Below are 56954 nucleotides of genomic sequence, written 5' to 3' on the forward strand. Positions count from 1 at the left end.
GGGGGGGGGGGGGGGGGGGCCGGGGGGGGCGCCCGGCGGGCCGCGGGGGGCGGGCGGGGGGGCCGGGCGGGGGGCGGGGGGGGCCCCCCCCGGCCCCCCCGCGGGGGGGGGGGGCTCCTGCGCCGACAGGGGTGCGGGCAGGGACGCCAGGGCGTCCAGGAGCTCTTCCGCCAGGGGGCGCAGGTCCGGGCGGGGGAGCACTGAGGCACCGGCCGTCTCCGGGGCGGGCGGCCCGCCGGCCGCCGCCCAGCGGGCCGCGAGGGCCTGGGCGTCGCGACCGTCCTCCCCTGCCTGTCGCAGCTCGTGGCCCACCAGGTCCTCCGGTTGGACCCAGGTCACGCGGAGGGTCACCGGTCCGCGCCCGTCAGGCCCGCGAAGGCCGACTCGTGGTCCCGGCGCAGCGCGGTGTCCCGGGCGAAGACCTCCCGGGCGACCGCGGCCAGGGCCCGTGCCGGTGCGTGCAGGTCCAGGCGGCTCGCGTCCGCGACCTGCTTCGCCCAGGAGGAGGGGACGGCGGACTCGCCGTGCAGCGCGCCGACGATCGCACCTGCCATGGTGGCGATCGAATCGCAGTCACGCCCGTAGTTGACCGCTCCGAGGACCGTGCGCCGGAAGTCGCCCCCGCCGACCAGGAGCATGCCGAGGGCGATGGGGAGTTCCTCGATCGCATGGAGACGGGAGGGGCGCCGGGCACCGAGGGAGGGGCTGCGGTAGTCGGGCCCGACCGTGTCGAAGGGGGCCACCGCCCCGCGGAGGGGAGCGAGGGCCGTTTCGAAGTCCGTGTGGCGGGAGGCGACTTCGGCGACCGTCTCGATCGCCGCCCGGGTGCCGTCCTTCGCCAGGGAGAGCGCGGTGTCCACCACCGAGGTCGGTGTGGCGCCGGGGGAGCAGGCCGCCGCGACCGCTGCCGCGAAGACCCCCGCCGCTTCCCGACCGTACGAGGACTGGTGCGCACCGGTGAGGTCGATCGCCTCGGCGTACGCGCCGGCCGGGTGGGCCGCGTTGACCAGGCCCACCGGGGCCATGTACATCGCGGCCCCGCAGTTGACGACGTTGCCGTTGCCGGCCTCGCGCGGATCGACGTGACCGTAGTGGAGTCGGGTCACGATCCACTTCTCCGCGAGGAAGACCCTTTGGAGGGGAAGCGCCTCGGCCTCCAGCTCCGGGATCCAGACGGGGGCGCCGATGAGTTCGGGGACGAGGTGCTCCGCGACCGCGTGGGCGTCGAGGTGGCCGCGGACCTTCTCGTACACCCTGATCAGCGCATGGGTCATCAAGGTGTCGTCGGTGACGTGCCCGTCTCCCTTGTGGTACGGCGCGAGGGGGCGGGCGGTGCGCCAATCGCCGCCGCTCCAGGGGCCGACGATTCCGGTGACGCGACCGCCGTGGCGTTCCAGGATCTGCTCGGGGGCGTACCCCTCGACGGGGCCGCCCAGCGCATCGCCGACGGCGGCCCCGAGGAGACTGCCGGTGATGCGGTCATCCAGTGCGGGGGCATCCAGTGTGGGTGTCATGTCGGAATTGTCCATCTGGTGTGCTCGGTTCCACGGCTCCGAGGAGCCCGGCGAGTTCGATCAGGTCGGTGCCGGCGAGCCGGGGCAGTGCACAGCCCGCGAGGGTCCGGCAGGCCTCGCGCCAACCCGCCGGGACCGAACGGCCGCCGCCCAGCGCCCCGGTGAGCGCGCCCGCGAGCGCCGGAGCCGAGTCGGCGACCCGGGGGAGGCACGCGGCGGCGGGCACCGCGGCCGTCAGCTCGCCGCGGCCTGCGGTGGCGAGGGCCAGGGCGACCGGGACGGTCTCGGCTGCGGCGATGCCGTAGCTGTAGACGTGGTCGACGATCTGGTGTTCCAGGAGTGGGACCAGCGCGAAGGCCGAGTCCGAGGTCCGGGCCAACCGCACCGCGTGTCGGGCGTTGCGGCCGATCTCGGTACCGGGCGGCAGTTCGGCGAGGGCCGCTTCGACCGCTTCGTCGACCCGCGCTCCACCGAGGGCCGTGGCGACCGCCGCCGCAGTGGCGCGGGCGCCGTGGACGCCGTCGCCGTCCTGCGTGTACCGGGCGTCGAATTCCGCGAGTTCGGCGGCGGCGCACGGGTCACCGGGATGCACGACGGCCAGGACGGCGGCCCTGACGCAGGCGGCGTCGTCGAAGAAGTGCGGGTTGTCGTGGCCGGTGGCGGGCGGGCGCAGCCCGGTGGCCAGGTTGCCGAGGCCGGCCCGGATCGAGATCCGGGCGCGCAGGGGCAGGACGGCCGACTCGACCTCGGGGGCCCGCTCCGCGGCTGCGGCGACCTGGCTGGCCAGGGCGTTCCAAGCGAGGTCCAGGGCGGCGCGGAGGCGCCGGTCCGGGGGGAGGCCGGTGAGGGCGGGGCCGGAGGCGGTGAGGACCGCCTCCGCCGTGAAGGCCGCCCATTCGGCGTCGTCGGAGGGCCCGAGCCGGAGCGGCTCGGGCGGCTGGTTGAGGGCGAGGGGGACGGGAAGGGTGGTCGTCGCGTTCTGCTCGGCGAAGGCGTCGAGTTCGCGGGTGAGGCGACGAGTCCACTCGGGCATGCGGGCGGCCCGGTGCCGGGCGGCGGGCCAACCCGCGGCGTCGCCCGCGGCGATGCCGAGGAGGAGGCCCTCGACTGCTTCCCGGCCGGGACCCCGGGGAGGGGCGGTGTGCCGGACTTCCGCGGTGCTCCGGAGGGCGAGGCCGTACGAGGGGGCGAGCCCGTGCGGGGCGGGGTTCCGGCGGCCCCGGTCCGGTGCGGGCGCCCGGTCCCGAGGAGTGCCGCCCCGGGGGGCGGAGCCGGGCGCCACCGGTGGCGCCCCGGTGCCCGGCGTCCCGCCGGTGCCGGGCGGGGCGCCGGCGGTCGGCCCGACGGGGGCGGGGCGGTCGCCCTCCGTGGCGACGGCACCCGCGGTGGTGTCCCCCGCGGCGGTGTCCGTGCTCATCGGGCGCCCCCTTCCGGGGTCAGCAGGTCCGCGACGTCCAGGACGTGGTAGCCGCGCATGGAGGGGAGGCAACTGCCCGCCACCGGGGAGATGGCCGAGGCCCAGTCCTCCGGGATCGAGCTCCGGCCTCCCATCGCGCCGGCCAGCGCGCCCGCGACCGCGGCCGTCGTGTCGGCATCGCGCCCCATGTTGACGGCGGTCAGGACGGCCGTCCGGAAGTCGCCGCGGGCCGCGGCGAAGGCGCCGAAGGCGAGGCCCACCGCTTCCGGGGCCAGGTCGGTCCACGGGTATCCGCCGATGACGACCGCCGAGCGGACCTGGCGTTCGCGCGCGAGCGGGTCCGCTTGCACGCGTTGGGCCGCGACCACGGCGCGGCGCAGCGAGCGGGCCGTCCAGGAGTCCATGGGGACGACCGAGAGGGCGGCCGCGATCACGGACGTGACGGTGGCGCCGGACATCGCTGCCGCCACGCCCGCCGCCACCGCCTGACCGCCGTAGATGCCCTCGCCGTCGTGACTGACGCTGCCGTCGATCGCGACGAGCCGCGCCGCCTCCGCCGGGCGACCGGCCGCGAAGACCCCGAAGGGGGCGGCCCGCATGGCGAGGCCGTCGCTCCAGGCGTGCCGGTGTTGGGCGGAGACAGGGGCGGTGAGGCCCCGACGGAGGTTCTCCAGGGTGCCGCGCTCGGAGAAGCCCGCGCCGCGGAACGGGCCTTCGTCGAGGTCGGCGATCCAGCGGTGCCAAGCCCGTTCGACGTGGTGGACGGTGAGGGAGGACCCGTGCCGGGCGAGGAGCAGCGCCGAGAAGATCGCGTACTCCGTGTCGTCGGTGCCGGCCGGACTGTCCGTCACGAAGCCTTCGATGCGGCCCCAGCGGCGGCGGATCTCGGAGGGGCGCATGTTCTCGGCGGGGGCCCCGAGCGCATCGCCGACGGCGAGGCCGAGGAGTGCCCCCCTCGCCCGTTCACGCGTGTCGCATGCCGTGGTCACCATTGCGCGGCCCCTTCCTCGGTGGGGGCGCACCCGTGGCGCTCCCGTGCCTGGATTTGTGCCACCGCGGGTCGCGTTCTCGCCGAAGAAACGTCTCTGTCACCCGGCTGACACTGCGCCACATCAAGGCCCCCTGGGTGAGGCAGTCCTTAGTAAGTACGGCCTGCCTTGCTGGCGCACCCCTTACATCGGGCGTATTTTCGAGGACGTTGGGGGCGGCGGGTGCATCCCGGCCCGCCGGAGCGAGGGGAGAACCATGTCCATCATCGAAGCCCAGGCGCCTCTGCACGAGGCCCACCGCGACAACCACAGCCACCGTGACGTGAACGGTGGTTGGCTGCGGCCGGCGGTGTTCGGCGCGATGGACGGACTGGTGTCCAACCTCGCCCTGATGACCGGTGTCGCGGGCGGCGCGGTCTCCTCGCAGACCGTCGTCATCACCGGCCTCGCCGGTCTCGCTGCCGGCGCCTTTTCCATGGCGGCCGGGGAGTACACCTCCGTTGCTTCGCAGCGTGAGCTCGTCCAAGCCGAACTGGACGTCGAGCGCGGTCAGTTGCACAAGCACCCGGTCGACGAGATGGAGGAGCTCGCCGCGCTCTACGTCTCCCGCGGGGTCGAGCCCGCGCTCGCGCGCGAGGTCGCGATGCAGCTCTCCAAGGACCCCGAGCAGGCCCTGGAGATCCACGCCCGCGAAGAGCTCGGCATCGATCCGGACGACCTGCCGTCGCCGCTCGTCGCCGCGGTCTCCTCCTTCGGCTCCTTCGCCCTCGGTGCCCTCCTGCCGGTCCTTCCGTATCTGCTCGGGGCGACCGCGCTCTGGCCGGCCGTGCTGCTCGCACTCCTCGGCCTCTTCGCCTGCGGGGCCCTGGTCGCCCGGGTCACGGCCCGCGGCTGGTGGTTCAGCGGGGTGCGTCAGCTCGCCCTGGGCGGGGCCGCAGCGGCCGTCACGTACGGGCTCGGCATGCTCTTCGGGGCGGCGCTCTGACTCCGCGCGGGTCGCACCCGCGCGCCGCCCCTTCGGGAACGGAATCCGCACCCGCACAGTAGACCGCGAGGCCCCCTCAGGGGGGCCTTTCCGGCATGTGGGGCACTTGATGCGGGCATAAGGCCCATAAGGGCTGTGACGTATCTCCCTGGCCCGATCCGTCGCGACGATGGGACACTATGCAGGACGCCACATAGGTAGCCGGTTACTCGGCGGTTTCGAGTGTGTGACCACGGGGAAAGAGGCATGAGCGTCACTGGGCAATGAAGCCCACTCAGCGACGGCTCGCCGGGAGCCCGGAAACCTTCCGGACCGATCGATCCGTCCCCGCGGGGCAGTCCCTGCCGCCGCACCCCACAGGTGACTCCATGGCGCCGCTGCGTGTCGGCGGTGTCCGCATGCTGGAATGAGCTATCCACTTCGCGAGAAGCCAGCCATCATGTAACCTGCACGAAATTTCGCGGAGGGCCAACGTCGTCCCTCGGCAGCTCCACATGCCACGACGACGACGGGAGAGCCGATGCGTTCCGACGCCTGGTCGCCCATGGACGGTCGCCCCGCTCCGCAGGGGATGTACGACCCCCGTAACGAACACGACGCCTGTGGCGTCGGGTTCGTGGCCACCCTCACCGGTGTTGCCAGCCACGCGCTGGTCGAGCAGGCGCTGACCGTACTGCGCAACCTCGAGCACCGCGGTGCCACCGGCTCCGAGCCCGACTCCGGCGACGGCGCCGGCATCCTGCTCCAGATCCCGGACGCCTTCCTCCGCGAGGTCGCCGGATTCGTGCTCCCCGAAGCCGGCGCGTACGCCGTCGGCATCGCCTTCCTCCCCGAGGAGGGCACCGACGAGGCCGCCGCCTCGATCGAGGCCATCGCCGCAGAAGAGGGCCTCACCGTCCTCGGCTGGCGCGAGGTCCCCATCGCCCCCGAACTGCTCGGTGCCTCCGCCCGCGCCACCATGCCGGTCTTCCGCCAGCTCTTCGTCGCCGACGGCGAGAGCACGGGCATCGCCCTCGACCGCAAGGCGTTCGTGCTGCGCAAGCGCGCCGAGCGCGAGGCCGCGACCTACTTCCCGTCGCTCTCCGCCCGCACCATCGTCTACAAGGGCATGCTGACCACCGGCCAGCTGGAGCCCTTCTTCCCGGACCTCTCGGACCGCCGTTGCGCCACCGCCGTGGCCCTGGTCCACTCCCGGTTCTCCACCAACACCTTCCCGAGCTGGCCGCTGGCCCACCCGTACCGCTTCGTCGCCCACAACGGTGAGATCAACACTGTCAAGGGCAATCGGAACTGGATGACCGCCCGCGAGGCGCAGCTCGAATCCGAGGCCTTCGGCGAGGGCGCGCTGGAGCGGATCTTCCCGATCTGCACCCCGGACGCCTCCGACTCGGCCTCCTTCGACGAGGTCCTGGAGCTCCTCCACCTCGGCGGCCGTTCGCTGCCGCACGCGGTCCTGATGATGGTCCCCGAGGCGTGGGAGAACCACGACTCCATGGACTCGGCCCGCCGCGCCTTCTACCAGTACCACTCCACGATGATGGAGCCCTGGGACGGCCCGGCCTGCGTCACCTTCACCGACGGCGTCCAGGTCGGTGCGGTCCTCGACCGCAACGGTCTGCGTCCCGGCCGCTACTGGGTCACGGACGAGGGCCTCGTCGTCCTCTCCTCCGAGGTCGGCGTCCTCGACATCGATCCGGCCAAGGTCGTCCGCAAGGGCCGCCTCCAGCCCGGCAAGATGTTCCTCGTCGACACCGCCGAGCACCGCATCGTCGAGGACGACGAGATCAAGGCCGCCCTCGCCGCCGAGCAGCCGTACGCGGAATGGCTGGAGACCGGCGAGATCGAGCTGTCCGACCTTCCCGAGCGCGAGCACATCGTGCACACCCACGCCTCGGTCACCCGCCGCCAGCAGACCTTCGGCTACACCGAGGAAGAGCTCCGCGTCATCCTCGCGCCGATGGCCCGAAGCGGCGCCGAGCCCATCGGCTCCATGGGCACGGACTCTCCGATCGCCGCCCTGTCCGCCCGCCCGCGGCTGCTCTTCGACTACTTCACCCAGCTCTTCGCCCAGGTGACCAACCCGCCGCTGGACGCGATCCGCGAGGAACTCGTGACCTCGCTGCGCTCCTCGCTGGGTCCCCAGGGCAACCTGCTCGAACCGACCCCCGTGTCCTGCCGCAGCGTCACGCTGCCCTTCCCGGTGATCGACAACGACGAGCTGGCCAAGCTCATCCACATCAACGCCGACGGCGACATGCCCGGCATGAAGGCCGCGACGCTCTCCGGCCTCTACCGGGTGTCCGGCGGCGGCGACGCCCTCGCCGCGCGCATCGAGGAGATCTGCGCCGAGGCCGACACCGCCATCGAGGCCGGTGCCCGCCTGATCGTGCTCTCCGACCGGCACTCCGACGCCGAGCACGCGCCGATTCCCTCGCTGCTGCTCACCGCGGCCGTCCACCACCACCTCATCCGCACCAAGCAGCGCACCAAGGTGGGCCTGCTCGTCGAGGCCGGTGACGTCCGCGAGGTCCACCACGTCGCCCTGCTCATCGGCTACGGCGCGGCGGCGGTCAACCCGTACCTCGCGATGGAGTCCGTCGAGGACCTGGTCCGCGCCGGCACCTTCATCGAGGGGCTGGAGCCCGAGCAGGCCATCCGGAACCTGATCTACGCCCTCGGCAAGGGCGTCCTCAAGGTGATGTCCAAGATGGGCATCTCCACCGTCGCCTCCTACCGCGGCGCCCAGGTCTTCGAGGCGGTCGGCCTCGACGAGACCTTCGTCGCCACCTACTTCAACGGCACCGCGACCAAGATCGGCGGAGCCGGTCTCGACGTCGTCGCCAAGGAGGTCGCCGCCCGTCACGCCAAGGCCTACCCCGCCTCGGGCGTCCCCTCCGCGCACCGCGCCCTGGAGATCGGCGGCGAGTACCAGTGGCGTCGCGAGGGCGAGCCGCACCTGTTCGACCCGGAGACCGTCTTCCGCCTCCAGCACGCCACGCGCACCAAGCGGTACGACATCTTCAAGAAGTACACGGACCGGGTCAACGAGCAGTCCGAGCGCCTCATGACGCTCCGTGGACTCTTCGGCTTCGCCGCCGAGGGCCGCGCCCCGATCTCCATCGACGAGGTCGAGCCGGTCTCCGAGATCGTCAAGCGCTTCTCCACCGGCGCCATGTCGTACGGCTCCATCTCCCGCGAGGCGCACGAGACGCTCGCCATCGCCATGAACCAGCTGGGCGCCAAGTCCAACACCGGCGAGGGCGGCGAGGACCCGGAGCGCCTGTACGACCCGGCGCGCCGCTCCGCGATCAAGCAGGTCGCCTCCGGCCGCTTCGGCGTCACCAGCGAGTACCTGGTCAACGCCGACGACATCCAGATCAAGATGGCCCAGGGCGCCAAGCCCGGTGAGGGCGGTCAGCTGCCCGGTCACAAGGTCTACCCGTGGGTCGCCAAGACGCGTCACTCGACGCCCGGCGTCGGCCTCATCTCGCCGCCGCCGCACCACGACATCTACTCCATCGAGGACCTGGCCCAGCTGATCCACGACCTCAAGAACGCCAACCCGGTCGCCCGCATCCACGTGAAGCTGGTCTCCGAGGTCGGCGTCGGCACGGTCGCCGCCGGCGTCTCCAAGGCCCACGCGGACGTCGTCCTCATCTCCGGCCACGACGGCGGTACGGGCGCCTCCCCGCTGACCTCGCTGAAGCACGCGGGCGGTCCCTGGGAGCTCGGCCTCGCCGAGACCCAGCAGACGCTGCTGCTCAACGGCCTGCGCGACCGGATCGTCGTCCAGACCGACGGCCAGCTCAAGACCGGCCGTGACGTCGTCATCGCCGCCCTGCTCGGTGCCGAGGAGTTCGGCTTCGCCACCGCGCCGCTGGTCGTCTCCGGCTGCGTCATGATGCGCGTCTGCCACCTGGACACCTGCCCGGTCGGCATCGCCACCCAGAACCCGGTCCTGCGCGACCGCTTCTCCGGCAAGGCCGAGTTCGTCGTCAACTTCTTCGAGTTCATCGCCGAAGAGGTCCGGGAACTCCTCGCCGAGCTGGGCTTCCGCACCCTCGACGAGGCCGTCGGCCACGCCGAACTGCTCGACACCAGCCGTGCGGTCTCGCACTGGAAGGCCCAGGGCCTGGACCTGGAGCCGCTCTTCCACGTGCCCGAGCTCCCCGAGGGCGCGGTCCGCCACGCCCGGATCGAGCAGGACCACGGCCTGGAGAAGGCCCTCGACAACGAGCTGGTCCAGCTCGCCGCCGAGGCCCTGAACGCGGCCTCCGCCGAGGAGGCCCAGCCGGTCCGCGCCCAGGTCGCGATCCGCAACATCAACCGCACGGTCGGCACCATGCTCGGCCACCACGTGACGAAGAGGTTCGGTGGCGCCGGCCTCCCGGCCGACACCATCGACATCACCTTCACCGGCTCCGCCGGCCAGTCGTTCGGCGCCTTCCTGCCGGCCGGCGTCACCCTCCGCCTGGAGGGCGACGCCAACGACTACGTCGGCAAGGGGCTCTCCGGCGGCCGGGTGATCGTCCGTCCGGACCGGGGTGCCGACCACCTGGCCGAGTACTCGACCATCGCGGGCAACACGATCGGCTACGGCGCGACCGGCGGCGAGCTCTTCCTCCGCGGTCGCACCGGCGAGCGCTTCTGCGTCCGCAACTCCGGTGCGCTGGTCGTCTCGGAAGGCGTGGGCGACCACGGCTGCGAGTACATGACCGGTGGTACGGCGGTCGTCCTCGGCGAGACCGGCCGCAACTTCGCCGCCGGCATGTCGGGTGGCGTCGCCTACGTCATCGACCTCGACCGGAACAACGTCAACTCCGGGAACCTGGAGGCGGTCGAGGCCCCGTCGGACACCGACAAGGCGTGGCTGCACGACGTCGTGCGCCGCCACTTCGAGGAGACCGGCTCGACGGTCGCCGAGAAGCTGCTCGCCGACTGGGACGCCGCGGCGGCCCGCTTCAGCAAGATCATTCCCGCCACGTACAAGGCAGTGCTCGCCGCCAAGGACGCCGCTGAGCTCGCCGGCCTCTCCGAGACCGAGACCACCGAGAAGATGATGGAGGCTGCGTCCCATGGCTGACCCCAAGGGCTTCCTGACCACCGGGCGCGAAGTCGCCCAGACCCGACCGGTGGCCGAGCGCGTCAGGGACTGGAACGAGGTGTACGTCCCCGGCTCCCTGCTCCCGGTCATCAGCAAGCAGGCTGGCCGCTGCATGGACTGTGGCATTCCGTTCTGCCACAACGGTTGCCCCCTCGGGAACCTGATCCCCGAGTGGAACGACTACGCCTACCGCGAGGACTGGTCGGCGGCGTCGGAGCGGCTGCACGCCACCAACAACTTCCCGGAGTTCACCGGTCGCCTCTGCCCGGCCCCGTGCGAGGCCGCGTGCGTGCTCGGTATCAACCAGCCGGCCGTCACCATCAAGAACGTCGAAGTCTCCATCATCGACAAGGCCTGGGACGCCAACGACGTCAAGCCGCAGGCGCCCGAGCGCCTCTCCGGCAAGACCGTCGCCGTCATCGGCTCCGGCCCGGCCGGTCTGGCCGCGGCCCAGCAGCTGACCCGGGCCGGCCACACGGTCGCCGTCTACGAGCGTGCGGACCGGATCGGCGGACTGCTGCGCTACGGCATCCCCGAGTTCAAGATGGAGAAGCGGCACATCAACCGCCGCATCGAGCAGATGCGGGCGGAGGGCACCAAGTTCCGCACGGGCGTCGAGGTCGGCCGCGACATGCCGGCGACCGCCCTGCGCAACCGCTACGACGCGGTGGTCATCGCCGCCGGTGCCACCACCGCCCGTGACCTGCCCGTGCCGGGTCGCGAGCTGAACGGCATCCACCAGGCGATGGAGTACCTGCCGCTCGCCAACAAGGTCGTCGAGGGCGATTTCGTGGCGCCGCCGATCACCGCCGAGGGCAAGCACGTCGTCGTCATCGGTGGCGGTGACACCGGTGCGGACTGCGTCGGCACCGCGCACCGCCAGGGCGCGGCCTCGGTCACCCAGCTGGAGATCATGCCGAAGCCGGGCGACGAGCGGAACGCCGGGCAGCCCTGGCCGACCTTCCCCATGCTCTACAAGGTCACCTCGGCGCACGAGGAGGGCGGCGAGCGGGTCTACTCCGTCTCCACCACCCACTTCGAGGGCGACGAGGACGGCAACGTCCAGTTCCTCCACCTGATCGAGGTCGAGTTCATCGACGGCAAGCTGACGCAGAAGCCGGGCACGGAGCGCAAGATCCCCGCCCAGCTGGTCACGCTGGCGATGGGCTTCACCGGCACGGACGTGGAGAACGGACTGGTCGCACAGTTTGGTCTGGACCTGGATGAGCGGGGTAACATCGCCCGTGACGCGGACTTCGCCACCAACGTCGATGGCGTCTTCGTCGCCGGCGACGCCGGTCGCGGCCAGTCGCTCATCGTCTGGGCCATCGCCGAGGGCCGTTCCGCCGCCCGCGGGGTGGACCGCTACCTGACCGGCGCCAGCTCCCTGCCGGCCCCGATCCGTCCGACGGACCGCGCCCTGACGGTCTGATCCGCCGGATCACCCCTGAGAACGTCCCGTACAACGACGTGCGGAACTGAGCGCAGCACTCCCCGCCTGTCCCCGACCGGACGACTGGGGAGTGCTGCGGCGCGTTTTCCCCGGATCCCTTCCGCGCGCAGGTGACGGAGGGGCCGCCGGCCCGGGAGGGGGTGGTGCCCCGGCCCGGTCGAACCCGATTCCCGCAGCCCGGTCGGCGGCGGGGAGGGTCGTAGACTGCCGTCGCGGGGCCGGGCGGGACCGGTGCGCACCCGGTGCGCCCCACCCGGACCGAGTCGCCCCGCGCCGTCGAACGCGATCCGGCCGACGTCGTGTTCACGGAGGTCGAAGAGCCGGAGGGGGAACGGACGTGCCGCTGAACCTGCGCAAGGTCGAGGAGACCGCGCCCGCGTTGGTGAGCCTCTACAAGGAGGCCGGGGCCTCGCTGGAACGACACGGGATCGTCGGGCAGCAGGTCGCCGTCTACCTCGTCGTCGACTATTCGGGGTCCATGAAGCCGTACTACCGCAACGGCACCGTCCAGGCCCTGGCCGACCGGGTGCTCGGGCTCTCCGCCCACCTCGACGACGACGGGCGGGTGCCGGTCGTCTTCTTCTCCACGGACGTCGACGCCCTGACCGACATCCGTCTCGACGACCACGCCGGCCGGATCGACCGGATCGTCGCCGGGCTCGGCCACATGGGGAAGACGAGCTACCACCTCGCCATGGACGCCGTCATCGACCACTACCTGGACAGCGGCTCCACCGCGCCCGCCCTCGTCGTCTTCCAGACCGACGGGGGGCCGATCAACAAGCTGGCGGCCGAGCGGTACGTGTGCAAGGCGGCCCGGCTGCCGATCTTCTGGCAGTTCATCGGCTTCGGCGACCCGGGAAGCCGGCAGTTCGATTTCCTGCGCAAGCTGGACGAGCTGGACGTGCCGGGGAAGCGGCCCCTCGACAACGCCGGCTTCTTCCACGCCGGGGAGGACCCGAACCGGGTTTCCGACACGGAGCTGTACGACCGGCTCGTCTCCGAGTTCCCCCGCTGGCTCGCCGCCGCCCGGGCCCAGGGCGTCGTCCGGCACTGAGCCGCGCCGCGTGTCCGTCCTTCTCCGGCCCGCCACCGAGATCCGTACGGCGGGCCGGAGCCTGGCGGAAACCCCCTGGCTCCGGGGTGCCGTCGCACTCGATGATGACGTCATGACCTCTCTCGTGCGCCATGTGACCATCGACTGTGCCGACGCCTACTCCCTGGCGAGCTTCTGGGCCGCGGCCCTGGACACCGAGCTCGGTGACGACGACCGGCCCGGTGACCCGGAGGCCCTGGTCGAGTCGGCCGGCGTGAGCCTCCTCTTCATCCGGGTGCCCGAGGCGAAGTCGGTGAAGAACCGCGTCCACCTCGACCTCCAGCCGCAGGACCGCACCCGTGACGAGGAGGTCGAGCGGCTGGTCGCCCTCGGCGCCACCCCGGTCCACGACCGCCGGAACCAGGACGGCACCGGCTGGGTGACCCTCGCCGATCCGGAGGGCAACGAGTTCTGCGTGGAGCGCAGCCGGGCGGAGCGCGCGGTCACCGGCTGACCGCGGTCGGCGGGACGCCCGGCCCGCTGCGGGGCGTCGTCATCGGCTGGCTCCGGCCCCCGAAGTCGTCCGGCTGCGGGCGGCTCCCGGGCCTTCGGAGCAATCCTGACAGTCGTTGTCGGGCATGCCGTGTTTCCTGGGGCCATGGAAGACACCGGAACCAGCTGGTCGGCCTTCGAGGCCGCCGAACCCGAGCTCGCCGCGACCGTGCGGAAGCGCTTCGAGTCGTACGCCCACCACGTCCTCGCCACCGTGCGGAAGGACGGTTCGCCCCGGCTGAGCGGGATCGAGGCGGACTTCCGCGGCGGTGACCTGTTGCTCGGCATGATGCCGAACTCCCGGAAGGCGCTCGATCTGCGCCGTGACCCCCGGTTCTCGCTGCTCGCCAACCCGGGCCCCGGCACCGACATGGGCGGTGGTGACGTCCGGATCTCCGGGCGGGCGGTCGAGATCACCGACCCGGAGGCCCTGGCCCGGTACGCGGTCGAGACGGGGGCACCGCAGCCCTTCCACCTCTTCCGGGTGGAGCCGGGCGAAGTCGTGCGGACCTGGGTGGACGGCGACGAGATGGTGCTCCGCAGCTGGGTGCCGGGGCGGCCGGCGCGAACGGTCCGGCGCGGCAACGACGACGCCCCGCCCCGCCCGGACGCCTGAGCCGGGAGCGCACCGCCTTCCCTGAACCGATCGGCCCGGCCGGGCCGATCGGTTCAGGCGTACGAGGCGAGCACCTGTGCCCGGCACCGAGCGGGGTCGCCCCAGGCGTCCCGCAGGGGGCGGGCCTTGCGCAACCAGAGGGCCAGGTCCAGTTCCTCGGTGTAGCCGACGGCGCCGTGCACCTGGAGGGCGGTGCGGGCGGCGGCGTACCCGGCCTCTCCGGCCGCCACCTTGGCCGCCGCGAGGTCACCGTCGGTGTCGTCGGCAGAGTTCCCGTCCGCGAGGCCGACGGCCGCGCCGTAGAGCAGCGGTCGCGCGAACTCCAGGCCGAGCAGGGTGTCGGCGAGCCGGTGCTTGACCGCCTGGAACGCACCGATGGGGGTGCCGAACTGGGTGCGCTGCTTGGCGTACGCCACTGTCCGGTCGAGGAGTGCGCGCCCGACCCCGAGGGACTGAGCGGCCGTCGCCAGCATCGCCCAGCGCCTGGCCCGCCCGGCCGCGGCGACGACGGAGGACCCGGAGGCGAGCAGTTCCCCGCCGGGCGCGGGCCGGGCGAGCCGTCGCGCGGGGTCGGCCGACACCCGCACCGGCCCGTGCCCGCCCGCCAGCCAGAGCCCTTCGCCCCGCACGGCGAACACGAGGTCCGCCCGGTCGGCATCGAGGGCGTACGGGCTGGCGGCCCGGCCCCGCCCCAGCCCCGACGCCAGTGTCGCCGTCGACGCGCCCGAGGCGAGGGCGGGGAGGAAGCGCTTGGCCGGGGTGGAGTCCTCCAGCCGGGCCAGGTCGGCCAGGAGCACCGCCGCGGCGACCGTCTCCACCACCGGTCCCGGCACCGCGTGCCGGCCCAGCTCCACGAAGGCGTGGGCGAGTTCGACGGGGAGCAGCCCCACCCCCCCGTGGGCCTCCGGGACGGCGAGCGCGAAGACGCCCGCCTCCGCGAGCCGTTCCCACAGGGCCCGTCCCGGGCCGGAGTCGTCACCGGCCCAGGCGCGTGCGGTCGTCGGAGTGTCCGAGGCGGAGAGCAGGGCGTCCAGCGAGCGGGCGAAGGCGCGCTGCTCGGCGGTCGGCAGGAAGGCCATCAGCGGCGTCCCTTCGGAAGGCCGAGCAGACGCTCGGCGATGATGTCGCGCTGGATCTCGTTGGTGCCGGCGTAGAGGGGACCCGCGAGCGCGAAGACGTATCCCTCGGCCCAGGCGGTGTCCGCCAACTCCGCTTCGGGGCCGAGGAGGTCGAGGGCGGTCTCGTGCAGGGCGAGGTCGTACTCGGACCAGAAGACCTTGTTGAGGCTCGACTCGGCGCCCGAGGGGGTACCGCTCGCGAGCCGGGCCGCCGCCCCCGCCGTGAACAGCTGGTACGCCCGGGCCCCGATCGCGGCGTCCGCCACCCGGTTCCGCAGGGCCGTGTCCTCCGGGTCGCCCTCCTCGCGCCAGAGGCGGACGAGCCGGTCGGCGGCGGCCAGGAACCGGCCGGGGGAGCGGAGCATCAGGCCCCGCTCGTTCCCGGTGGTGGACATCGCGATCCGCCAGCCCTCGCCCGGCTTCCCGATCACGTCCGCGTCGGGCACGAACACCTCGTCGAGGAAGAGTTCCGCGAAGGCGGGCTTCCCGTCGAGCCGGCCGATCGGGCGGACGGTCACTCCGGGCGTACGCAGGTCGAACATGAGGTACGTGAGCCCCCGGTGGGGCCGGTCCGCGTCGGGGTCGCTGCGGAAGACGCCGAAGGCGCGGTCGGCGAAGGCCGCCCGCGAGGACCAGGTCTTCTGCCCGGACAGCAGCCAGCCGCCGTCGGTCCGCACCGCCCGGGAGGTCAGGGAAGCGAGGTCCGAGCCCGCCTCGGGCTCGGACCAGGCCTGTGCCCAGATCGTCTCGCCGGTCGCCATCGACGGCAGCACCCGCGCCCGCTGCTCCTCCGTGCCGTGGTCGAAGAGCGTGGGGGCGAGGAGCTGGATGCCGTTCTGCGAGACCCGGCCGGGGCCGCCGGCCGCCCAGTACTCCTCCTCGAAGACCAGCCATCGCGCGAGGTCGACGCCCCGTCCCCCGTACTGCTCCGGCCAGGAGACCACCGACCAGCGCCCGGAGGCGAGTTCAGCCTCCCAGGCGCGGTGGGCGGCGAAGCCCTCGCCCGTCTCCAGGGAGGGCAGCGGCGCGGAGGGGACGTGGTGGCGCAGCCACTCCCGTGCCTCCTCCCGGAAGGCCTCCTCGGTCCGCGTGTGCAAGAGGTCCATCGGTCACCCCGTCCCCACCGTTCCCTAACAAGTGTTTGGTAGGTTAACGTACGGCCATGAGCAGCGTCGAGGAGTTCCGGGCAGAGGTGCGGAGCTGGCTGAAGACACACCTCAGCGGCTCCTTCGCCGCCCTCAAGGGGCGCGGCGGTCCCGGCCGCGAGCACGAGGCGTTCGACGAACGCCTCGCCTGGGAAAGGCACTTGGCCGCACACGGCTGGACCTGCCTCGGCTGGCCCGCAGAGCACGGCGGACGCGGCGCGAGCACCGAGGAACAGATCGCCTTCCACGAGGAGTACGCGCTCGCCGACGCGCCCGCCCGCGTCAACCACATCGGCGAACAACTCCTCGGCCCCACCCTCATCGACCACGGCACCGAAGAGCAGAAGGCCCGCTTCCTGCCCCCGATCCGGGCCGTCGACGAGCTCTGGTGCCAGGGCTACAGCGAACCCGGCGCCGGCTCCGACCTCGCCGCGGTACGCACCCGCGCCACCCTGGAGGACGGTCTCTGGACCGTGCACGGGCAGAAGACCTGGACCTCCCTGGCCCACGCCGCCCAGTGGTGCTTCGTCCTCGCCCGGACCCGGCCCGGCTCCCGCCGCCACGCCGGACTCTCCTACCTCCTGGTCCCCCTGGACCAGCCCGGCGTCGAGATCCGGCCCATCGTCCAGCTCACCGGCACCAGCGAGTTCAACGAGGTCTTCTTCGACGGCGCGACGACCCCTGCGGCGAACGTCGTCGGCGCCCCCGGAGACGGTTGGCGGATCGCCATGGCCACCCTCGGCTACGAACGCGGCGTCTCCACCCTCGGTCAGCAGGTCGGCTTCCGCCGCGAACTCGAAGCCCTCGTCGCCCTCGCCCGCCGCAACGGCGCCGCCGCCGACCCCGACGTCCGCGACCGCCTCACCCGTGCCTGGGCCGGACTCGCCGCCCTGCGCGCCGGCGCCCTGCACGGCACCGACCCCTCCGCAGCCAAGCTGCACTGGTCCCACTGGCACCGCGACCTCGGCGAACTCGCCCTGGAGATCGGCGGCCCCGCCGCCACCCTCGCCACCGCAGCCCCCTACGAACTCGACGAACGACAGCGCCTGTTCCTCTTCTCCCGCGCCGACACCGTCTACGCCGGATCCAGCGAGATCCAGCGCAACATCATCGCCGAGCGGGTGCTCGGCCTCCCCAAGGAGCCGCGCCCATGAACCGCACCCCACCCCCCTACGTGCCGGGCCACGGCCTCCTCGACGGACGCACCGCCGTCATCACCGCCGCCGCCGGAGCCGGCATCGGCGGCGCCACCGCCCGCCGATTCCTGGAAGAGGGGGCCCGGGTCCTCCTCAGCGACGCCCACGTGCGCCGCCTCAAGGAGACCGAAACCGTCCTCGCCGCGGAATTCGGGACCGCCGCCGTGGCCGCCAGGCCCTGCGACGTCACCGACGACGACCAGGTCCAGGCCCTCTACGACACCGCCGTCCGCCTCCACGGCCGCCTCGACGTCGTCGTCAACAACGCCGGCCTCGGCGGCACCGCCGAGCTCGCCGACATGACCGACGAACAGTGGGGGCGGGTCCTCGACGTCACCCTCGGCGGAACCTTCCGCTGCACCCGCGCCGCGCTCCGCCGCTTCCGCGCCTCGGACACCGGCGGCGTCGTCGTCAACAACGCCTCCGTCGTCGGCTGGCGCGCCCAAGCCGGCCAGGCCCACTACGCCGCGGCCAAGGCCGGCGTGATGGCCCTCACCCGCTGCGCAGCCGTCGAAGCAGCCGCCTACGGCGTCCGCGTCAACGCGGTCTCGCCCTCCCTCGCCATGCACCCCCACCTCGCCAAGGTCACCTCCGCCGAGCTCCTGGACGAGCTCACCGCCCGCGAGGCCTTCGGCCGGTACGCCGAACCCTGGGAGGTCGCCAACGTCATCGTCTTCCTCGCCGGCGACTACTCCTCCTACATGACGGGCGAGACCGTGGCCGTCAGCAGCCAGCACCCGTAGGACCAGAATGGACGCGTGCCGAACACTGCAAACAAGAAGAAGACCCCGGTGAACGGCGGGCCCGAGCGGCGCCGTGAACTCCTCGACACGGCGGCCGAGGTGTTCGCAGCCCAGGGCTACAACGCCACCACCGTCCGCAAGATCGCGGACGCCGCAGGAATGCTCGCCGGCAGCCTCTACTACCACTTCGACTCCAAGGAGTCGATGCTCGACGAGATCCTCTCCACCTTCCTGACCGAACTGTGGGAGGGGTACGACGCGGTCCTCGACGCCGGACTCGACCCGCGCGAGACCATCGAGGCCCTCGTCACCGAGTCCTTCCGGGAGATCGACCGGCACCGCGCCGCCGTCGCCATCTACCAGAAGGAGTCCCGCCACCTCGTCGACCAACCCCGCTTCCGCTACCTCACCGACTCACAGCTCAAGTTCGAGAAGGCCTGGCTCGGCACCCTGGAGCGCGGCGTCGCGGCCGGGGCCTTCCGTGCCGACCTCGACGTCCGCCTCACCTACCGGTTCGTCCGCGACACCGTCTGGGTCGCCGCGTCCTGGTACCGCCCGGGCGGTCTGCACAGCCCCGAGGAGATCGCCCGCCAGTACCTGTCCATGGTTCTGGACGGGATCGCCGTACGTCCCTAGACACCCGGAGGAGCAGCCATGCCCGAGGCCTACATCGTCGAAGCGGTCCGCACCCCCGTGGGCCGCCGGGGGGGCGGCCTCGCGGCCGTCCACCCCGCAGACCTCGGCGCCCACGTCCTCACCGCCCTCGTGGCCCGCTCCGGGATCGACCCGGCCGCCGTGGACGACGTCGTGTTCGGCTGCCTCGACACCGTCGGACCGCAGGCCGGCGACATCGCCCGCACGGCCTGGCTGGCGGCCGGCCTGCCCGAGGAAGTGCCCGGCGTCACCGTCGACCGCCAGTGCGGCTCCTCCCAGCAGGCCGTGCACTTCGCCGCCCAGGCCGTGATGTCCGGCACCCAGGACCTCGTCGTCGCCGGCGGAGTGCAGAACATGTCGATGGTCCCCATCGCCTTCGCCTCCCGGCAGGCCGCCGCCCCGCTCGGCCTCACCGACGGCCCCTTCCACGGCAGTGCCGGGTGGCGCACCCGGTACGGCGACGCGCCCGTCAACCAGTTCCACGGCGCCGAACTGATCGCCGAGAAGTGGCGGATCACCCGCGAGGAGCAGGAGGGGTTCGCCCTCCGCTCGCACCGGCGGGCCCTGCACGCGATCGACACCGGCCGCTTCGAGAAGGAGACCACCGCCCACGGGCAGGTCACCGTCGACGAGGGGCCGCGCCGCGACACCAGCGCCGAGAAGATGGCCGCGCTCCGCCCCGTCGTCGAGGGCGGCACCATCACCGCCGCCTGCTCCTCCCAGGTCTCCGACGGCGCCGCGGCCCTGCTCCTGGCCAGCGAGCGCGCCGTACGGGAACACGGGCTCACGCCCCGCGCCCGCGTCCACCACCTCTCCGCACGCGGCGAAGACCCCATCCGGATGCTCTCCGCGCCGATCCCGGCGACCGCCCACGCCCTCAAGAAGACCGGCCTGACCATCGACGCCATCGACCTCGTCGAGATCAACGAGGCTTTCGCACCGGTCGTCCTCGCCTGGCTCAAGGAGACCGGCGCCGACCCCGCCCGGGTCAACCCCAACGGCGGCGCGATCGCCCTCGGACACCCCCTCGGCGCCACCGGCGCGAAGCTGCTGACCACCCTCCTCCACGAACTGGAACGCACCGGCGGGCGCTACGGCCTCCAGACCATGTGCGAGGGCGGGGGACAGGCGAACGTGACGATCATCGAGCGGCTCTGAGCACGGTCCGGACGGGCGGGAGGACGGGGGCCGGGGCGGGAAGGTCCCGGGGCGCACTATTGTTCCGTAGAGAGACAGCCGGGGCCCGTATCGCGTGTTCCGGGTAGAACAGCCGGGGCCCGCACCGCGCAGGTGTGGGCCCCGGCTGTGGCGCGCACCGGCCAGGAAGGCACGTATGACCCGCTCCGAACGTCCCCGCAAGCGCGGCCCCCGCACCGCCCAGGCGAAGTCCACGTCCCAGCCCCAGGGCACCCGCGGCGGCCGTCGTCCTGCCGCGCCCCCGCCGCCGCAGGAGTTCACTCCGCCGGAGACGGTGACGCCCGCGCTGCCGCCCGTGGCCTCCTTCGAGGACCTGGACATGCCGGCCGCACTGCTGCGGACGCTCACCGAGCAGGGCGTCACCGAGCCCTTCCCGATCCAGGCCGCGACCCTGCCGAACTCGATCGCCGGGCGCGACGTCCTCGGCCGCGGGCGCACCGGCTCCGGCAAGACGCTCGCCTTCGGCCTCGCCGTCCTCGCCCGCACCGCCGGCCGCCGCGCCGAGCCGACCGCGCCCCTCGCGCTGGTCCTGGTGCCGACCCGCGAGCTCGCCCAGCAGGTGACCGACGCCCTCACCCCGTACGCCTCCGCGCTCCGACTGCGGATCACCACGGTCGTCGGCGGCATGTCGATCACGCGGCAGTCCTCGTCCCTGCGGCGCGGCGCCGAAATCCTCATCGCCACCCCCGGTCGGCTCGACGACCTCATCGGGCGGGGCGACTGCCGTCTCGACCGGGTTGCGGTCACCGTCCTCGACGAGGCCGACCAGATGGCCGACATGGGCTTCCTGCCGCAGGTCACCAAGCTCCTGAAGCAGGTCGAGCCGGACGGACAGCGGCTGCTGTTCTCAGCCACCCTCGACCGGAACATCGACCGGCTGGTCAAGATGTTCCTCGACGACCCGGTCGTGCACTCCGTCGACCCCTCCGCCGGTGCGGTGACCACGATGGAGCACCACCTGCTGTACGTGGCCGACGAGACCGACAAGAAGGCCGTCACGCTGCGGATCGCGGCCCGGGAGGGCCGCACGATCCTCTTCATGGACACCAAGCGGTCCGTGGACCGGACGGTCAAGCGGCTCCTCGCCAACGGGGTGCGGGCCTCCGGCCTGCACGGCGGGCGCTCCCAGCCGCAGCGCAACCGGACCCTGGACCAGTTCAAGACCGGTCAGGTCACCACGCTCGTCGCGACCAACGTGGCGGCCCGCGGCATCCACGTCGACGACCTCGACATGGTGGTCAACGTCGATCCGCCCCTCGACCACAAGGACTATCTGCACCGCGGCGGACGCACCGCCCGCGCCGGTGAGTCCGGCAGCGTCTTCACCCTGGTCCTGCCCGACCAGAAGCGGGACATGGGCCGGTTGATGTCCAACGCCGGGATCAGCCCGCGCACCGCACAGATCAAGTCCAGCGACGAGCGGCTCGCCGAACTCACCGGCGCGCGGGAGCCCTCGGGCGTGCCCGTCGTCATCGAGACCCCGCAGCCGACCCCGCCGCGCAAGGCGTCGGGAGCCGGTGACGGCGGCACGGGCAACAGCCGTCGTCGTCGCCGTCCGGCCGCCGGCGGGGGCGCCGGAGCGGGTGCGGCCACGGGCTCGGGGCGCGGCTCCGGCACGTCGACGGGGCGCCCCACCGGCTCGGGCGCGGCCACGGGCCGCGGCTCCGGTGCGGCGGGGCGGGGTTCCGGCGCGGGCCGCGCCGCCGGCTCGGGAACGGCCGCCGGCCGGGCCTCCGGCGGTTCGGGGCGCGGCTCCGGTGCCGGCCGGGGCGGCCGTCAGGCGCCGGGCACCAGCCGTTCGCGGAGCGCCACCAGCTCGCGCAGCTCCAGGCCGAGGCCGACCGACACGTAGCGGAAGAGGCTCCCGTAGGAGAGGCGGACCTGGTCGAGGGCGCTGTTCAGGTACTCGGTCCGCACCTCCTGGAGCGGCACGATCAGTTCCGGGTTCTGCATCAGTCCGCCCCGTTTCAGGGACTCCCGCAACCGTGCGTCGTACGCGGCACGGAAGGCGTTGGAGGCCAGGTAGTCCGCGCGGGCGGCGGTCCCGGGCACCCCGAGCAGGGTGAGCAGGAGCCAACTCGCCCAGCCGGTGCGGTCTTTGCCCGAGGTGCAGTGCAGGAGCAGCGGTCCGCCGCGCCGGTCGGCCAGGTCCCGCAGGGTGGCGGCGAAGGCGGCCCGGTTGTCCGCGTCGGTGACGAAGGTGCGGTACACGTCCCGCATGAAGGCGGCGGCCCGTCCGCCGCCGAGCATCTCCTCCTGCCGCACCGGGTCGCGCGAGCCGATCGCGGCGAGCAGCCGGCCGAACAGTCCGTGGTCGGTGACCGGCCGGGAGACCGGGACCGGGCCGGCGGGCAGGCGGTCGGTGCCGTCGTACCCGACCTCCAGCGGGATCCGCAGGTCGACCACGCTGCCGAGGCCGAGTCCGGCGAGGACGGCGAGGTCGGCATCGGTGAGTTTGGCGAGGTGGTCGCCCCGGTAGGCGAGGCCGTGCCGCACCCGGTGCCCGTCGTGGGTGACGTACCCCCCGAGGTCACGGACGTTGACCGCGCCGTGGAGCGGCACCTGCCGGACGGAGGTCGCGGGGCGGGGGCGGGCGAGGGCGAGCGCGGGGGGTGCTGCGCAGAGGAGCAGTGCGGCACCGCTGGTGCCGAGCACTGCGCGTCGGGACAGTGACATGGCTGGACTCCCTTGACGTACTGGCGGACGCACGGCCGGCGGCCGTGCGGCTGACGGACTCGGGTGGGACAGCCGTGGGCGGACGGGCCCGCGGAGCCGTGGGGCACGGGCCCGGGACGGTGGACGGGGCGGGTTCGGGAGGGCTTACGGGGGCGGTTCCCCGGGGCGGGGCAGCGAGCGGAGCACCCGCACGGCCTCGGTCATGATCCGGTCGACGAGCTCCGCGCAGCTGGGGAGGTCCTCGATCACCCCGGCGACCTGACCGGAGGCCATGACGCCGAGGTCGGTGCGCCCCTCGACCATGGCGGCCCGCAGCAGCATCGGGGTGTTCGCGGCGAGCAGGACCTGGCTCCAGGACAGGTCCTTGCCGTGGCGCATCGCCAGGCCGTCGCGGACCATCGCGGACCAGGAGAGACCGGAGAGCTTCCGGAAGCCGGCAGCCCGCCGTACCGCCTGCGCCAGGGCCCTGACCCGACCGGCCCGTTCGAGGGTCGCGACGAGGTCGGTGCGGAGCATCCGGTGGGGCAGGCCGTCGACGGCCGTCGTCACGGTGACGTCCTTGACGGTGGCGGCCAGATAGCGGGCCTTCACCGCGTCGGGGACGGTGGAGTCGGAGGTCAGCAGGAAACGGGTGCCCATGGCGATGCCGGCCGCTCCGCAGGCGAGGGCGGCGACCAGCCCGCGTCCGTCGTGGAAGCCGCCGGCCGCGATCACCGGGACGTCCACGGCGTCCACCACCTGCGGGAGCAGCACGGTGGTCGCGACCTCGCCGGTGTGACCGCCGCCCTCGCCGCCCTGCACGAGCACCGCGTCCGCGCCCCAGGCCGCGACCTTCTCGGCGTGCCGCCGGGCCCCCACGGAGGGGATGACGACCACCCCGGCGTCCTTGAGCTCGGCGATCAGGTCCCGGGAGGGCGCGAGGGCGAAGGAGGCGACCCGCACGCCCTCCTCGATGACGATCCGGACCCGCTCCCGGGCGTCGCCCGCGTCGGCGCGCAGGTTCACCCCGAAGGGCTCGTCGGTGCGCGACCTGACGTCCTTCACGGCGGCGCGCAGTTCGTCGACGGTCATGGTGGCGGAGGCGAGGATGCCGAGCGCGCCCGCGTTCGCGGTGGCGGAGACGAGGCGGGGCCCGGCGACCCAGCCCATCCCGGTCTGCACGATCGGGTGCCGGACCCCGGTGAGCGAGGTGAGGGCCGTCGTCACGGTGGTCATCGGGGGCGGACCTCACGGTCGCGCAGCCCGCGGGGATCCAACTCCTCGCGGATCAAGTGCAGTTCCTCGGCGGTCGGTTCCCTGGTGGACGGCACCTCCCCGGCGTCCGGGAGCGCGAAGCCGGTCGCGGCCCGCACCTCGTCCACGGTGACGCCCGGGTGGGTGGAGACGAGACGCATGTGGTGGCCCGGTGCGTCGAAGTCGAAGACGCCGAGGTCGCTGACGACCCGGACGAGCCGGTGGTACGGGGCGCCGGCCGCACGGTCGTACCCCACTCCGCAGACCATGTCGACCCGTTCGACGAAGACCCGGGGCGAGTGCCGGGGAACCCAGTAGCTCACCGGGTTGTTCAGGGTGTTGACCGGGGCGCCGCGCACCCCGAGGAGCTGGCGGGCGGGGCGCTCCCAGTCGCCGATGCAGGAGATGTTCTGGTTGCCGTACCGGTCGAGCTGGCTCGCGCCCATCATCACGTGCCGCCGCCCGCCGGTGACCATGGCGAGGTGGCGGCGGTAGGGCAGCCAGCCCTCGGGCCGTCCGTCCGGGCCGATCAACATCGCCTCGCCGTCGGTGAGGAGGAGGTCGGGGGAGAAGGTGCGCCTGGCGAGTCGAGCACCGAGGGACGGAATCAGGCCCATGGGACTCGCGAGCACCTCGCCGTCGCCCCGCCACGCCTCGGCGCAGGCGATCACGCAGTACTCGGCGCGGGTGGTGGTCATCGTGGTTGCTCCTCGCGCTCGTCGTGCCAGGCGCGGACGGCGGCCTGGTAGTCGTCCTCGCTCTTGCCGGCCAGGAACCGCGCGGCGAACTCGGGCCAGGGGGTGGTCGCGTAGAGCTTCTGGAAGGCCTCGTCGCGGTCGTGGTCGGGGACGCAGGAGGTGAAGTGCGCCCCGTTCGGGGTCTCGACGACGCCGGTCACGCTGTGCCGGCTGATCAGCAGGCTCTGCGGGACGACGTCCGCGCCGAAGCCGCTCGCGTCGTCGACGAGCTTCTCGCAGGAGACGTACGCGGTGTCGGCGGCTTCGCAGAACAGGTCGTCGAAGTACGGGTCGGGCCCGAGGTACTGGCCGTTGCCCAGCCGGTCGGCGCGGTTGACGTGGACGAGTGCCGCGTCCATCCGCAGGGCCGGCACGGCGACGAACTCCTCTCCGTCCCCGTACGGGGAACGAACCGTGCGGAGGCCGGGGTTGACCCGCATGACGTCGGAGCCCAGCCCGGCGCGCACCGGCAGGAACGGCAGCCGGTGGGCGGCGGCCTGCAGCCCCCACATGAACATGGCCTCGTCGAGCTCGGTCAGTGCGAGCGCGCCGTTCTCGCGTGCGGTCCGGAAGTGCGGTTCGAGGGGGACGGAGTCCAGGGTGACGAAGGGGGCGACGAGCCGTCCGATCCGGCCGGCGGCGGCGAGCAGCCCCACGTCGGGACCCCCGTACGAGACCACCGTGAGGTCGGTGACGTCCGACCGCAGCAGGGCTCTGACCAGGGCCATCGGCTTGCGGCGGGAGCCCCAGCCGCCGATGCCGAGGGTCATGCCCGAGTGGAGCCGGCCCATCACGTCCTCGGGGGTCATGGTCTTGTCGGTCACGGGGATTCCTCCTTTCCGAAGGTGTCGCGGACCCGATCGGCGACTCCGCTGAGACCGGCCTCGAAGGTGAAGCCCTGTTCGAAGCGGTAGCTGCGCCGGACGTCCACGGGGTCGATGCCGTTGATCGCGGCCTTGGCGAGGCGGAGCAGCGTTCCGTCCTTGGCGGCGATCTCCGTCGCGAGCTCCCGCGCGGCCGTGAGCAGTTCTGCGCGCGGGACGACCTTCCACACCGAGCCGTGGGCGTGCAGTTCGGCCGCGGTCACGGTCCGGGAGGTGTAGTACAGGGTCCGCATCAGGTGTTGGGGGACGAGCCGGGCGAGGTGGGTGGCGGCGCCGAGCGCGCCCCGGTCCAGTTCGGGCAGGCCGAAGACGGCGTCCTCGGCCGCGACGATCGCGTCGGCGTTGCCGACGAGCCCGATGCCGCCACCCAGGCAGTGGCCGGCGACGGCCGCGACGACCGGCACCGCGCACTCGTAGACCGCGGTGAAGGCCTCCGCGCAGCCGCCGTTGGCGCCGATCAGCGAGGCGTGCCCGGGGTCGCGCTGCAGTTCCTTGATGTCGACGCCCGCGTTGAAGCCGCGGCCCTCGGCGGTGAGCAGGACGCAGCGGACCCCGGGGTCCCGGCCCGCCGTGCGGACCGCGTCGGCCAGTGCGTACCACCCCCGGACGGGCAGGGCGTTGACGGGCGGGAAGTCGACGGTGACCACGGCCACGCCGGAAACGGTGCACGAGGTGGAGACACCCATGGGCCGATCAGCTACCTTTCCACCAAACGTTTGTTAGGTAACCTCTTGAGGAGGAAGGTAGCAGCCGATGGAGCTGGATGGGAGGGTCGTGCTCGTCACCGGTGGCACCCGGGGGGTCGGCGCGGGCATCGCACGCGCCTTCCTGCGGGACGGCGCCCGGGTCGCCGTCTGCGCCCGGCGCCCTCCGGACGCCCCGGTCGAGGCGGCGGGTCGCACCGCCGACTTCCACCGCCTCGACCTGCGTGAACCCGGAGTCGTACGGGAGTTCTTCACCGCCCTCGCCGAGCGGTACGGACGGCTCGACGCCCTCGTCAACAACGCGGGCGGCACCCCGTACCGCCTGCTCGACGAGGGCGAGGCCGAACGGCACGCACGCGTCGTCGAGTTGAACCTCACCGCGCCGCTCGCCGTCAGCCTCGCGGCCCGTCCGATGCTGCGCGCCGCGCGCGGCGCGGTCGTCATGATCGGCAGCGTCAGCGGCACCCGCCCCTCCCCGGGCACGGCCGCCTACGGCGCGGCCAAGGCGGGGCTGGAGCACCTCGCCCGCTCCATGGCCGTCGAGTGGGCCCCCGAGGTGCGGGTCAACACCCTGGTCCTCGGGATGGTCAGGACCGAACTGTCCCACCTGCACTACGGCGACGAGGCGGGGATCGCCGCCGTCGGCGGGACCGTTCCGCTGGGGCGGCTCGCCACCCCGGACGAGGTCGGCGAGGCGGCCGTCTTCCTCGCCTCCGAGCGGGCGGCCTACGTTTCGGGGGCCTCGCTCCTCGTGCACGGCGGGGGCGAACGCCCCGCCTTCCTGGACGCATCCACCGCCAACAAGGAGGAGCCGCATGGGACTGTGTGACGACAGGGTCGTGATCGTGACGGGAGCCGGCCGCGGGCTCGGGCGGGCGCACGCGCTCGCCTTCGCCGCCGAGGGCGCCCGGGTCGTCGTCAACGACCTCGGGGTCGACCTCGACGGCGGCCCGAGCCCGGATGCCCCCGCCGCGCTGGTGGTGGAGGAGATCCGCGCTGCGGGCGGCGAGGCCCTCGCCCACGGCGGTGACGTCGCCACCACCGAGGGGGCCGCCTCTCTGGTCGCCGCCGCCCTCGACGCGTACGGACGCCTCGACACCCTGGTCAGCAACGCCGGCTTCCTGCGCGACCGCATGCTCGTCAACCTCGACGAGGAGGACTGGGACGCGGTCATGCGCGTCCACGCCAAGGGTCACTTCCTGCCGCTCCGGCACGCCGCCGCGCACTGGCGGGCCGAGGCCAAGGCCGGACGCACCCCGCGGGCGCGGGTCGTCCACACCACTTCGGGCGCCGGGCTCCTCGGCAGCGTCGGGCAGGGCAACTATGCGGCGGCCAAGGCCGGGATCGTCGGCCTCACCCTCGTCGCGGCGGCGGAGCTGGCCCGGTACGGGGTGCAGGTCAACGCGATCGCCCCGGCGGCGAGGACCCGGATGACCGAGCGGGCCTTCGGTGAACTCGCCGCGCTGCCCGAGGACGTGTCGCCGTTGGTGGTGTGGCTCGGCTCGGCCGACTCGGCGGGCGTCACCGGTCGGGTCTTCGAGGCCGAAGGGGGCCGCCTCACCGTCATGGAGGGATGGCGACCGGGGCCGACGGAGGACACCGGGGCGCGGCGGACTCCGGCGGGGGCGGGGCGGACGGTGCGGAAGCTGCTGACTGAGGCGGAGCCGCCGGGGCCGGTGTACGGGGCGGCTACTCCGTGAGCCGCTTGGTCGCGGCCCGCTGGCGTTCGGTCGCGCCGGTGAGGAAGCGGGTGATGGTGGTCAACTCCGCGGTGGTGAAGTCCTCGTAGAGGGCGTGCACCTCGCGCGCCCAGTCGTCGAAGAGGGGGGCGAGCTCGGCCAGCTTCTCGGGCCGGGGCTCGACGAGCACCCGGCGCTTGTCCGTCGGGTGCTTCACCCTGCGGACGAAGCCCTTGCGCTCAAGGCGGTCGACGAGCCCGGTGACGGAGGCGGGGGCCAGGCCGGAGTGCTCGGCCAGTTCCTTGGCGGTCAGCGGGCCGTGCCGTTCGAGCAGGTCGAGCGTCTTGGTCTCGGTGGCGCCCAGGTCCTGCTGGGCGGCGATCGCCGAGTGGAAGGCGACCGAGGCGGCGCTGGAATCGCGGCCCGCGGCGGTGAGGGCGGCGATGGCCTCGGCGCGTCCCGGGTCCTGCTCGCTCGACTGTGGCTCGCTCATGGGCATGGGAGGAGCCTAGCAAAATTCATTTCGTTCGGTCGAACTAAAGACTTGCGATCACGGACGGCCGCCTGGCATCTTTTATTTCGTTCGAGCGAACGAAATAAATCGAGGAGGGCTCATGCCACCCACCGCGCACCATCCCGCGCCACGCCGTTGGGCCGCCGCCGTCGTCATGATGGTCGCCGCCCTGATGGACCTGGTCGACGTCACCATCGTCAACGTCGCCCTGCCCTCCCTCGGACGCGACCTCGGGGCCTCCGAGAGCACCCTCCAGTGGACCGTCTCGGCCTATCTGCTCGGCTTCGCCGCCACCCTCGTCGTCGCCGGACGGCTCGGCGACCGCTACGGCCGCAAGGTGCTCTTCCTCGCCGGCACCGCCGGCTTCGGCCTCGCCAGCCTCGCCTGCGGCCTCGCCCAGACCCCCGGCCAGTTGATCGCCGCCCGCGCCGTCCAGGGCGTGGCGGCAGCGGTCCTCATGCCGCAGGTCCTCGGCTCCTTCCACAGCCTCTTCACGGGCGAGGAGCGCGGCAAGGTCTTCGGAATGTACGGGGCGGTGGCCGGCTTCGCCTCCGCGATCGGACTGCTGCTCGGCGGCGTCCTCACCGACGCGGACCTCTTCGGGCTCGGCTGGCGGAGCGTCTTCCTCGTCAACGTTCCCGTCGCGCTCCTCACCCTCGCCGCGGCCGTCGTCCTCGTCCCCACCACCCGCGAGCGCACCGCCACCCGCCCCCCGGTCCCCAGCAGCCTCGTCCTCGCCGCCGGCCTCGTCGCCGTCGTGCTCCCGCTCGTCCAGGGCCGCGGCTGGGGCTGGCCGCCATGGGGCTGGGTCCTGCTCGCCGCAGGCGTGCTCGCCGTGGCGGGCGTGGCGACCCGGGGCTCGATCTTCCCGACCGGCACGTTCCGGGTCCCCGCCTTCTCGTACGGACTCGCCGTCCAACTCCTCTTCGCCCTCGGCATGCAGGGCTTCTTCCTCGTCTTCGCGATCTGGCTCCAGGGCGGCCAGGGGTACACCCCCACCCAGGCCGGCGTCCTCATGGCGGCCTTCTCGGTCGGCGGCTTCCTGACCGCACCGGCGGCCGAAGCCCTCGCGGTCCGGCTCGGCCGCTACGTCCCGACGGCAGGGGCCGTCCTCATGGCCGCCGGATACGGCTGGAACTGGTACGCGATGGAGGGCGCCGCCCCCGTCCACACCGGCGCCTGGCCCCTGGCCCCCGGCCTGGTCGTCGCGGGAGCCGGCCTCGGCCTCCTCGTCGTCCCGCTCGTCAACATCGTCCTGTCGGCCGCCCCCGCCGCACTCGCGGGCAGCGCTTCCGGAGTCTTCTCGACGGCGCAGCAGGCCGGCGGCGCCCTCGGCGCGGCGACCATCGGAACCGCCTACTTCGCCGACCTCTCGCTCGCCGCGGCGATGCCCTGGGTGCTCGGCGCCTATCTCCTCACGGCCCTGCTGAGCCTTCGACTCCCGGCACGGTCGACCCCGACCCCGACCCCGACCCCGGCGCCGTCGCCGGCCGCGGCGACGGAGGGCGCCTGACCCCGGCCGGGAGCCGCTCCGCGGCCCCGGCAACCCCGACCGACCCCGCACCGGGACCGACGGCACCCCGTCAGCCCCGACGCGGGGTCGTCCACTCCAGCCGGGTCCTGACCCGGGGGTCGCGGACGTGTACGAGGGAGGCGAGCGCCGTCTCACGCGCCGCCCCGTCCGCCCCGCCGTCCGCAAGGATCGACGCCAAGGCGTCCACCGCACGCGGATCCTGACGGATCGCCAGCCCACGCGCCGCCTCCGCCGCGGTCTCCGGATCGGCATCACCGAGCCGCTCCGCCAAGCCCTCCCGTACGAGCGGGGTGTCGTCCGGCAGCTCGGCGAGCGCCAACGTCGCCCAGTCCCGGACCCCGGCGTCACCGTCCCGACTCAGCCCGAGGAGCACCCCGAGCGCCTCGACGTGACCGGCCGGCACGATCCCGGCGAGGGCCGCCGCCACGGCCCGGCGCACCACCGCGTCCGGATGCCCGGCCGCCGCCAGCAGCTCGGGAACGGCCACCGCGTCCCCACACTCCCCGAGCGCCACCACGCAGGACAGCAGCGGTTCCCGCGCCGGCGGCACCGCCTCCGCGGCGAGCCTCCGCAACACCGGGACCGCGCCCGATCCGAAGCCGGGCAGCGCCCCCAGCACCCGCGCACCGAGGGCCCGGCGCAGCGGATCGCGGTACGCGCACCAACCGGCCGCCGCCACGAAGGTCTCCTCGTCGGCCCGCCCCGCGAGCTCGGCCACCACCGTCGTCCAGTCGTCGAGCTCGGGATCGCCGCAGTGCAGCGCCCGTGCCGCGAGCTCCTCGTGCGGGGTGCGCAGACCGAGCGCCGCCTCCAGCAGCGTGGCGATCGCCGCATGGCCGGTCTGCCGGTCGTCCCCCCGCCCCGGAGCGCCGTCCGCCCGCAGCAGTTCGACGACGACCGTGATCCCGCCGTCCTCCCGGACCCGCCGGACGACCGCCTCGTACGTCTCCCCGCCCTCGTGCCCGGCGACGAGCCCGCGCCGCAGCTCGGCCGCGATGTCGACGCCGATCCACTGCCGCGCCTCCCGCAACGCTGCCTCCCGGCCCCCCGCCCCGTGGTCGAGGAGCGCCCGGACACACCCCGCGGAGCCGCGCCGGGCGGCGGCGACGAGCGGGACGAACCCGTCGGGACCCGGCCGGTCGGGCGCGGCGCCGTGCTCCAGGAGGACCCGGGCCGTGTCGGCGTGACCGAGACGGATCGCCCAGGCGAGTGCGGTGAACCCGTACGCCTCCGCCCGGTCGACCGCCGCGCCCGCCGCGAGCAGCGCCCGCACCACCTCGGTGTGCCCGCCACAGGCAGCCCCGCACAGCGGCAGGTCGCTGCCGTCCCCGCCGCTGCCCCGGTCCGGATCGGCCCCGGCGGCGAGCAGCAGCCGCACGATCCCGGCCGCGTCGCCGACGGCCGCCCGGTACAGGGCGGTCTCCCCGTCGTCCCGGGCCTCCGGGTCCGCTCCGCTGCGGAGGGCCCGTACGACCCCGTCCTCGTCCCCGGCCAGGATCGCGTCGAACAGCGTGCTCATGTGCCGACCCTGACCCGTCGTCGACGGACGGCGCAAATCCGCCTCCCGCACGGAGGTCAGGAGGCGCACTCCAGGACCGTGGCGCACACCCCGCACCTGGCCCGCAGCACCCGCCCCGCCGGAATCCGCAGGCGCTGTCGACAGACCGGGCAGGGGAAGGACACCCCGGCCGCCGGAGCCCCGCCGTCGAAGGCGTACGGGGCGTCCGCGCCGGCCCGGCCGCGCCGCCGTTCCCAGCCGTAGCGGCGCCGCTCGGCCCAGCCCGCCCCGGCCAGCGGCGGCACGCACCGCTCGCGCACCGCCTCCGCCCGGCCCCGCACCCATGCCTCGTACGCCACCGCACTGGTGAACCACGGCGAGGGGTCCTCGCCGAAGACCTCGGCCCGCTTGGCGAGGACGTAGCCGAATTCCTCCGGGGTCAGATAGCCCAGCCGCTGGCTCTCGACGCCGTCCCGGCGGTACGCGTCGAGCAGGAGCCAGCCGGCCCCCAGATAGGCGGTGGTGACGTCGGTGAGGACCTCGTTCTCGGCGGTGCCGGGAAAACCGAGGCCGAGCCGGTGCAACAGGACGTGGGTGACCTCGTGGGCGAGGGCCGCGCCGATGTCCCGGCGCCGTGACCGGAAACGGTCGTTGAGCTCGACGAAGTACTCGGGACCCGCGGTGAGCTCGACGGTCGCCGCGTGCTCCAACGGACGGAAGCCCACCACCATCCGCGCCTCGGGCAGCCGCAGGTGCCGCACCAGGGCACGGGCCACCCGTTGGGTGCCGAGGTACAGGTCCTCGTCATCGCCGAGGGCCACGTCGTCCGCCGTCACGCTGACCGGATAGCGGTGCACCCCGTCGGGGGAGAGACGGCGGTAGAGCGCGGTGAGGGACGCCCGCACGGTGGCGCGGTGCGGGAAGCCGTGCACCACACGGTCGGCCCCATCACGGTTCGGCATGCCGGATCCCCCCTCTCCTCCACTGTACGGTCCCCCCAAAGCGCCTGGCAGAAAAGGCTTTCTTGCGACGGAAGTTGAGCGTTGCCCACCGTCCGGGCGCCCCCGGACGGCCATGTGTCACCGGCACGCCCCGGTGCCGTCGCCCCGTCCGGGCCGACTCCCCCCACGAGAGAAGGAAGACACGTGAAGCAGAACCCCGTGGTCCGTGCCCTCCGGAAGGCGGCAGCCGTCGGCACCGTCACCCTGGCCGCCGTCAGCCTCCAGCCCACCCCTGCGTCCGCCGCCCCCGCCCCTGCGTCCGCCGTGCCCACCCCCGTCGTCGGCGGCACGCGCGCCGTCCAGGGAGAGTTCCCCTGGATGGTCAGGCTCTCCATGGGCTGCGGCGGCTCCCTGATCAGACCGCAGATCGTCCTCACCGCCGCCCACTGCGTCAGCGGCACCGGCAGCAACACCGACATCACCGTCACCGCAGGCGTGGTGGACCTCCGTTCTCCCAGCGCCATCAAGGTCAGGTCGACCGAGGTCTTCCAAGCGCCCGGCTACCACGGGCAGGGCAAGGACTGGGCACTGATCAAACTCGCCGAACCGATCACCGAACTGCCCACCCTGAAGATCGCCGACACCCCCGCCCACAACAGCGGCACCTTCACCGTGGCCGGCTGGGGTGCCGCCCGTGAGGGCGGAGCGCAGCAGCGCCACCTGCGCAAGGCGAACGTCCCGTTCGTTCCCGACGCCACCTGCCAGGCCGCCTACGGCAGCGACCTCGTCCCGGCCGAGGAGATCTGCGCGGGCTACAACCAAGGCGGGGTCGACACCTGCCAGGGCGACTCCGGCGGTCCCATGTTCCGCAAGGACGAAGACGGGGCCTGGATCCAGGTCGGCATCGTGAGCTGGGGCGAGGGCTGCGCACGCCCCGGCTACCCCGGCGTCTACACGGAGGTCTCGACCTTCGCCGCCGCCATCACCTCGGCCGCCGCCACGCTGTAGCCGCACACCCGGCACGGGCGCCCCGGAACGGCCTCGGTCCCCGGAGCGCCCTCCCGCCCCCGAACGGGATCCGGCTCCCGCCCCTAAACGGGATCCAGCACCGGGCCCTTCCCCGCCCCGCCCTCCAACTCCAACAACCACACCTCGTTCGCGCCCTCCCGCAGCACCGGACCCGGCACGAACAGCGCGTCCTGAGGCCCGGCCGCCCAGTAGCGCCCCAGACAGAAGCCGTTCACCCACACGAAGCCCCGGGTCGCGCCCGGCAGCCGCAGCCACGCGTCCCCCGCCCCCACCACATCCAGCGAACCCCGGTACAGACCGGGCCCCCGCTCCGCCGGCACCGCACCGAACGCCACCCCGTCGACCGCCGCCGCCTCGAAGGCGTCGAGCCGCAGCCCCCGCGCCCGCACCCCGTGCAGATACTGCCGCTCGTGCCGCACGCCTCCGGTGATCCCCTTGGGCTCCCCGAGCCGCGGCCCGTAGTTGACCCGGCCCAGCGACTCCACCCACAGGTCCACCAGCGCGGGACCCGCCACCGGGTCGTCGAGCACCACGTCCTCGCCGTCCGTCGTGTCCAGCACCCCCGCCGGCAGCCCGTCCACGTACACCACCGCCCGGTCGCGCAGCCCCGTCACCCCCAGCGGATACGGCTGCCGGGGACCCGGCACCGCCACCCGGTAACGGACCAGGCCCCGGTCCACGCCCAACTCCTCGAAGGTCGGCGTCACCGGCGTCACCGTCTCCTTGCCGCCGAGCGCCCCCAGGACCCGGCCGAGCGACGCATGGGAGTCCAGCGAACCGAAGACCGGCGCCGCCAACCGGACCGGAGCCTCCGGCACCTCCGGCAACGGTCCCTCCGCGTACGCCGCGAGCACCTCGCGGAAGGCCCAGTACTTCTCCGTCGGCCGTCCCGCCTCGTCCACCGGGGCGTCGTAGTCGTACGAGGTCACCGTCGCCCGCAGCGGACCGTCGTGCAACTCACCGGCCCGGTTCGCCCCCGCCCAGCCCGCGTGGTTCGTCCCGCCGTGCGCCATGTACACATTGACCGAGGCCCCGCACTCCAGGACCTCCCGCAGCGCCGCCGCGGCGTCCGACGCGTCCCGCCCCGCCCGCTCCACACCCCAGTGGTCGAACCAGCCGCACCAGAACTCCATGCACATCAGCGGCCCCGACGGCTGGTGACGGCGCAACGTCGCGAAACCCTCCCGCGCCCCCGAACCGAAGTTCGCCGTCGCGAGCACCCCCGGCAGCGAACCGCCCGTCAGCATGTGGTCCTCGGGCCCGTCCGAGGTGAACAGCGGAACGCCCACCCCGCAGTCACGCAGCAACGCCGCCACCCACTCCAGATAGCCCCGGTCGCTTCCGTAACTCCCGTACTCGTTCTCCACCTGCACCAGGACCACCGGCCCGCCCCGGTCCACCTGCCGCTCCACCACCTGCGGGAGCAACCGCCGGAACCAGGACTCCACCGGCGCCAGGAACTCCGGGTCGAGGCTCCGCACCCGCCGCCCCAGCGGCCCGGTCAACCAGTGCGGCAGACCGCCGTTCTCCCACTCGGCACAGATGTACGGCCCCGGACGCACGATCGCCCGCATCCCCGCCCGCGCCACCGCGTCCAGGAACCGGCCCAGCGCCGCCACGTCCCCGTACCGCCCCGGCTCCGGCTCGTACAGGTTCCACGGCACGTACGTCTCGACGCAGTCGAGGCCCATCGCACGCAGCATGTCGAGCCGGTGCCCCCAGTGCCCCTCGTGCACCCGGAAGTAGTGCAGCGCCCCCGACAACAGCCGCACCGGCCGCCCGTCGAGCAGAAAGTCCCTGTCACCCACAGCGAACGTGCTCATGCCCTCACCCTCACCCCCTGGCGGTGACGCGGTCCATGGACAAAGATCGTCGCAGTTTGGACCTTAGAGGGAGCAGGACGCGGCATGTACCACACCTGGATGCGCTACTTCACGCCCAGCCCCGTCCACCACCGCCTCGGCCTCGTCTGCCTCGGCGTCGGACTCCAGCACGGCACCCTGCCCACCGTCGGCCCGCGCACCCTCGACCACCACGTCGCCGTCGTCGTCTCCGCCGGCAGCGGCTGGTACCGGGGCCCCGACGGCCGCCGCACCCCCGTCACCGCCCCCGCCCTCATCTGGCTCACCCCCGGCACCCCCCACCACTACGCCGCCGACCCCGGCACCGGGTGGGACGAGGCCTTCGTCGACTTCACCGGCCCCGCCGCCACCACCTACACCGAACTCGGCTACATCGAACCCGACCGCCCCGTCGTCCCCCTCTCCGACGCCGCCCCGGCCCGCACCGCCATCGCCCGGATCGCCCGCGCCGCCCGCCCCGGCAACCCCCTCCTGGAAGTCGAGACCGCAGCCGCCGTCCACGAACTCCTCGTCGCCCTCCGCCGCGCCCGCGCCGACACCAACGCCGACGGCGACCCGGTCCTCGCCGCCCTCGCCCGCGACGCCTTCCAACCCCTCTCCGTCGCCGACCACGCCGCCCGACACGGCATGACCCCCGCAGAGCTGCGCACCGCCGTCCGCCGCGCCGCCGGCTGCAGCCCCAAGGACTACCTGCTCACCGTCCGCCTCGGCCGTGCCAAGGAACTCCTCGCCGCCACCGAACTGCCCGTCTCCGCCGTCGCCCGCCGCGTCGGCTACGACGACGCCGCCTACTTCTCCCGGCTCTTCACCCGCCGGGTCGGCACCGCCCCCATCCGCTTCCGCGAGCAGCAGGGACGCACGGTCCACGGCGGCTGGAGCGACCGCGTTCCGGATCCCGAACACCCGCCCACCATCCCCGGAAGATCCGGATAGGCTCGCCGACCATGAGCGACACCAGCGAGATCGACCCGTCCGTCACCGCCGAGCTGACCCGCCTGCGCGAGAGCATCGACAACATCGACGCGGCCGTCGTCCACATGCTCGCGGAGCGCTTCAAGTGCACCCAGCAGGTCGGCGTCCTCAAGGCGAAGCACCAGCTGCCGCCCGCCGACCCCGCCCGCGAGGCCCGCCAGATCGCCCGGCTGCGGGAACTCGCCGAGAACGCGAGACTGGACCCGGCCTTCGCGGAGAAGCTCCTCAACTTCATCATCGCGGAGGTCATCCGACACCACGAGACACTTGCGGACGGAGCACACTGATGGGCCGCGTCACCATCTTCACCCTCGGGGGAACCATCTCCGCACGAGGCGGCGACGCGAGCCGCATGACCGGCAGGGAGGTCCTCGCCGGCCTCGACGCCCCCGAGGACGTCGTCCTGCGGGACTTCCGCCGCGTTCCCAGCGCCAGCCTCTCCTTCGAAGACCTGGCGGCCCTCGCCGAAGAAGTACGGACGGCCGTCGCCGACGGCTCGGGCGTGGTCGTCGTCCAGGGAACCGACACCCTGGAGGAGACCGCCTTCCTCCTCGACCTGCTCTGCACCACCGAGCAGCCGATCGCCGTCACCGGCGCCATGCGCCGCCCCGACCTGCCCGGCGCCGACGGCCCCGCCAACCTCGCCGCCGCCCTCGCCGTCGCCGCCGACCCCGCCTGCCGCAACCTCGGCGTCCTCGTCGTCCTCGCCGACGAGATCCACGCCGCCCGCCACGCCCGCAAGACCCACACCACCTCGATCGCCACCTTCGCCTCGCCCGGCACCGGGCCCATCGGCGCCGTCGTCGAGGGCGAACCCCGGATCCTGCTCCGCCCCACCACCCCCACCGCGCCCTGCCCGCTCACCCTCGACCCCGCGATCCGGGTGGCGCTCGTCACCCTCTCCCTCGGCGACCGCGGAGAACTCCTCGAAGCCGTCGACGAGCGCTTCCAAGGCCTCGTCGTCGCCGCCTTCGGCGCCGGACACGTCCCCGCCCCGCTCGTCGAACCCCTCGCGGCACTCGCCCGCCGCATCCCCGTCGTCCTCGCCTCCCGCACCGGCAGCGGCAGCACCCTCGCGCGCACCTACCGCGGCCCCGGCTCCGAGCACGACCTGCTGCACCACGGACTGATCCCGGCCGGACGGCTCGACCCCGCCAAGGCCCGACTCCTGCTCCACGCCCTGGTCTCCAGCGGCGCCACCGGACCCCACGGCTACGACCGCCCCCGCATCACCGCGGCCTTCACCCACCTCAACGGCTCCGGCCTCGCCTGACCGATCTTCCCCGCCCCACCCCCCTGCCGAGGCCCGGGCGGATCGGGCAGCATAGGGCGCATGTCCGTACTGACGCGCGACGAAGCGCAGACCCGTGCCCAGCTCCTCGACGTCCACCGGTACCAGGTGGACCTCGACCTCACCACCGGCGCCGAGACCTTCGAGTCCACCAGCACCATCCGATTCACCGCCCGTACCGCCGGGGACACCTTCGTCGAGCTGAAGCCCGTCACCCTGCACTCCGCCACCCTCGACGGGGCGGACCTCGACATCACGGACCTGGACGGCAACCGCCTCCCGCTCGCCCTCACCGAAGGCGACCACGAACTGCGGGTCACCACCACCATGCGCTACTCCCACACGGGCGAGGGCATGCACCGCTTCACCGACCCCACCGACGGCGAGTCGTACGTCTACACCCAGCTGTTCATGGAAGACGTCCAGCGCGTCTTCGCCGCCTTCGACCAGCCCGACCTCAAGGCCGTCTTCGAGCTGACCGTCACCGCCCCCGAGGGCTGGACCGTCCTGTCCAACGGCATCACCGAGCAGCAGCCCGACGGCACCTGGAAAGCGGCCCCCACCCCCCTGCTCTCCACCTACTTCGTCTGCGTCGCCGCCGGCCCCTGGCACACCGTCCGCACCGAGCACGCGGGCCTGCCCTTCGGCATCCACTGCCGCCGCTCCCTCGCCGCCCACCTCGACGCCGACGCCGACGAGATCCTCGCCGTCACCAAGGCCTGCTACGACCGGTACCACGAGAAGTTCGAAGAGCCCTACCCCTTCGACTCCTACGACCAGGCCTTCGTCCCCGAGTTCAACGCCGGCGCCATGGAGAACCCCGGACTCGTCACCTTCCGTGACGAGTTCGTCTTCCGCTCCGCCGTCACCGTCACCGAGCGCCAGACCCGCGCCATGGTCATCGCCCACGAAATGGCCCACATGTGGTTCGGCGACCTGGTCACCCTGCGCTGGTGGGACGACATCTGGCTGAACGAGTCCTTCGCCGAGTACATGGGCTTCCAGACCGTCAACGAAGCCTGCGCCGACCTCTTCCCCGACACCTGGGTCGACTTCGGCGTCACCCGCAAGGCATGGGGGTACGAGGCCGACCAGCGGCCCTCCACCCACCCCGTGGCCCCCGCCCCGGAAGCCGTCCCCGACACCGCCTCCGCACTGCTCAACTTCGACGGCATCTCCTACGCCAAGGGCGCCTCCGCCCTGCGTCAACTCGTCGCGTGGCTCGGCGAGAAGGACTTCCTCGCCGGCATCAACAACCACTTCAGGCGGCACAAGTTCGGCAACGCCACCCTCGCCGACTTCATCGACAACCTCGCCGCCGCCACCGACCGCGACGTCCACGCCTGGGCCGAGCAGTGGCTCCGCACCACGGGCGTGGACACCCTCACCCCGCGACTCGACGGCGAGGGCCTCCACTGGAAGCTCACCGTCGACCACGACGGCAGCCGCCCGCACCGGATCGCCGTCGGCGTCTACGACCGGGACGCCCTCGAAGCCCCCGTACTGCGCGAGCGGCACGAGATCGACGTCCCCCAGGAAACGCCGCTCGAACTGACCGGCCCGCGCCCCGCCCTCGTCCTCCTCAACGAAGAGGACCTCACCTACGCCAAGGTGCGCTTCGACGACGCCTCTCGGCAGACCCTCCTGTCGGCCCTCGGCGCCCTCCCCGACGCCGTCAGCCGCGCCGTCGCCTGGAACAGCCTGCGCGACATGGTCCGCGACGGCCAACTGGAGCCCGACGCCTACCTGGAAGCCGCCCACACCCACCTCGCCCAGGAAACCGAACTCGCCCTGGTCCAAGGCGTCCTCGGTTTCGCCCGCACCCAGATCGCCGACCGGTACGTCCCCGAAGCCGAACGCCCCGCCGCCCTCGCCAAGATCAGCGAGATCGCCCGCACCCTGCTGCGCCGCACCGAGGACGGCGAAGAACCCGGACTCCGCCTCACCGCCGTCCGCGCCTGCATCGACAGCGCCACCACACCCGACAAGATCGCTTCATGGCTCGACGAGGGCACCGTCCACGGCGGCCCGGAACTCGACCCCGAGCTCCGCTGGCGCATCCTCGCCCGCCTCGCCGTCCTCGGCGCGACCGACGAAACCACGATCGCCGCCGAGCTGGAACGCGACCCCAGCGCCACCGGCCAGGAAGGCGCGGCCCGCTGCCGGGCGGCCCTTCCGACCCCCGAGGCGAAGGAAGCGGCCTGGACCGCCCTCTTCGCCACCGACGACCTCTCCAACTACCTCTTCACCGCCACCGCCCAAGGATTCTGGCAGCCCGAACACGCCGACCTGGTCAAGGAGTACGTGCCCCGCTTCTACGAGGCCGCCACCGCGCTCGCGGACCGCCGGGGAGCCGCAATGGCCGAAGCCGCCGGCCGCTACGCCTTCCCCGCGTACGCGGTCGACACCGACTCCCTGGCCCTGGGGGACCGCCACCTCGCCCAGGACGAGATGACCCCCGCCCTCCGCCGCAAGCTGGTCGACCAACTGGACGACCTGCGCAGGGCCCTGCACGTGCGCGGCTGACCCCCGCCCGTCCCCGACGGGGCACGACCGGAACGCCCGTCCGGACGAGCCGGTCGTGCCCCGACCCCACCGGAACGCCCGATGCGCACCGGCGGAGACGGCCACCGACCGGCCCCGTCCCCGAACACCGGGAGCACCCACCCGGACCGACGCCCCACCGGCCGGAACGGGGGACAGCCCGCCCCGGCCCGTCCCCCGTTCGGGTCACAAGAGCCAACTCCCCGGACAAGCCCCGACCACCCCCGGCACCCTGTCGCCCATGCGTGCCGCACCCCCGCCCCTCGCCGTCGACCCCACCGCCCTGAGCAACCTGCTGGGCACCGTCCTCGACGCCCTCCGCGAAGGAACCCGAGCCAGGGGCGGCCCCCTCCCGGCCGGAGGACCGGAAGCCGCGGCCCACCGGATCGACCGGCTCGGCTCGGCGCTCCCCCCACGAGGCACCGGCCCCCACGAGGCCCTCCACACCCTCGTCCGCGCCCTGGCAGAAGGCGCCGCAGACCCCGCCCACCCCCTCTGCGCCGCCCACCTCCACACCCCGCCCCTCGCCCTCGCCGTCGCCGCGGACCTGGCCGCCTCCGCACTGAACCCGTCCATGGACTCCTGGGACCAGGCACCCGCCGCCTCCGCCCTGGAAACGAAGACCACCGCTGCCCTCGCCGCCGAAGTCTTCCCCGAGGCAGAAGCCCCCGACGCGCTCATCACCACCGGCGGCACCGAATCCAACCAACTCGCCCTGCTCCTCGCCAGGGAACGACACGGCACCGTCCAGACCGTCATCGGCGCCAACGCCCACCACTCCCTCCGCCGCGCCACCTGGCTCCTCGGCCTGCCCGAGCCGATCACCGTCCCCACCCCGAGCGGCACCCTGGACCCGGCCGCACTCGACGAAGCCCTCACCCACGCCCGAGGCCCCCTCCTCGTCGCCGCCACCGCCGGCACCACCGACGAAGGTCTCATCGACCCCGTCCCCGCGATCGCCGACCTCTGCGACACCCACCGCGCCGACCTCCACGTCGACGCCGCCTACGGAGGCCCGGTCCTCTTCAGCCCCACCCACCAGCACCTCCTCGACGGCCTCGACCGGGCCCGCACCGTCACCGTCGACCTCCACAAACTCGGCTGGCAACCCGCCGCCGCAGGAATCCTCGCCGTCCGCGACCCCGCCGACCTCGCCCCCCTCGACCACACCGCCGACTACCTCAACGCCACCGACGACACCGAAGCCGGCCTCCCCGACCTACTCGGCCGCTCCCTGCGCACCACCCGCCGCCCCGACGTCCTCAAGACCGCCGTCACCCTTCGCGCCCTCGGCCGCACCGGCCTCGGCGCACTCGTCGACCGCTGCATGGACCTCGCCCACGACCTCGCCGACCTGGTGGAAAAGACCCCCGGACTCGAACTCAGGGCCCGACCCACCCTCACCACCGTCCTCTTCCGACCGCGCTCCGCCACCGACGACGCCGTCGCCGCGATCCGCCGCACCCTCCTCACCGAAGGCCGCGCCGTCCTCGGCCGAGCCCGGGCCGACGGCCGCCTCTGGCTCAAGGCCACCCTCCTCAACCCCCACGCCACCCCTGACGACCTCACCCAGATCCTCACCCTCGTGGAAGGCAGCACGCACCGATGACCGGCACCACCCCCCCACAAGACCTCGACCAACCCCACGACCTGGTGGGCATCGGCATCGGTCCCTTCAACCTCTCGCTCGCCGCCCTCGCACAAGGCGTCCCCGGCGGCCTCGCCACCGCCTTCTACGAACAGAACCCGGCCTTCCACTGGCACCCGGGTCTCCTCCTCGACGGCGCCACCCTCCAGGTCCCCTTCCTCGCCGACCTGGTCACCCTCGCCGACCCCGCCAACCCCTGGACCTTCCTCAACTACCTGAAGAGCCGCGAACGCCTCTTCCCCTTCTACTTCGCCGAGAAGTTCCACATCCAGCGCGCCGAGTACGACGCCTACTGCCGCTGGGTCAGCGAACGACTCCCCGGCCTGCACTTCGGCCACCAAGTCGACTCCGTCCGCTGGAGCCCCGAACGACACCTCTTCGAAGTCGACTTCACCCAGATCGACCCGGAAGGCGAGGCCGAAGCCCTGGGACGCTCCTACACCCGCAACGTCGTCCTGGGCGTCGGCACCGAACCGTACGTCCCCGAACCACTGCGCCCCCTGGTCGACGCCCCCGGCGTCCCCGTGATCCACTCCGCCGACTACCTCACCCACCGCGAGACCCTGCTGCGCGCCCGGCACGTCACCGTCATCGGCTCGGGCCAATCCGGTGCCGAAGTCTTCCTCGACCTGCTCCGGGCCCGCCCCCGGGGGAAGGAAGGCATCCACTGGCTGGCCCGCACCGAAGCCTTCGCCCCGATGGAGTACTCCAAGCTCGGCCTGGAACACTTCACCCCCGACTACACCCGCTACTTCCACGCCCTGCCCGAACCCGTGCGCAGCGAACTCGGCGCCCGCCAATGGCAGTTGCACAAGGGCATCGATGCCGACACCATCGCCGCCATCCACGACGAGCTCTACCGCCGCACCCTGCACGGAGGCTGGCCCGACGCCGTCCTCACCCCCGGCGTCCGGGTCCGCACCGCCGGTCGGGTCGCCACCACCCAGGTCGAACTCCACCTGGAGCACCTCCAGCAGTCCACCCGCTCCCGACTCACCACCGACGCCGTCGTCCTCGCCACCGGCTACCGCGAACGCCCCACGGGCCGCATGCTCGCCGGCCTCGACCCGTACCTGCGCCACGACTCCGCCGGCCGCCCCCGGATCGACGAGCAGTACCGACTCGTCCTCGACCCCGCCGTCACCGGCTCCGTGTACGTCCAGAACGCCGAGCGCCACACCCACGGCGTCGGCGCCCCCGACCTCGGCCTCGCGGCCTGGCGCAGCGCGACCATCCTCAACTCGATCACCGGCAAGGAGCCGTACCCGCTGCCCCGCCGCACCGCCTTCACCAGCTTCGGCCTGGAAACGCGAGGGGCGCCGAGCATTCCGGCCCAAGGCCAGAAGCTGACGCCCCTCGTCCAACAGTAGGAACTAGAAGACCGGTACGCCGTCCCGGGTCAACTTCCAGTCCACGGAGGCGAAGAGGCCCGGATCGACGGTGCCCTTCGCCTTCACCCACTGGATGATGGTGTTGCGGATCTCGTTCGAGTCGGCCCACAACTGCGGAGCGTTCGCAACGTGCGGGAACGCCCCGCCACCACTCGCCCGGTAGTTGTTCACCGCGAGCGCGAACTGCGCCGCCGGGTCCAGCGGACGCCCCTCGAAGGCCAGCCCCACGATCCGCGAACCCACCGGCTTCGCGATGTCGACCTCATAGGTCAGGCCCGACACCGCGTCGTAGTTGTAGTCCGGCGTGCCGTCCGCATTGGTGAGCTTCGCGGTGTCCACGGGCACCCCCGCCGGGGTCTGGACGTAGTACTTCGCCGAGTACTCCAGGTAGTCCTTCAACTGGGCACCCGTCAGCAGGCGCGCTTCCAGGGTGTTCTCGAAGGGATACAGGCCGGCGGCGTCCTTGATGGTGACCTCACCGGCCGGGATGCGGGCCGTGCGCGAGAAACAGGAGGCCTGCGAGAGCACCGGCAGGCCCGCGTGCGCACCACCGGCGAGCCCCTCCCGCACGGTCTCGGCCTGCACGACGTTGATCAGGTCGATGATCGGCTCGTCCTTCCACGGCGCCTCGACCGTCGTCATGGCCTCGGTGGAGGTGCCGATGACCTGGTTGACGTACGCCACGACCTCCCGGTGCTCCTCGGCCAGCAGCCCGGTGATCTCCGGATCCTCCTCGACCGCGTTCGAGTTGAGGACCCGGGCACCAACCCCCTCGACGACCCAGCGACCCCTCTCCCGGACCAGGTCGAAGTCGAACAGGGTGAGACGCTGACCCCACTTCAACGGCTCGGAGAGGACGACCTCCCGACCCGTCTCCTCGTTCGTGACCCGGTACTCGGGAATCTCGGTGTGCGCGTGCCCCACCAAGATCGCGTCGATGCCCGGAACCTGCTCGGCGACCAGCCCGGCCGCGTTCTCGACGTACGGCAACTGGTCACCGTACGAGGAAGTGCCGGAGGACCCCGAGTGCGCCGAAACGACCACCACGTCAGCGCCCATGGAGCGCAGCTTCGGCACCCACTTCGCGGCCTGCTCCTCCAGCCCCGGGAAGACCATCTTCCCGGTGACGTTGGCCTTGTCCCAGATCGCGATCCCCGGATTGGTCAGACCGAGCACCGCGACCCGCACGTCCTTGCCGTGCGGGGTGCGCAGGCGGTGCATGCTGTACGGGGGGAAGGCCGGCCGCAAGCTCTTCGCGTCGAGCGCATTGGCACCGAGCAGCGGGAAGTCGCACTGCTCCTCGAACTTCCGCAGCACCGGAATGCCGTAGTTGAACTCGTGGTTGCCGAGCGCGGCGGCGTCGTACCCGATGGCGTTCATGGCCCGGGCCATCGGGTGCACGGGACCACCGGCCTGGGTGATGGGGTCGACCTTGGCGTAGTAGTACGACAGCTGGGTGCCCTGGATGGTGTCACCGGCGTCGATGAGGAGGGTGTTGCCCCGGCCCTTCTCGGCGCGCACCCGGTTCACCAGGGTGGAGATCTTGGCCAGGCCCACGTCGTTGTGCGCCTTGTCGTCGAACTCCTTGTCCGTGAAGTAGTCCCAGTTGAAGACGTTGCCGTGCAGGTCGGTGGTGCCCATGACGGTGAAGGAGTACCGCTTCTGCGGACGCGGGCGGCCGGGACCGTGGGCCTCGGCGGGAACGGCAACGGCTCCGGCGACGGCCACTCCGGCACCGGCGGCGGCCGAGCGCTCCAGGAACGTCCTGCGATTCAGCGGCATGCGTGTTCTCCCCTTGTGTGCTGTGGCGCCGACGCCGACCATGGCGCACAACGCGCGTAGATTCTGGCCCAGACGCCACGTCGGCAACAGTCCTTTCGGGTTACGGAGTGGGAAAGTGTTCGGTGGACCAACCGGTACCCACACGAGGAGCCCAGGACGTGACACAGGAACACGCCACCCCCGAAGCACCGCAGGTGACGGTCCGCGGCACCGGCCGCCTGGAGGTCGACCCCGAACTGGCCCGGATCTCCGTCACCGTCTCCGCCCGGGGCACCGACCGTTCGGCGACGCTCGCAGAACTGACCCGCCGCAACGCCCGCGTCCTCGACCTGGTGAAGGCCCTGGGAGGCGCCGTCGAGAAACTGGAGACGGGCGGGTTCTCGATCTCTCCGGAACTCGGCAAGCGCGGTCGCGGCGAGCGGGTGCGCGCCCATGTGGGCCGGGTCCGCCTGATGGTCGAACTCGCCGACTTCACCGTCCTCGGTGACCTGGTCACCCGCCTCGGCGACCTGGAACTGACCCGCGTCGAGGGCCCGTGGTGGGCGCTGCGACCGGACTCCCCGGTACACGCCGAAGCCCGGCGGCTCGCGGTGACGGAAGCCGTGCGGCAGGCACGGGCCTACGCCGAGGCGCTCGGCACCTCCCTCTCCGCGCTCCTCGAACTGTCGGACGCGGGATCATTCGAAGCCATGGGTGCGGGGCAACCCGCCCTCCACATGCGGAGGGTCGCCTATGCGGCCGATGAGGCCGAAGGGGTGCCCCCGCTCGACCTCGAACCGCAGCGACAGACGGTCACGGCCGAGGTCATGGCACGGTTCACCATGAGGCCGCCCGCACTCTGAGCCGGGGCGCGCAGGGGTGTGCAGAACGCTCATCAGAGCACCCCGGCGCACAGATTCAATACTTGTCAACAACCTTTCATGGAAAGGTTGTTGGGTAGTCATGCCAGGCCAACTTCCTACTGATGGGTAAGCCCTAGGCTCGACCCATGCGCCGAGCAAAAATCGTTTGTACCCTTGGGCCCGCCACCGAAACATACGACCAGATCAAGGCGTTGGTCGAGGCCGGAATGGACGTGGCCCGCCTCAACCTCAGCCACGGCGGCTACGCCGAACACGAGGAGCGCTACCAGCGCGTCCGCAAAGCCTCCGATGAAACCGGCCGCAGCGTCGGCGTCCTCGCAGACCTTCAAGGCCCGAAGATCCGCCTCGGCCGCTTCCGCGAAGGACCCGTACTCCTTGAACGCGGAGACGAGTTCACCATCACCGTCGAGCCCATGGAGGGCGACCGCAACTGCTGCGGCACCACCTACGCCGGCCTCGCCGAGGACGTGACCGCCGGCGAACGCATCCTCGTCGACGACGGCCGCGTCACCCTGGAAGTCACCGCCGTCGACGGCCCCCGCGTACGCACCCGCGTGGTCGAGGGCGGCATGATCTCCGACAATAAGGGCCTCAACCTGCCCGGTGTCGCCGTCTCCGTACCGGCCCTCTCCGAGAAGGACATCGAAGACCTCCGCTGGGCGTTGCGCATCGGCGCCGACGTCATCGCCCTCTCCTTCGTCCGCAACGCCCGGGACATCGACGACGTGCACCGGATCATGGACGAGGAGGGGCGTCGACTCCCCGTCATCGCCAAGGTCGAGAAGCCGCAGGCCGTCGAGAACATTGAAGAGATCGTCGCCGCCTTCGACGGCATCATGGTCGCCCGCGGCGACCTGGGCGTCGAAATGCCCCTGGAACAGGTGCCGATCGTGCAGAAGCGAGCGATCAAGCTCGCCAAGCGAAACGCCAAGCCGGTCATCGTCGCCACCCAGATGCTCGACTCGATGATCGACAACTCCCGCCCCACCCGCGCCGAAGCGAGCGACGTGGCGAACGCCGTCATCGACGGCACCGACGCCGTGATGCTCTCCGGAGAGACCAGCGTCGGCCGCTACCCGATCGAGACGGTCCGCACCATGAGCAGGATCGTCGAGGCGGCCGAGGAGGACGTCCTCGCCAAGGGACTCCCGCCCCTCACCGAACGGAACAAGCCCCGCACCCAGGGCGGAGCCGTGGCGCGGGCCGCCGCCGAGATGGGCGACTTCCTGGGCGCCGCCTTCCTGGTGGCCTTCACCCAGTCCGGTGACACGGCCAAGCGGCTCTCCCGCTACCGCTCGCCGATTCCCCTGCTCGCCTTCACCCCGGACCCGGCAACCCGCTCCCAGCTCAACCTCACCTGGGGAGTGGAGACCTTCCTCGGCCCGCACGTCGAATCCACGGACGCGATGGTGGCCCAGGTCGACGAGGAACTCCTGCGCATCGGCCGCTGCCGCCCGGGCGACATCGTCGTGATCACCGCAGGGTCCCCGCCGGGAGTCGCCGGCTCGACCAACCTGGTGCGAGTCCACCGCATCGGGGACCCGGTGGCGGGCTGAGCGCTCAGTACTTGGCCCCGACGTGGGCGTCCATGAGGGCGACGGACGCCTTGCGGGCGATGGAGACGTTCTGTGCAGTGCCCTTCCGCTGTGTCGCCTTCCAGGTGACGCCGACGCGGTCGAGCGCGCTGGTGAAGATTCCGACGATGTCCACGGACGTGTTGGTGAAGAAGTAGCGGGGGTATTCGTACCGCTTGTGCTGTCCGGCGATCACCTTCTCCGTCCAGTTGGTGATCCGGCAGCCGTCGGAGTGCACGAGCCCACGAATGAGCTCCCACGGGTACACCTCGACGATCTCCTGTTGCCAGGATTCGAGGAAGATGTGCCGTTCGTGCTTCTTGCCGGGCCCGTGCTGCGGAAAGAAGCAGGTCCAATGGCGTCCATAGCTGGTGACGACGACGCAGCCCTGTCTCCGCAGGACGTACGCCGTGCTCCCGGGGCGAACCGCCCGGATCGCGCTGCGGCATTCTTCGATCAAGCCGGGCCAGGCGTCGGCACAGGCGATGCGCAGAAGATGGCCCCCACGGGGGTGCGGGCTGATGCACCCGTCGCCGAGGTAGAGCCCGAGGAGATAGGCGTACGCCCGTGCAGGGGCAGGAGCGGTTGGTGTCGGGCGGCATCGTACGCAGGGCGCGGAGTGGGCCGAAGCACGGGGGCGGGGTTCCAACCGTTCCCGCCAACTGCGTATGGCTGCACGGGATATTCCGGTCTGCCTGTTGACGGAGTTCAGACTGTGGCCCTGGGAGACCAAGGCCAATGCTCGCCGACGCGTTTCGATGTCGTACACCCGGTCGAGTGTGGTCAATCTGATCGACCGGGTTGGGCGGAGCGTGGGGATTTCACGCGTGTGAGTGACGATTCAAGTGAGGCAGATCAACTTCGAATCGAAGGAAAAGTGCCCCGGGTCGGACTCGAACCGACACTGTGTGGGTTTTGAATCCACTGCCTGCTGCCAATTGGGCTACCGGGGCCCACAGGATCAAAGGTTTCCCTAGGCCCTGTGCCCGTCCACCATACCGCAGCTAGGTAGGCTCATGGGCAGCAGATCTGCCCCGTAACGAGGAGCCCCCGTGACCGCCCCCGAGTCGCCCCAGCCCGCCGACGACGCCGAGGCCTCGCACGTCCCGCCGCTGACGACCCGCGTCGTCATCGCCGAGGACGAGGCACTGATCCGCCTCGACCTCAAAGAGATGCTCGAAGAAGAGGGATACACGGTCGTCGGTGAGGCGGGGGACGGCGCCACGGCCGTCGAGCTCGCCCGTGAGCACCGCCCCGACCTCGTCATCCTCGATGTGAAGATGCCCGTCCTCGACGGCATTTCGGCGGCCGAGAAGATCGCCGGCGAGTCCATCGCCCCGGTCCTGATGCTGACCGCCTTCTCGCAGCGCGAGCTCGTCGAGCGGGCGAGGGACGCCGGCGCCATGGCGTACCTGGTCAAGCCGTTCAGCAAGAGCGACGTCGTGCCGGCCATCGAAATGGCGGTCTCCCGCTTCGCCGAGCTGCGCGCCCTGGAGAAGGAGGTCGCCGACCTCTCCCAGCGGCTGGAGACCCGGAAGCTGGTCGACCGGGCCAAGTCGATCCTGCAGACCCAGTACGGCCTGACGGAGCCGGCCGCGTTCCGCTGGATCCAGAAGACCTCGATGGACCGCCGCATGTCGATGCAGCAGGTCGCCGAGGCCGTCATCGAGGACGCCGAGGAGAAGAAGGCGGCCAAGGGGCAGTAGGCGATCGGTCGCCGCTCCGGTCCGAGGACGCGAGGAGGCCCGCCCCACGGCATTGTGGGGCGGGCCTCCGGTTCGTGTCGCTCAGTCCTCGCCGAGGTACGCCTTGCGGACGGACTCGTCGTGGAGCAGGTTCTGCCCCGTGCCCGAGAGGACGATCTTGCCGATCTCCATGACGTGACCGTGGTCCGCCAGGGCGAGCGCGGCCTGGGCGTTCTGCTCGACGAGCAGGATCGTGGTGCCCTGGGCCTTCAGCTCGGCGATCGTCGCCATGATCTTCTGCATCATGATCGGGGAGAGGCCCATGGAGGGCTCGTCGAGCATGAGCAGCTTCGGCTGGGACATCAGCGCCCGGCCCATGGCGAGCATCTGCTGCTCGCCGCCGGAGAGCGTGCCGGCCGCCTGCTTGCGACGCTCGCCCAGGATCGGGAAGAGGTCGTAGGCGCGCTGGACGTCCTTGGCGATGCCGGCGCCGTCCTTGCGGAGGAAGGCGCCGAGGAGGAGGTTCTCCTCGATCGTCATCCGGGGGAAGATGTGTCGGCCCTCGGGGGAGTGGGCCAGCCCCAGCGAGACGATCTTGTGCGCGGGGATCTTGCGGAGGGACTTGCCCTCGAACTTGATCTGGCCGCCGACCGGCTTGAGCAGCCCGGAGAGGGTCCGGAGGGTGGTGGTCTTCCCGGCTCCGTTGGTGCCGATGAGGGTGACGACCTCACCGGCGTCGACGGAGAAGGAGATGCCCTTGACGGCCTCGATCTTTCCGTAGGCGACGCGCAGGTCCTCGACTTCGAGCAGTGCGGTCATGCGTCGTTCTCCTTGCCCGAAGCAGGGTCGTGCGGGGTGTCCGCGGAGCGCTCGGCGGTGTCGGCCGATGCCTTCGAGGACGGTGCTTCACCGTCGGCCGGGGCCTCGGCGGCGGGTGCCTCGTCGGCGTCCGGTGCCTTCTCGGACGCGTCGGCCTCCGGGGTCTCCTGAGGTTCCGGATTCTCCGGGGCCTCCTGAGCCTCTGGGGTCTCCTGAGGTTCCACGGCGTCGGCGGCCTCGGGGGCGTCAGCGGCCTCCGGGGCGTCCGGGGTCTCCGGGGCGTCCTCCTGCGCTGCGTCCGACTCGACGGGCTCACCCAGGTACGCGGCGATGACCCGCTCGTCGCTCTGGACGGTCGCGCTGTCGCCCTCGACCAGCTTCTGCCCCTGGACGAGCACGGCGACCCGGTCGCAGAGGTTGAAGATGAACCGCATGTCGTGCTCGATGACGAGCACCGCGATCCCCATGTCCCGGATGGCGAAGATGAGTTCTTCCGCCGCCCGGGTCTCCTGCGGGTTCATGCCGGCGGTGGGCTCGTCGAGCAGGATCAGGCCGGGGTCGCTCGCGAGGGCGCGGGCTATCTCCAGCTTGCGCTGCTCTCCGTACGGCAGGTTCTTCGCGAGGTGCTGCGCCTTGTCCTGGAGGCCGATGAATTCCAGCAGCTCCATGGCCCGCTTTTCGGAGGCCGCTTCGGCCTTCTTGAAGCCGGGGCCGCGCAGCAGGGCCGACCAGAGGCCCTCCTTGGTGCGGGTGTGGCGTCCGACGAGGACGTTCTCCAGGACCGTCATGTTGCCGAAGAGGCGGATGTTCTGGAAGGTGCGCGCGATGCCGGCCGCGGTGACCTTGAACGACTTCGGCGGGAGGACCCGGCCCTTGTAGCGGACCTCGCCCTCGGTGGGGATGTAGAGACCGGTGAGGCAGTTGAAGAAGGTGGTCTTGCCGGCACCGTTGGGGCCGATGAGCCCCACGATCTCGCCGCTGTTCACGGTGAGGTTGACATCGCGTACGGCGGTGAGGCCGCCGAACCGCATGGTGACCCCGCGTGCGTCGAGCACGGTTTCCGGGGCGTCCGGTTCGGTGGTGGTCTCGGCCGTCTGGGTGGTGGTCGTCATGGCTCAGGCACCTGCCTTGGCGAGCGCGGCGGGCGTCTCGTCGTTCTCGTGGAACTCCAGCTGGTTGCGCCGGTTGGCGATCATGCCCTCCGGGCGGAAGCGCATGAGCAGGATCAGTGCGACGCCGAAGGCGAGCAGCTGGAATTGGCCCATGAACTGGAGCTTGTTGGGGATGAGGAACAGCAGGGAGGCACCGACCAGCGGACCGCTCATGGTGCCCATGCCGCCGAGGACGACGGCGGCGAGCAGGAAGGCGGAGTTGGGCGGGATCGGGCCGGCGAAGAGGTACTGCTCCGGGGTCACCGTGTAGGTGACGTGGGCCTGCACGGTGCCGGCGAGGCCGGCGAGCGAGGCGCCGAGTGCGAAGGCGATGAGCTTGACCCGGAAGCCGTTGATGCCCATGGCGAGCGCGGCGGTCTCGTCCTCGCGGATGGCGACCCAGGCGCGGCCGATGCGGGAGTTGCCGCTGCGCCGGAAGACCAGCACGACGACCGCCGTGATCAACAGCATCAGGAAGAAGTAGTTGGCGAAGCGTCCGATGGTGAAGCCGGCGATGTTGTGCTCGGCGCCGAAGTCGAATCCGAACATGTTGAGGTTCGGGATGGACGCGATGCCGTTCGAGCCGTTGGTGATGTCGGGGCCGGACGTGCCGTCGGTGTTGTTCACCGCGATGCGGAAGATCTCACCGAAGCCGAGGGTGACGATGGCGAGGTAGTCGCCGCGCAGTCGCAGGGTCGGGGCGCCGATGAGGACGCCGAAGACCAGGGACGCGGCGGCGCCGACCAGGACGGTGGCCCAGAAGGGGAAGTGCACGCCGAACGGGGAGGTCGGGGCGCCCGACACGAGGGCCGCCGCGTAGGCGCCGACACCGAGGAAGGCGACGTAGCCGAGGTCGAGGAGGCCGGCGAGGCCGACGACGATGTTCAGGCCCAGGGCGACCGTGGCGAAGATCAGGATGTAGACGCCGAGCGTCGCGTACTGGTCGTCGGTCTGGGTGAAGGGGAAGAGCGCCGCGGCGGTGAACGCGCCCGCGATGGACAGGTTCTGGTGCTTGCCGGTGAGCTGGGTGGCCTGTGCGATCAGCCCCGACTTGCTGAGTGCGGCGAAGCCGAAGCCGGTGGTGATCAGGAAGCCGAGGAACTGCTCGTCGTACTCGGTGCCCACGCCGTAGGTGAAGACGCCGAGTGCCAGGGCGAGGATCGCCGTGATGATCAGGATCTCGACGGCGGAGTTCATGGCGGGCAGCCGGCGTACGGGGCCGCTGGCGATGCAGGCCTTGAAGGTGGCCCAGCCGTCCCTGAGTCCGTGCTTGGCCTGGTCCCAGGTGCTGTCCTCGGGGTCCATGGGGAGCAGCTTCGGCCGCTCGAAGGGGAGGGCGAAGGCGCCGAGGAGGGCAGCCAGGGAGGCGACCGCGACGACCGCGCCGCCCGGCTCCAGGTTGATCGGGCCGCCGAGGTCGACGCTGATCGCGCCGATGGTGAACCAGGCGATGGCGAAGTTGGCGAGTGCGGCGAGCTTGAGGGCTCCGTCGCTGCCCGCGGGGTTCAGCCAGCCGGTGCCCTTGACGCCGTACGAGGAGAGGGCGAGGAGGGTGGTGAGCAGACCCGTGACCAGGACCTGCAGCTGGAGGCCGCCCGGGTAGCCGTAGACGGTGAGGTCACCCGGGAAGCGGGTGGTCCAGGTCCAGGCGAGGAAGCAGCTGGCGATGGTGAGGGCGCCGCCGCCCAGGGCGAGGGCGCGACCGGCCTTGGCCGGTATGAAGCCGATGAGGCCGGTTGCCTCGGTCGGCGTGGTTTCGGAGGCCGAGGGGGCCTTGGGGTTCTCGGAGAGAGTGGTCATGGTGCTCACGCCCTGTCCGCGACGCGCTCGCCGAGCAGGCCCTGGGGCCGGGCGAGGAGTACGACGATGAGGAGTACGAAGGCCCAGACGTCGGCCCAGGACTGGCCGCCGAGCTGCTGCATGCCGGGGATGTGGCTGATGTAGGCCGTTGCCATGGTCTCGGCGACGCCGAGGACGACACCGCCGATCATGGCTCCGTAGATGTTGCCGATGCCGCCGAGGACCGCTGCGGTGAAGGCCTTGAGGCCGAGGAGGAAGCCCATCTTGTAGTCGACGACGCCGTACTTGAGGCCGTAGGCGACGGCACCGACGGCGGCGAAGGCGGCGCCGAGGGCGAACGCGATCACGATGATCCGGTCGGTGTTGACGCCCATGAGCTTGGCGGTGTCCGGGTCCTGGGCGGTGGCCTGCATGCCGCGACCGGTGCGGGTGCGCATGACGAAGAAGGCGAGGAAGGCCATGCAGATGGGGGCGGCGATCAGGAGGAAGACGTCGCCGGTCTGGATGGTGACCGAGCCGATTTCGATCGGGCCGCCGGGGATCTGCGGGAAGGTCCGGGCGGACTTCGCCTCCGGGTACAGGGACCAGACGGCCTGCTGGAGGGCGAGGGAGAGGCCGATGGCCGTGATGAGGGGGGCGAGGCGGGGGCCACCGCGCAGCGGGCGGTAGGCGAGGCGTTCGGCGCCGACGGCTATGGTGACCGCCACGAGGACGGCACCGATGATCATGAGGGGCAGGGCGACCCATATGCTGGTGCCACCGGGCAGGATGAGCCAGACCGTGAGCGCCCCGAAGCCGCCGGTCATGAAGATCTCGCCGTGGGCGAAGTTGATGAGCTGGACGATGCCGTAGACCATCGTGTAGCCGACGGCGACCAGCCCGTACATGGATCCCAGTAGCAGGCCGTTGACCAGCTGCTGCGGCAGTTCGTTCACCGCATTGTCCTCCGAGACTTTCGACGGATGTGACACCGCGCGGGGAGCCTGGTGCGGCCCCCCGCGCGGTGAAGGTGGTGCTTGAAGAGGTGGGACTGCTGAGGATCAGCCGCCGAAGGTGCCGGACTCGATCGGCTTGTACGCGCCGTTCTCGACCTGGTAGACGGTCAGCTGCTTGTTGGTGGTGTCACCGAACTCGTCGAAGGAGACCGAGCCGGTCACGCCCTCGAAGGAGACGGTCTGCATGGCGTCGACGACCTTGGCGCGGGCGTCGTCGGGGAGCTTGCCGTTGTTGCCGTCGACGACCTTCTTGACGGCCTCGATGATGGCCCAGGTCGAGTCGTAGGAGTAGCCGCCGTAGGCCTCGTAGGCCTCCTTGTAGCCCTTGGCCTTGTAGTTGGCCAGGAACTCCTTGGCGGACTGGAGGGTCTCGATCGGCGAGCCGACGGAGGTCGCGATGTCGCCGTTGGCCGCGGCGGCGCCGGCGAGCTTCACGTACTCGGGGCTGTAGAGCGCGTCACCGCCGACGACGGTGACCTTGGCGCCGGCTTCCTTGATCTGCTTGGCCAGCGGGCCGGCGGCGGGGTACTCGCCACCGTAGTAGACGACGTCGGCGCCGGAGCTCTTCACCTTGGTCGCGACCGCGGAGAAGTCCTTGGTGTCCGGGTTGATGTGCTCGGTGCCGAGGACCTTGCCGCCGAGCTTCTCGAACTCGCCCTTGAAGGTGCCCGCGAGGCCGGCGCCGTAGGTCTTCTTGTCGTCGATGATGTAGGCCTTGGTCTTCTTGGCCTTGTTGAAGACGAACTGGGCGGCGAACGGGCCCTGGATGGCGTCCGTGGTGGCGGTGCGGAAGTACGACTTGTAGCCGCGCTTCTTCTCGCCGGTGGACCAGTTGACGCCCTGGCTCAGGGCCGGGTTGGTGTTGGCCGGGGAGACCTGCACCAGCTTGGCGTCGTCGAAGACCTTCTGCATCGACTCGGCGACGGAGGAGTTCAGCGGGCCGACGACGCCGAGGACCGTCTTGTCGGCGACGAACTTGGTGGCGTTCTGCTGGCCGGCGGAGGGCTGTGCCTGGTCGTCCAGGGACTCCAGCTTGAAGGTCACGCCCTTGACGTAGGCCTTCTCGTTGGCGGTTTTGACCGCGAGGTCGGCGGAGTTCTTGATGCCGAGGCCGAGGGCGGACAGCTCACCCGTGAGGGGCGCGTCGAGACCGATGGTCACGGTGACGTTGCCGTTGTCGCCGTTCTCGGCGCCGCCCTTGTCGTCACGGGAACCACAGGCGGTGAGCGTGAGCGCTCCCGCGGTGACCGCGGTGGTGAGTATGAGCAACGAACGGTTTCGCACGAAGGGGTCCTTTCCCTGGCGCGGCCCCCTCGGATTGAGGCGGTGCCGTGAAGCTGCGGAGCGAGGGGTGCCGTTTTGGAACGCCGGGCCGTACTGGGTTGGTACAGGCCGTGTACTAGGACGCGCCCGGCGGCGCGGTGACTGGCGGTGACTCTAAGCGCAGGTGGGGAGGGTCGGGGAGCGGCGTGGGAAGGATGTGACTGTCTTGTTATGCCGACGGGGGAAGAGTGTGCGCGGCGGCGGGGAAAACCGGGGCATAGGGGTCTGTAACGCAGTGACCACATGCTGAGAACGCGCAGTTCCGCTAAGGGGCTTGAGTGATTCTTGCTCCTGTCGCATCACTCGGCCGACTCTCCGGATATCGGACGGCGGCAGAAAGCTGAGCGGACGGAATGGCGCTGTTCCGCCGGTCCTCCTTTCGGTGCTCGAATGTCACGGAGAGTCATGATCGGCGGGGGAGGGGACGGCGAAGGGGCGGCACCGACCGGTGCCGCCCCTTCGTGAGGTGTGTGCGGTGCGTCAGGCGCCCGCGCCCGTCCCTGCTGCCGGAAGGTTCCCGGCGTCCTTCTCGGTGACCTCGCGCAGCAGGCAGGTCAGGCGTGCCGAGCACACCCGCCGGTCCTGCTCGTCGCTGATCACGACCTCGTAGGTGGCGGTGCTCCGCCCTCGGTGCACCGGGGTCGCCACTCCGGTGACCAGGCCGCTGCGCACCCCGCGGTGGTGGGTGCAGTTGAGGTCGACGCCGACCGCGATGCGGGACGCCCCGCCGTGCAGCATCGAGCCGATGGAGCCCAGCGTCTCGGCGAGGACGGCCGACGCGCCGCCGTGCAACAGTCCGTACGGCTGGGTGTTGCCCTCCACCGGCATGGTGCCCACGACCCGCTCGGCCGAGGCCTCCAGGATCTGCAGGCCCATCCGGTTCCCGAGGTGTCCGGCGGAGAAGAGCGCCGGAAGGTCGACGCCCAGCGCGGCGTACTCCTCTATGACCTCCTGCGGGAACTTCACGTGCTGCTGCTCACCCATGGGCCCGGCTCCGTTCGTCTTCGTACGGCTGCTGATCGCCTGCCGGCCGCGTGGTCGTGGTCGGCAGGTCGTGTGGTCGCGCCTGAGCAAACGCTTAGGCGGATCGTGATTGTTCCAGACGCACGATCACGGACTTGCTGGCGGGGGTGTTGCTGACGTCGGCCGTCGACTCCAGCGGCACCAGCACGTTGGTCTCCGGGTAGTAGGCCGCCGCGCAGCCGCGGGACGTCGGGTAGTGCACCACCCGGAAGCCGGGAGCCCGGCGCTCGGTGCCGTCCGTCCACTCGCTCACCAGGTCCGCGCGCACCCCGTCCGCGAGCCCGAACGCCGCCGCGTCCTCGGGGTGCACCAGCACCACCCGACGACCGCCCCTGATCCCCCGGTAGCGGTCGTCCAGACCGTAGATCGTGGTGTTGTACTGGTCGTGCGAGCGGAGCGTCTGCAACAGCAGCCGCCCCTCCGGCACCTCCGGGTACTCGACGGGTGCGGACGTGAAGTTCGCCTTTCCGGTCTTCGTGGGGAACCGGCGCTCGTCGCGCGGGGCGTGCGGCAGGGCGAAGCCGCCCGGAGCCGCCGCCAGACGGGCGTTGAAGTCCTCGAAACCGGGGACCACCCGTGCGATGCGGTCCCGGATCCGACCGTAGTCGGCCTCGAACTCCTCCCAGGGCGTGGCCGATTCCGCACCGAGGACGGCCCGGGCCATCCGGGCCACGATCGCCGGTTCGGACAGCAGATGGGGGCTGGCCGGCGGCAGGTTGCCCCGGGAGGCGTGCACCAGGCCCATCGAGTCCTCGACCGTGACGAACTGCCGCCCGCTCCGCTGGACGTCCTTGTCGGTGCGGCCGAGCGTGGGCAGGATCAGCGCGCGGGTGCCGGTGACCGCGTGCGAACGGTTGAGCTTCGTCGACACGTGCACGGTCAGGCGGGCGTTGCGCATGGCGGCCTCCGTCACCTCCGTGTCCGGCGTCGCCCCCACGAAGTTGCCGCCCATGGCGAAGAACACCTTCGCCTCGCCGTCGCGCAGCGCCTGGATCGAGCGCACCACGTCGAAGCCGTGGTGGCGCGGCGACACGATCCCGAACTCCTCGTCCAGGGCGTCGAGGAAGGCGGGCGCGGGCCGCT

General features: G+C 72.1%; 47 protein-coding genes and 1 tRNA gene (1 of these 48 cut by a window edge). 24 read left to right on the forward strand and 24 right to left on the reverse strand.

Features of this window, described 5'->3' with window-relative positions:
- Positions 1 to 347: 347 nt before the first annotated feature.
- The 3 genes from ACFW2Y_RS01330 to ACFW2Y_RS01340 are packed head-to-tail and all read right to left on the reverse strand — an operon-like array spanning position 348 to position 3923.
- Positions 348 to 1514: an ADP-ribosylglycohydrolase family protein gene (locus ACFW2Y_RS01330; protein WP_384871762.1), complete on the reverse strand. Its 1167-nt coding sequence runs from the start codon at positions 1512 to 1514 to the stop codon at positions 348 to 350.
- The gene (locus ACFW2Y_RS01335) at positions 1480 to 2931 is read right to left on the reverse strand and encodes an ADP-ribosylglycohydrolase family protein (RefSeq protein WP_384871765.1); all 1452 of its coding nucleotides are present in this window, start codon (positions 2929 to 2931) and stop codon (positions 1480 to 1482) included. Before ACFW2Y_RS01335 ends, ACFW2Y_RS01330 begins: the two co-directional genes overlap by 35 nt.
- Positions 2928 to 3923, reverse strand: coding sequence for an ADP-ribosylglycohydrolase family protein (locus tag ACFW2Y_RS01340; protein ID WP_384871767.1), 996 nt, complete (start codon positions 3921 to 3923; stop codon positions 2928 to 2930). The genes ACFW2Y_RS01335 and ACFW2Y_RS01340 overlap by 4 nt, the downstream gene beginning before the upstream one ends.
- Before the next feature lie 253 nt (positions 3924 to 4176).
- On the opposite strand from ACFW2Y_RS01340, the gene ACFW2Y_RS01345 reads away from it, so the two are divergent.
- The 6 genes from ACFW2Y_RS01345 to ACFW2Y_RS01370 all read left to right on the forward strand — a co-directional run bounded on the left by ACFW2Y_RS01345 (position 4177) and on the right by ACFW2Y_RS01370 (position 13666).
- Positions 4177 to 4905, forward strand: coding sequence for a VIT1/CCC1 transporter family protein (locus tag ACFW2Y_RS01345; RefSeq protein WP_384871770.1), 729 nt, complete (start codon positions 4177 to 4179; stop codon positions 4903 to 4905).
- A gap of 520 nt (positions 4906 to 5425) precedes the next feature.
- Complete coding sequence (gene gltB, locus ACFW2Y_RS01350) at positions 5426 to 9988, forward strand: glutamate synthase large subunit (RefSeq protein WP_384871773.1); 4563 nt, start codon at positions 5426 to 5428, stop codon at positions 9986 to 9988.
- A complete protein-coding gene (locus tag ACFW2Y_RS01355) occupies positions 9981 to 11441 on the forward strand; it encodes a glutamate synthase subunit beta (protein WP_384871776.1) in 1461 nt (486 codons plus the stop codon). Before gltB ends, ACFW2Y_RS01355 begins: the two co-directional genes overlap by 8 nt.
- Positions 11442 to 11799: 358 nt before the next feature.
- Positions 11800 to 12519, forward strand: coding sequence for a vWA domain-containing protein (locus tag ACFW2Y_RS01360; RefSeq protein WP_384871779.1), 720 nt, complete (start codon positions 11800 to 11802; stop codon positions 12517 to 12519).
- Between the two features lie 112 nt (positions 12520 to 12631).
- Entirely contained in the window at positions 12632 to 13012 is a 381-nt protein-coding gene (locus ACFW2Y_RS01365; RefSeq protein WP_384871782.1) for a VOC family protein, read from the forward strand.
- 144 nt (positions 13013 to 13156) lie between these two features.
- Entirely contained in the window at positions 13157 to 13666 is a 510-nt protein-coding gene (locus ACFW2Y_RS01370; protein WP_384871784.1) for a pyridoxamine 5'-phosphate oxidase family protein, read from the forward strand.
- Positions 13667 to 13719: 53 nt separating this feature from the next.
- Here ACFW2Y_RS01370 and ACFW2Y_RS01375 read toward each other — a convergent pair whose 3' ends face one another.
- Together ACFW2Y_RS01375 and ACFW2Y_RS01380 are read right to left on the reverse strand one after the other, a co-directional pair.
- Positions 13720 to 14745 carry an acyl-CoA dehydrogenase family protein gene (locus ACFW2Y_RS01375; protein ID WP_384871786.1) on the reverse strand — a complete coding sequence of 342 codons (1026 nt, stop codon included), beginning with the start codon at positions 14743 to 14745 and terminating at the stop codon, positions 13720 to 13722.
- Positions 14745 to 15890 carry an acyl-CoA dehydrogenase family protein gene (locus ACFW2Y_RS01380; RefSeq protein WP_384871788.1) on the reverse strand — a complete coding sequence of 382 codons (1146 nt, stop codon included), beginning with the start codon at positions 15888 to 15890 and terminating at the stop codon, positions 14745 to 14747. The genes ACFW2Y_RS01375 and ACFW2Y_RS01380 overlap by 1 nt, the downstream gene beginning before the upstream one ends.
- A 56-nt stretch (positions 15891 to 15946) precedes the next feature.
- Here ACFW2Y_RS01380 and ACFW2Y_RS01385 point away from each other — a divergent pair, with 56 nt between their 5' ends.
- From ACFW2Y_RS01385 to ACFW2Y_RS01405, 5 genes are all read left to right on the forward strand, one after another.
- Entirely contained in the window at positions 15947 to 17083 is a 1137-nt protein-coding gene (locus ACFW2Y_RS01385; RefSeq protein WP_384871791.1) for an acyl-CoA dehydrogenase family protein, read from the forward strand.
- Entirely contained in the window at positions 17080 to 17868 is a 789-nt protein-coding gene (locus ACFW2Y_RS01390) for an SDR family oxidoreductase (RefSeq protein WP_384871794.1), read from the forward strand. Before ACFW2Y_RS01385 ends, ACFW2Y_RS01390 begins: the two co-directional genes overlap by 4 nt.
- Before the next feature lie 15 nt (positions 17869 to 17883).
- Positions 17884 to 18504, forward strand: a complete 621-nt coding sequence (locus tag ACFW2Y_RS01395; protein WP_384871797.1) for a TetR/AcrR family transcriptional regulator — start codon at positions 17884 to 17886, stop codon at positions 18502 to 18504.
- An 18-nt stretch (positions 18505 to 18522) separates the two neighbouring features.
- On the forward strand, positions 18523 to 19680 hold the full coding sequence (locus ACFW2Y_RS01400; RefSeq protein WP_384871799.1) for an acetyl-CoA C-acetyltransferase: 1158 nt from the start codon (positions 18523 to 18525) through the stop codon (positions 19678 to 19680).
- 175 nt (positions 19681 to 19855) lie between these two features.
- Entirely contained in the window at positions 19856 to 21571 is a 1716-nt protein-coding gene (locus tag ACFW2Y_RS01405; protein WP_384871802.1) for a DEAD/DEAH box helicase, read from the forward strand.
- Here ACFW2Y_RS01405 and ACFW2Y_RS01410 read toward each other — a convergent pair.
- From ACFW2Y_RS01410 to ACFW2Y_RS01430, 5 genes are all read right to left on the reverse strand, one after another.
- A complete protein-coding gene (locus ACFW2Y_RS01410; protein WP_384871805.1) occupies positions 21496 to 22395 on the reverse strand; it encodes a tyrosine-protein phosphatase in 900 nt (299 codons plus the stop codon). The two genes, ACFW2Y_RS01405 and ACFW2Y_RS01410, sit on opposite strands and share 76 nt — an antisense overlap.
- A 144-nt stretch (positions 22396 to 22539) precedes the next feature.
- Positions 22540 to 23601 carry an NAD(P)H-dependent flavin oxidoreductase gene (locus ACFW2Y_RS01415; RefSeq protein WP_384871968.1) on the reverse strand — a complete coding sequence of 354 codons (1062 nt, stop codon included), beginning with the start codon at positions 23599 to 23601 and terminating at the stop codon, positions 22540 to 22542.
- Positions 23602 to 23606: 5 nt separating this feature from the next.
- The gene (locus ACFW2Y_RS01420; protein ID WP_384871808.1) at positions 23607 to 24326 is read right to left on the reverse strand and encodes a CoA-transferase subunit beta; all 720 of its coding nucleotides are present in this window, start codon (positions 24324 to 24326) and stop codon (positions 23607 to 23609) included.
- Positions 24323 to 25189 (reverse strand): CoA transferase subunit A, encoded by an 867-nt coding sequence (locus ACFW2Y_RS01425; RefSeq protein WP_384871811.1) that lies wholly within the window; start codon positions 25187 to 25189, stop codon positions 24323 to 24325. The genes ACFW2Y_RS01420 and ACFW2Y_RS01425 overlap by 4 nt, the downstream gene beginning before the upstream one ends.
- Entirely contained in the window at positions 25186 to 25935 is a 750-nt protein-coding gene (locus tag ACFW2Y_RS01430; RefSeq protein ID WP_384871813.1) for an enoyl-CoA hydratase family protein, read from the reverse strand. Before ACFW2Y_RS01430 ends, ACFW2Y_RS01425 begins: the two co-directional genes overlap by 4 nt.
- 67 nt (positions 25936 to 26002) lie before the next feature.
- On the opposite strand from ACFW2Y_RS01430, the gene ACFW2Y_RS01435 reads away from it, so the two are divergent.
- Together ACFW2Y_RS01435 and ACFW2Y_RS01440 are read left to right on the forward strand one after the other, a co-directional pair.
- A complete protein-coding gene (locus tag ACFW2Y_RS01435) occupies positions 26003 to 26782 on the forward strand; it encodes an SDR family oxidoreductase (protein ID WP_384871815.1) in 780 nt (259 codons plus the stop codon).
- Complete coding sequence (locus ACFW2Y_RS01440; RefSeq protein ID WP_384871818.1) at positions 26769 to 27653, forward strand: SDR family oxidoreductase; 885 nt, start codon at positions 26769 to 26771, stop codon at positions 27651 to 27653. The genes ACFW2Y_RS01435 and ACFW2Y_RS01440 overlap by 14 nt, the downstream gene beginning before the upstream one ends.
- On the opposite strand, the gene ACFW2Y_RS01445 is transcribed toward ACFW2Y_RS01440, so the two are convergent.
- Entirely contained in the window at positions 27643 to 28131 is a 489-nt protein-coding gene (locus tag ACFW2Y_RS01445) for a MarR family winged helix-turn-helix transcriptional regulator (protein WP_384871820.1), read from the reverse strand. The genes ACFW2Y_RS01440 and ACFW2Y_RS01445 overlap by 11 nt on opposite strands.
- 115 nt (positions 28132 to 28246) lie before the next feature.
- On the opposite strand from ACFW2Y_RS01445, the gene ACFW2Y_RS01450 reads away from it, so the two are divergent.
- Positions 28247 to 29659: an MFS transporter gene (locus tag ACFW2Y_RS01450; protein ID WP_384871822.1), complete on the forward strand. Its 1413-nt coding sequence runs from the start codon at positions 28247 to 28249 to the stop codon at positions 29657 to 29659.
- Positions 29660 to 29729: 70 nt separating this feature from the next.
- On the opposite strand, the gene ACFW2Y_RS01455 is transcribed toward ACFW2Y_RS01450, so the two are convergent.
- Both ACFW2Y_RS01455 and ACFW2Y_RS01460 read right to left on the reverse strand, forming a co-directional pair.
- Positions 29730 to 31199: an ankyrin repeat domain-containing protein gene (locus ACFW2Y_RS01455; RefSeq protein ID WP_384871824.1), complete on the reverse strand. Its 1470-nt coding sequence runs from the start codon at positions 31197 to 31199 to the stop codon at positions 29730 to 29732.
- A gap of 56 nt (positions 31200 to 31255) precedes the next feature.
- Entirely contained in the window at positions 31256 to 32140 is an 885-nt protein-coding gene (locus ACFW2Y_RS01460) for a hypothetical protein (protein WP_384871827.1), read from the reverse strand.
- 183 nt (positions 32141 to 32323) lie between these two features.
- Here ACFW2Y_RS01460 and ACFW2Y_RS01465 point away from each other — a divergent pair, with 183 nt between their 5' ends.
- Positions 32324 to 33127 carry a S1 family peptidase gene (locus tag ACFW2Y_RS01465; RefSeq protein WP_384871829.1) on the forward strand — a complete coding sequence of 268 codons (804 nt, stop codon included), beginning with the start codon at positions 32324 to 32326 and terminating at the stop codon, positions 33125 to 33127.
- A gap of 83 nt (positions 33128 to 33210) precedes the next feature.
- Here the strand turns inward: ACFW2Y_RS01465 and ACFW2Y_RS01470 are convergent, their stop codons facing one another.
- Positions 33211 to 34971 carry a beta-galactosidase family protein gene (locus ACFW2Y_RS01470; RefSeq protein ID WP_384871831.1) on the reverse strand — a complete coding sequence of 587 codons (1761 nt, stop codon included), beginning with the start codon at positions 34969 to 34971 and terminating at the stop codon, positions 33211 to 33213.
- Positions 34972 to 35055: 84 nt separating this feature from the next.
- On the opposite strand from ACFW2Y_RS01470, the gene ACFW2Y_RS01475 reads away from it, so the two are divergent.
- From ACFW2Y_RS01475 to ACFW2Y_RS01500, 6 genes are all read left to right on the forward strand, one after another.
- Positions 35056 to 35943 carry an AraC family transcriptional regulator gene (locus ACFW2Y_RS01475; RefSeq protein ID WP_384871834.1) on the forward strand — a complete coding sequence of 296 codons (888 nt, stop codon included), beginning with the start codon at positions 35056 to 35058 and terminating at the stop codon, positions 35941 to 35943.
- A gap of 11 nt (positions 35944 to 35954) precedes the next feature.
- Positions 35955 to 36269, forward strand: a complete 315-nt coding sequence (locus ACFW2Y_RS01480; protein WP_384871836.1) for a chorismate mutase — start codon at positions 35955 to 35957, stop codon at positions 36267 to 36269.
- Entirely contained in the window at positions 36269 to 37255 is a 987-nt protein-coding gene (locus ACFW2Y_RS01485) for an asparaginase (protein ID WP_384871838.1), read from the forward strand. Before ACFW2Y_RS01480 ends, ACFW2Y_RS01485 begins: the two co-directional genes overlap by 1 nt.
- A gap of 60 nt (positions 37256 to 37315) precedes the next feature.
- The gene (pepN, locus tag ACFW2Y_RS01490) at positions 37316 to 39799 is read left to right on the forward strand and encodes an aminopeptidase N (RefSeq protein WP_384871841.1); all 2484 of its coding nucleotides are present in this window, start codon (positions 37316 to 37318) and stop codon (positions 39797 to 39799) included.
- A 259-nt stretch (positions 39800 to 40058) separates the two neighbouring features.
- Positions 40059 to 41426 (forward strand): pyridoxal phosphate-dependent decarboxylase family protein, encoded by a 1368-nt coding sequence (locus ACFW2Y_RS01495; protein WP_384871843.1) that lies wholly within the window; start codon positions 40059 to 40061, stop codon positions 41424 to 41426.
- Complete coding sequence (locus ACFW2Y_RS01500; protein ID WP_384871845.1) at positions 41423 to 42835, forward strand: lysine N(6)-hydroxylase/L-ornithine N(5)-oxygenase family protein; 1413 nt, start codon at positions 41423 to 41425, stop codon at positions 42833 to 42835. The genes ACFW2Y_RS01495 and ACFW2Y_RS01500 overlap by 4 nt, the downstream gene beginning before the upstream one ends.
- 3 nt (positions 42836 to 42838) lie before the next feature.
- Here the strand turns inward: ACFW2Y_RS01500 and ACFW2Y_RS01505 are convergent, their stop codons facing one another.
- Positions 42839 to 44638, reverse strand: coding sequence for a bifunctional metallophosphatase/5'-nucleotidase (locus ACFW2Y_RS01505; RefSeq protein WP_384871846.1), 1800 nt, complete (start codon positions 44636 to 44638; stop codon positions 42839 to 42841).
- A gap of 158 nt (positions 44639 to 44796) precedes the next feature.
- Here ACFW2Y_RS01505 and ACFW2Y_RS01510 point away from each other — a divergent pair, with 158 nt between their 5' ends.
- Positions 44797 to 45480, forward strand: coding sequence for an SIMPL domain-containing protein (locus ACFW2Y_RS01510; RefSeq protein ID WP_384871848.1), 684 nt, complete (start codon positions 44797 to 44799; stop codon positions 45478 to 45480).
- A 146-nt stretch (positions 45481 to 45626) separates the two neighbouring features.
- Complete coding sequence (gene pyk / locus ACFW2Y_RS01515) at positions 45627 to 47057, forward strand: pyruvate kinase (protein ID WP_384871849.1); 1431 nt, start codon at positions 45627 to 45629, stop codon at positions 47055 to 47057.
- Positions 47058 to 47061: 4 nt separating this feature from the next.
- Here the strand turns inward: pyk and ACFW2Y_RS01520 are convergent, their stop codons facing one another.
- Both ACFW2Y_RS01520 and ACFW2Y_RS01525 read right to left on the reverse strand, forming a co-directional pair.
- Complete coding sequence (locus ACFW2Y_RS01520; RefSeq protein ID WP_384871852.1) at positions 47062 to 47844, reverse strand: transcriptional regulator; 783 nt, start codon at positions 47842 to 47844, stop codon at positions 47062 to 47064.
- A 109-nt stretch (positions 47845 to 47953) separates the two neighbouring features.
- Positions 47954 to 48028, reverse strand: a tRNA-Leu gene (locus ACFW2Y_RS01525).
- A gap of 99 nt (positions 48029 to 48127) precedes the next feature.
- Between ACFW2Y_RS01525 and ACFW2Y_RS01530 the strand changes: the two genes are divergently transcribed.
- The gene (locus ACFW2Y_RS01530) at positions 48128 to 48781 is read left to right on the forward strand and encodes a response regulator (protein ID WP_309052391.1); all 654 of its coding nucleotides are present in this window, start codon (positions 48128 to 48130) and stop codon (positions 48779 to 48781) included.
- Between the two features lie 81 nt (positions 48782 to 48862).
- On the opposite strand, the gene ACFW2Y_RS01535 is transcribed toward ACFW2Y_RS01530, so the two are convergent.
- From ACFW2Y_RS01535 to ACFW2Y_RS01565, 7 genes are all read right to left on the reverse strand, one after another.
- Complete coding sequence (locus ACFW2Y_RS01535) at positions 48863 to 49579, reverse strand: ABC transporter ATP-binding protein (protein WP_384871855.1); 717 nt, start codon at positions 49577 to 49579, stop codon at positions 48863 to 48865.
- Positions 49576 to 50691 (reverse strand): ABC transporter ATP-binding protein, encoded by a 1116-nt coding sequence (locus ACFW2Y_RS01540; RefSeq protein WP_384871858.1) that lies wholly within the window; start codon positions 50689 to 50691, stop codon positions 49576 to 49578. The genes ACFW2Y_RS01535 and ACFW2Y_RS01540 overlap by 4 nt, the downstream gene beginning before the upstream one ends.
- A gap of 3 nt (positions 50692 to 50694) precedes the next feature.
- Complete coding sequence (locus ACFW2Y_RS01545; protein ID WP_384871860.1) at positions 50695 to 52539, reverse strand: branched-chain amino acid ABC transporter permease; 1845 nt, start codon at positions 52537 to 52539, stop codon at positions 50695 to 50697.
- The gene (locus ACFW2Y_RS01550) at positions 52536 to 53465 is read right to left on the reverse strand and encodes a branched-chain amino acid ABC transporter permease (RefSeq protein ID WP_384871863.1); all 930 of its coding nucleotides are present in this window, start codon (positions 53463 to 53465) and stop codon (positions 52536 to 52538) included. The genes ACFW2Y_RS01545 and ACFW2Y_RS01550 overlap by 4 nt, the downstream gene beginning before the upstream one ends.
- Before the next feature lie 105 nt (positions 53466 to 53570).
- On the reverse strand, positions 53571 to 54809 hold the full coding sequence (locus ACFW2Y_RS01555) for an ABC transporter substrate-binding protein (protein ID WP_384871865.1): 1239 nt from the start codon (positions 54807 to 54809) through the stop codon (positions 53571 to 53573).
- Between the two features lie 519 nt (positions 54810 to 55328).
- Positions 55329 to 55832: a PaaI family thioesterase gene (locus ACFW2Y_RS01560; protein WP_384871868.1), complete on the reverse strand. Its 504-nt coding sequence runs from the start codon at positions 55830 to 55832 to the stop codon at positions 55329 to 55331.
- 94 nt (positions 55833 to 55926) lie between these two features.
- Positions 55927 to 56954, reverse strand: the end of a protein-coding gene (locus ACFW2Y_RS01565) for an FdhF/YdeP family oxidoreductase (protein ID WP_384871870.1). 1255 nt of this gene lie beyond the right edge of the window; the window shows 1028 of its 2283 coding nt (coding positions 1256-2283); the start codon falls outside the window, past its right edge; its stop codon occupies positions 55927 to 55929.

This window comes from Streptomyces sp. NPDC058877, assembly GCF_042742855.1.
Classification (GTDB): Bacteria; Actinomycetota; Actinomycetes; order Streptomycetales; family Streptomycetaceae; genus Streptomyces.

Excerpts from the sequence above, each read along its gene's own strand:
- ACFW2Y_RS01385 (WP_384871791.1), top strand. The coding sequence starts at position 15,947 with ATGAGCAGCGTCGAGGAGTTCCGGGCAGAGGTGCGGAGCTGGCTGAAG.
- ACFW2Y_RS01430 (WP_384871813.1), bottom strand. The coding sequence starts at position 25,935 with ATGGGTGTCTCCACCTCGTGCACCGTTTCCGGCGTGGCCGTGGTCACC.
- ACFW2Y_RS01345 (WP_384871770.1), top strand. The coding sequence starts at position 4,177 with ATGTCCATCATCGAAGCCCAGGCGCCTCTGCACGAGGCCCACCGCGAC.
- ACFW2Y_RS01450 (WP_384871822.1), top strand. The coding sequence starts at position 28,247 with ATGCCACCCACCGCGCACCATCCCGCGCCACGCCGTTGGGCCGCCGCC.
- ACFW2Y_RS01400 (WP_384871799.1), top strand. The coding sequence starts at position 18,523 with ATGCCCGAGGCCTACATCGTCGAAGCGGTCCGCACCCCCGTGGGCCGC.
- ACFW2Y_RS01485 (WP_384871838.1), top strand. The coding sequence starts at position 36,269 with ATGGGCCGCGTCACCATCTTCACCCTCGGGGGAACCATCTCCGCACGA.
- ACFW2Y_RS01455 (WP_384871824.1), bottom strand. The coding sequence starts at position 31,199 with ATGAGCACGCTGTTCGACGCGATCCTGGCCGGGGACGAGGACGGGGTC.
- ACFW2Y_RS01355 (WP_384871776.1), top strand. The coding sequence starts at position 9,981 with ATGGCTGACCCCAAGGGCTTCCTGACCACCGGGCGCGAAGTCGCCCAG.
- ACFW2Y_RS01375 (WP_384871786.1), bottom strand. The coding sequence starts at position 14,745 with ATGGCCTTCCTGCCGACCGCCGAGCAGCGCGCCTTCGCCCGCTCGCTG.
- pyk (WP_384871849.1), top strand. The coding sequence starts at position 45,627 with ATGCGCCGAGCAAAAATCGTTTGTACCCTTGGGCCCGCCACCGAAACA.
- ACFW2Y_RS01380 (WP_384871788.1), bottom strand. The coding sequence starts at position 15,890 with ATGGACCTCTTGCACACGCGGACCGAGGAGGCCTTCCGGGAGGAGGCA.
- ACFW2Y_RS01535 (WP_384871855.1), bottom strand. The coding sequence starts at position 49,579 with ATGACCGCACTGCTCGAAGTCGAGGACCTGCGCGTCGCCTACGGAAAG.
- gltB (WP_384871773.1), top strand. The coding sequence starts at position 5,426 with ATGCGTTCCGACGCCTGGTCGCCCATGGACGGTCGCCCCGCTCCGCAG.
- ACFW2Y_RS01335 (WP_384871765.1), bottom strand. The coding sequence starts at position 2,931 with ATGAGCACGGACACCGCCGCGGGGGACACCACCGCGGGTGCCGTCGCC.
- ACFW2Y_RS01370 (WP_384871784.1), top strand. The coding sequence starts at position 13,157 with ATGGAAGACACCGGAACCAGCTGGTCGGCCTTCGAGGCCGCCGAACCC.
- ACFW2Y_RS01365 (WP_384871782.1), top strand. The coding sequence starts at position 12,632 with ATGACCTCTCTCGTGCGCCATGTGACCATCGACTGTGCCGACGCCTAC.
- ACFW2Y_RS01340 (WP_384871767.1), bottom strand. The coding sequence starts at position 3,923 with ATGGTGACCACGGCATGCGACACGCGTGAACGGGCGAGGGGGGCACTC.
- ACFW2Y_RS01445 (WP_384871820.1), bottom strand. The coding sequence starts at position 28,131 with ATGCCCATGAGCGAGCCACAGTCGAGCGAGCAGGACCCGGGACGCGCC.
- pepN (WP_384871841.1), top strand. The coding sequence starts at position 37,316 with ATGTCCGTACTGACGCGCGACGAAGCGCAGACCCGTGCCCAGCTCCTC.
- ACFW2Y_RS01500 (WP_384871845.1), top strand. The coding sequence starts at position 41,423 with ATGACCGGCACCACCCCCCCACAAGACCTCGACCAACCCCACGACCTG.
- ACFW2Y_RS01560 (WP_384871868.1), bottom strand. The coding sequence starts at position 55,832 with ATGGGTGAGCAGCAGCACGTGAAGTTCCCGCAGGAGGTCATAGAGGAG.
- ACFW2Y_RS01470 (WP_384871831.1), bottom strand. The coding sequence starts at position 34,971 with ATGAGCACGTTCGCTGTGGGTGACAGGGACTTTCTGCTCGACGGGCGG.
- ACFW2Y_RS01540 (WP_384871858.1), bottom strand. The coding sequence starts at position 50,691 with ATGACGACCACCACCCAGACGGCCGAGACCACCACCGAACCGGACGCC.
- ACFW2Y_RS01480 (WP_384871836.1), top strand. The coding sequence starts at position 35,955 with ATGAGCGACACCAGCGAGATCGACCCGTCCGTCACCGCCGAGCTGACC.
- ACFW2Y_RS01495 (WP_384871843.1), top strand. The coding sequence starts at position 40,059 with ATGCGTGCCGCACCCCCGCCCCTCGCCGTCGACCCCACCGCCCTGAGC.
- ACFW2Y_RS01435 (WP_384871815.1), top strand. The coding sequence starts at position 26,003 with ATGGAGCTGGATGGGAGGGTCGTGCTCGTCACCGGTGGCACCCGGGGG.
- ACFW2Y_RS01420 (WP_384871808.1), bottom strand. The coding sequence starts at position 24,326 with ATGACCACCACCCGCGCCGAGTACTGCGTGATCGCCTGCGCCGAGGCG.
- ACFW2Y_RS01440 (WP_384871818.1), top strand. The coding sequence starts at position 26,769 with ATGGGACTGTGTGACGACAGGGTCGTGATCGTGACGGGAGCCGGCCGC.
- ACFW2Y_RS01330 (WP_384871762.1), bottom strand. The coding sequence starts at position 1,514 with ATGACACCCACACTGGATGCCCCCGCACTGGATGACCGCATCACCGGC.
- ACFW2Y_RS01475 (WP_384871834.1), top strand. The coding sequence starts at position 35,056 with ATGTACCACACCTGGATGCGCTACTTCACGCCCAGCCCCGTCCACCAC.
- ACFW2Y_RS01405 (WP_384871802.1), top strand. The coding sequence starts at position 19,856 with ATGACCCGCTCCGAACGTCCCCGCAAGCGCGGCCCCCGCACCGCCCAG.
- ACFW2Y_RS01460 (WP_384871827.1), bottom strand. The coding sequence starts at position 32,140 with ATGCCGAACCGTGATGGGGCCGACCGTGTGGTGCACGGCTTCCCGCAC.
- ACFW2Y_RS01390 (WP_384871794.1), top strand. The coding sequence starts at position 17,080 with ATGAACCGCACCCCACCCCCCTACGTGCCGGGCCACGGCCTCCTCGAC.
- ACFW2Y_RS01505 (WP_384871846.1), bottom strand. The coding sequence starts at position 44,638 with ATGCCGCTGAATCGCAGGACGTTCCTGGAGCGCTCGGCCGCCGCCGGT.
- ACFW2Y_RS01410 (WP_384871805.1), bottom strand. The coding sequence starts at position 22,395 with ATGTCACTGTCCCGACGCGCAGTGCTCGGCACCAGCGGTGCCGCACTG.